This is a genomic window from Streptomyces sp. SID12501, from assembly GCF_010550245.1.
In the GTDB taxonomy this organism is placed as follows: Bacteria; Actinomycetota; Actinomycetes; order Streptomycetales; family Streptomycetaceae; genus Streptomyces.
In genome coordinates, this window is record NZ_JAAGLU010000015.1 from 173015 (window position 1) to 229152 (window position 56138).

Here is a 56138-nt window from a genome sequence, read left to right on the forward strand (position 1 = left end):
GCGGACTCCGTCGCGGTAGACGACGCAGTTGACCACGGACGCGCCGAGCGGGGAGCGGGCCGGGTGGCTGAGGTCCACACGGCGATGCCGGGTGCGCCGCGCCAGGTTCGCGACTTTGCGCAGGTTGCCGACCATGGACATACGGGATTCTCCTTCACCGGACCGTCGGATCCGGACAGTGTGCCAAATGACGACAAGACGGATGTCAGAGCCAGCGCTTCTTGCGGAAGACCAGGTAGACGACGGTGACAATGACGGCGGTGCCGCCGAGCATCAGCGGGTAGCCGAACAGCTGGCGCAGTTCGGGCATGTGGTCGAAGTTCATGCCGTAGACGCCGGCAATGGCGATGGGGATGGCGATCAGGGCGGCGGCGGCACTGATGCGGCGCATGTCGTGGTTCTGCTGGAGGCTGGTCTGGGCGAGGGCCATGGTCAGGGCGTTGTCGACGAGTTCGGTCAGGACGGTGACGCGCTCCGCGGCCTGGGTGAGGTGGTCGGCGACGTCGCGGAAGTAGGCGGCCAGTTCCCGGTCCACGCCGGGGACGCGGCGTTCGGCGAGGTCGCGCAGGGGCCGGGCCAGGGGCGCGACGGTTCGCTTGAGTTCGACGAGTTCGCGTTTGAGCTGGTAGATGCGGCCGATGTCGTGGCCGGTGTCCGGGGAGAAGGCGTCGTTCTCGATCTCGTCGGCGTCGGTCTCCAGAGCGGTGACGACGTCGAGGTACTGGTCCACGACCGAGTCGGCGATGGCGTGCAGGACGGCGGCGGGGCCGTGGGCGAGGCGCTCGGGGTCGGCCTCCAGGCGGCTGCGGACGCCGGTGAGCGGCTCCGAGGGGTCGTGGCGGACGACGATGATGAAGTCGCGGCCTGCGAAGGCCATGATCTCGCCGGTGCCGACGAGGTCGGTGGTGGGGGTCAGCTGGTGGTCGTGTTCGAGGTAGACGGTGGTGCGCAGGACGAGGAAGAGGGTGTCGTCGTACTGCTCCAGTTTGGGGCGCTGGTGGGCTTCCAGGGCGTCCTCGACGGCCAGGGGGTGGAGGGCGAACGTGCTGGCGACGGCCTGGAGTTGGTCGGCGGTGGGGGCGTGCAGTCCGATCCAGGCGAAGGCGCCGGGGGTGGTGCGGGCGGCGTGCATGGCCTCGGCCGACGACAGATGGCCTGGTCGGCGGCGCCCGTACTCGTACAGGGCGCAGTCGACGACGGGGACCTGCGGCCGGGGCGTGTTGTGGGCCGTCATGGCTCACCTCCTTGCGGGGCGCGGACGTGGGTCCGGACCACCGGTTAGCATATTTGCATGGAAGCGCAAGTAGCGTCATGGGACGAGGAGCGGGCCGAGCGGTCGGTGGCGGTGCTCAAGGCGGTCGCCGATCCGTCGCGCTACCGGCTGCTGTGGGCGCTGAGCGAGCGGGAGTTGCCGGTCAGCCGGCTGGCGGAGCTGATCGGCGCGCATGTCGCGGCCACCTCCCAGCACCTCGCGAAACTGCGCGCGGCCGGGCTGGTCACCTCCCGTCGTGAGGGCACGCGGATCTACTACCGGGCCGCCGGGCGTCAGGTGCGGGGACTGCTGGAGAGCGCGGTACTGGCCGGTGACGCCGCCGAGGCCCTGGACGCCGCGGCGGAGGCGGGCGAGGTGCCCGCGGCGGTCGCGCAGGAACGCCCGGCCGCGGCTCGGGCGCGGCACCGCCCGGTTGCGGAGACGTGAGTTTCCGCTCGTCATGCGGCCGTCCGCCGCCAGGCGGCGGAGACGACGGCCGGTTCCATGCTGATGCGGGCGACCGCGCTCTCCACCGGTGTGCTGTCGGCTCCGTCGGAGGTGATCTCCGCGCGTATCCGCACCTGACCGTCCTCGCCGTCGGCGGTGGCGGCGACCGCGTGCAGACGGCTGGCGGAGCCGGCCAGGGACTGCACGAGCAGGGTGCGGACGTGGGCTTCGTCGCGGGTGGCGACCACGGCCTCCACGCGGTACGGGGTCGGGACCTCGTCGCCCGAGCCGGGCTGACGGTCCAGGCGCTGGGCGAGTCCGCGTACGGCGGTGTTGACGGCGACGACCGCCGCCGCGCCGACGAGTGCGTACCCGGGCAGGCCGGCTCCGGCGAGGGAACCCACCGCGGCCGAACACCACAGGGTGGCCGCGGTGTTGATGCCGGAGACCACCTGGGCGGCGATCCGGCTGGGATCGCCCGTACCGAAGGAACTGGACAGCAGCACGAACAGGGCGGAACCTGTGGCCACCAGAGTGTTGGTGCGCAGCCCGGCCATCCGCTGGCGCCACTGCCGCTCGATGCCGATCAGCGCGCCCGCGGCCAGCCCCGCGCCGAGACCGGTGGCGAAGTGCAGCGCGTTCACCGGACCTGTCCCTCCCGTACGGCGTCGGTGTCGGCATCGGTGTCGGTGTCGGTGTCGCCTTCGTCGAGGCGGTACTCCTGAGGCTCGGCGTCGTAGGAGTACAGCTCGCCGTAGCGGCCCCAGTCGGTGGCCGTCTCCAGCTGGCGGGTGACCTGCTCGCTCGTGAAGTGGTGGGCCAGCACGTCGCGGAAGAACCCGGAGCGCAGGGTGCCGTCGGGGTTCTGGCGCAGGCTGCTGGTGATCAGCCTGACCAGCGGGGCGCCCGATGCCGCCTCGGCGAAGATGGTCTTGGACTTCTGTACGTCGGCGCCGGCGAAGGCGGCTCCGGTGTCGGTGAGCAGCAGGTCGTCGCCGTGCACAACGGCGAAGCCGAGCAGGTCGAGGGCGTCGACGAGGGGCAGCACGTCGTCGACCTCCAGGCCGAGATCGTCGACCAGGTCGGCGAGGTCGGCGCGTCCGTCGCGGTGGGCGATCATCTCGGCCAGGCCGGACAGGCCGTCCACGCTCGCGGTGGGCAGCGGGGTGTTGGCCGGGGTGCGCTTCTCCAGCTCGACGGCGTCCACCGGCTCGGCACGGCCGGGGGTGCGCCCCTCCTTCTGCCGACCGGTCATCGTCCGGTACACGCGGTCGATCAGGTCCTCGAAGGCGGCCGAATTCCGGTCCCGGGGGCGGTCCAGGCCGACCTCGAAGACCTCGCGGATGGTGCCGTAGGGGCGGGAGCCGAGGACGACGATCCGGTCGGCCATCAGCACGGCTTCCTCGATGTTGTGCGTGACCAGCACGATCGCCCGGGTCGGGAACTGCCCGGACTCCCACAGCTCCATCAGCTCGCCGCGCAGGTTCTCGGCCGTGAGCACGTCCAGCGCGGAGAACGGCTCGTCCATCATCAGGACGTCCGGCTCCACGACCAACGCCCGTGCGAAGCCGACGCGTTGGCGCATGCCGCCGGAGAGCTCCTTGGGGTAGGCGGACTCGAAGCCGTCCAGACCGATCAGGTCGATGGCCTGCCGGGCCGCGTCCGCCCGTTCGGCGGCGCCGACTCCCTTGGCCTCCAGGCCGAGTTCGACGTTCTGCTGCACGGTCAGCCACGGCAGCAGCGCGAAGGTCTGGAACACCATGGCCGTACCCGGGTTGGCGCCGGTCAGCGGGGCGCCCTTGTAGGCGACGGTGCCGGAACTGACCGGCACCAGACCGGCCAGGCAGCGCAGCAGCGTCGACTTGCCCGAGCCCGACTTGCCCAGCAGGGCGACGACTTCACCAGCGTGGACCTGGAGGTCGATGCCCGACAGGACGGGCAGCTCGCCGTCGGCGCCCGCGTAGGACTTGGTCAGGCCGACGGTCTCCAGCAGGACGTCGCCGTCCGCGGAACGGGTCCTGTCGAAGGCCGGGGTGTTGCGGTCGGCGCGCAGGCCACGGAGGCCGCGCAGGGAGTTCAGCACCATGACGTGCTCCAAGTCGCTTGGAAGACAGGAAAGTTCAGAGGGAGTAGCGGGCCTCGGCCAGCCGGTACAGGCGTCGCCACAGCAGGCGGTTGATGCCGACGACGTACAGGCTCATCACCGCCACTCCGGCGATCAGATGCGGATAGTCGCCGGCCTCCGTGGCCTTGGCGATGTACGCGCCCAGCCCCGTCGCGGTGAGGGTGGTGCCGCCGAAGGTGACGATCTCGGAGACGATCGAGGCGTTCCAGGCGCCGCCCGACGCGGTGATGCCGCCGGTGACGTACGAGGGGAAGATCCCGGGGATGATCAGCCGCTTCCAGCGCTGCCGGCCGTGCACGCCGAGGTCGTCCATCGCCTCGCGCAGGTCGGTCGGGATGGCCATGGCGCCGGCGATGGTGTTGAAGAGGATGTACCACTGGGCGCCGAGCGCCATCAGCAGCGTGCCGCCGATGTCGATGGACAGGCCGGTCTTCAGCAGGAACCAGGTGACCAGCGGGAAGAGGAAGTTGGCCGGGAAGGACGCCAGTACCTGGACGACCGGCTGGGCGATGCGGGTCAGTCGCGGCGAGAAGCCGATCTTCACGCCGATCGGCACCCAGACCAGGGTGGCGAGGGTGACCAGCACCATCACTCGGGTGAGGGTGGCGAGGCCCAGCAGCAGCGGTTCACCGAAGACCCCGAGGCTGGTCCGGTCGTAGAGGTAGCGCCCCAGGTCGAACAGGCCCCAGAGGATCAGGCCGCCCGCGACGACGGCGAAGGTGATGTCGCCGGCACGCTGCCGGGACGGGCCGACGGACAGCGGCCGGTCGTCGGTGCCGAGGACGCGCCCCGCCCGGCTCAGCACACGGCCCGCCGGGCGCAGCACACGGCCGAGCAGCCGCGGCCAGTGCGAGCGCCGCAGGAAGTCCAGGACGTACGAGCGCTGAACCTCGCTCGCCTCGGACTGCTCGTTCTTGAACTTCTCCGCCCACGCCGTCAGGGGCCGCCAGAACAGGAAGTTCACGCCGATCACCATGACCGCCATGGTGAGGATGGCCCAGCCGACCTTGCCGAGGTCTCCGTCGGTGATCGCGGCGCCGGCGTAGGAGCCGACGCCCGGCAGCGTGTAGTCCTGGTTGTTGACGCTGATCGCCTCGGAAGCGACGAGGAAGAACCAGCCGCCGCCGAAGCTCATCATGCCGTTCCAGACCAGGCCGATCATCCCGGCCGGCACTTCCACCTTCCAGAACCGCATCCACCGGGTGAAGCGGAACGACCGTGACAACTCGTCGAGTTCGCGCGGCAACGAGGTCAGCGAGTAGTAGAAGCCGAACGTCATGTTCCACGCCTGCGAGGTGAAGATCGCGAAGATCGACGCGCACTCCAGGCCCAGCATCGAGCCGGGGAACAGGGCGATGAATCCGGTCACCGCCACCGTCAGGAAGGCCAGGACGGGCACGGACTGGAGAATGTCCAGCGCCGGGATCAGGATCCGCTCCAGGCGGCGGCTCCTGGCGGCGGCGTAGGCGTAGACGAAGGTGAACAGGACCGACAGGGCCAGCGCGGCGAACATCCGCAGCAGCGAGCGTGCCGCGTCGTACGGCAGTCGCGAGGGATCGGTGTCGACCTTCACGTTCTCGTGGGTGTTGAAGGCGACGGTGGTCCCGTGGCCCACGCGCAGCACCACGTACAGCAGCACCAGCACGGCGGCGGCAACCGCCACGTCCACCCAGGAGAACTGGGACAGCCGTGCCACGAAAGGCGTGCGCAGCGCGGTGCCGACGGGCTTGGTGCCCGTCTCGTTGTCCGTACGGAACGACATCACGAAGACCTCCACCCACACTCTGGGCACGCTGCCACGACCCGGCCGTGGCGGCAGCGCCGACGGCAGGGCGGGGCTCACCCGACTGGCATGAGTAAGTCGAAGAAGGGGAAGCGCGCCGCTGCGGCCGTCGCCGCTCGATGCGGCGAGGACCCGCGTCGGCGCGAGAACTCAGAAGTCAGCGACTGCCCAGGAGGCAGCGCGGACTGGGAGGGTCGGCACCCATGGCTGCCTCCGATCCGTGATGTGACTCCGCCCCGCGGCATGCCCAGCACGCACACAGGTTCCGACCTCAGGAGTGTGCCCCTTGTTGCGTCATTACGCAAATACACCTCGGGGCCTCGGGCTTCCGCCCTGCCGGTCCCGGCGTAGGAGACGCGTCATGAACCGTCGCTCAGACGTCAGGCAAGCGCCAACACCGCGAGCCACCGCCCCCTCGGGGACTTCGATGGGGCCGGGCTTCCCGTCAAGCATCCGTCAGCGGGGTGGCCGGTCCCCCGCCACGCGGGCATTGCGTCACTGGAGCGCCCGGCCGATCCGACCGAGCGGCGCACGTCGTCTTCGACTTCGAGGAGCAGCATCGTGTCTGCAGTCGTCCTTCCCGAGGATCCCGAGCCTTCCGAACGCGTCCCGGCCGGACTTCTCTTCGTCCCCGTCCGGTCGGGGCCCCTGGGCTGTACGGCCCGGTTCTTCCGCACCCCCCTGGGCGGCCGTACGGCCGTCGGCTTCACCTCCGCGGCGAAGCTGACCGCCACGCTGGGCACGGACCAGCCGAGCATCAGGCTCTCCGAACCCGCACTGCGCGCGCTCGCCGCGCCCCTGGGCATCACCACGCTCACCGTCGACCCGCCCTTCTCCGCCCCCTCGACCGACCGCACCGCGGCAGCGGTCCGTGAGCGCGAGAACTCCTGGCGCCGCCGGCATCCCCAGCACATCGGCGCCCTGCGGGTGACCGGCGCCGCCGCCGTCGTCGCGTGTCTGAACCTGCTGATCGGCTGAGGAGGCGCCCGCCATGACCGTTTCCCTTCCCTCCCTCCCGTCATCCCTGCCCTCGGACCCCGAGGAACTGTCCCGGCTCCTGGGCGCCACCGACGGCCTGTCCGTCTGGCCCCGCTGCACTCGCCTCGAGGCCGACGGGGACGTCTCCGTCGGCGGTGTCTCCCTCGCCGAGGCGACAGACCGTTTCGGCACCCCCGTCTACGTCCTCGACGAACAGGAGGTCCGCGACCGCTGCCGCACCTACCGCACGGCGTTCCCCGAGGCAGACATCGTCTACTCGGCCAAGACGTTCCTGTGCCGGGCGATGGCCGAAATCTGCAGGGAGCGGCATCGGCAGTGACAGCAGCAGTCCGCTCTCGCTTCCTCTTGCGTGGGAATACTCCCGTGACCCTGCGACGGTGTATTGGGCGCGTGCTCTTCCGCCGCCTCGTCGAGGGTCAGCAGACGCTGAAGGCCGGCGGTCACCACCCGATAGGCGTTACCCAGCTTCAGCACCTTGCACGGATACTCGCCCCGTTTCGCCAGACCGTAGCCGGTGCTCCTCCCGAGCGAAAGAATCCTGTTGGCCGTCCGCAAGCTCACCGTGGGCGGCAAAGCCATCACGTACCTGCGAGTAAGGGCCGCACTCTCAATTGTTCCGGGTTCCTCAGCCACCGCACCCTCCCAAGGCCGCCGGGGTCACGTCGAAGCTACTTCCGCCTCCCGGGTTGATATCCAGAGCTACCAACACAAACGAAGAGAATCTCTCCGGCCGGCCGATCCACCCGTATGAGGGACCTCAGCAAATAGCGATCTGTCCGCCTTCAAGCGAACTCAGTGGCGACGGCGCGCTGTCCGAGCATTCCCGGCGAGACCCCTCCTGCACCCCGGATGCTGGTTCGGGCTGCGGAGCAGCCGGCACCGTACGCGCTTCACAGAGCCAGCACGATCCGAACAATGGCTATGTCGAACGGTTCAGCGTCCACGCGGCGGCCCGACAGCCTCGTGTGCTCGTCTCCCCTGAAATCCTGGCCGGTGTGTCGCTCTACTCCTGAGCGTCACAGGCCCGACGACGCACAGCACGACACGCCACCCGCCACGGCCGGCGCCGTCCGGCAATGCCCTGGGGCAACGCCGCTAGTCCTCGATCACGAGCCCTTTCGACGCGAGAAGCGGCTCGAGACCGCACATCTCGATGACCGTCCTGCCCGCCCGGTACGCGGAGATGTAGCCGGCCTCGGCGTCGATCCGCTCCTGTGAGGCGGTGGTCACCGCGGCGGCGTCCTCGCGGCGGACGACGACCACGCCGTCGGCGTCGGCCCGCATCACGTCACCGGGGCGGACGAGTACGCCGCCGATGGTGACCGGCTCGCACATGGGTCCGACTGTCTCCTTGACCGTGCCCTTGATGGACACACTGCGGGAGAAGACGGGGAATCCCAGGGCGCGCAGGTCCTCGGTGTCCCGGACGCCGGTGTCGGTGATCAGGCCACCGAGCCCCTTTGCCTGGCAGGCGTTGGCGAGGACGTCTCCGAAGGAGCCCGCCTCCTCGTAGGCGCCGGCGGACACGACGACGACATCCCCCGGGCGGGCGTAGGCGATGGCGGTCTGCAGCATCAGGTTGTCGCGCGGTGCGCACTGGACCGTGAAGGCGGGGCCGCACAGGGACATGCGGTGGTCGACCGGCTTGATGGCCGAGTCCAGCGCCCCGAGCCGGCCCTGCGCCTCGTGGATGGTGGCCGAGGAGAAGGCACCCAGCTGCTTCACCAGAGCGGCGTCCGGCCGCTCGAACTTCGTACTGACGCGGATCATGACGACCTTTCAGGCAGAGAGGGCGGAGGAAGCGGAGGGCGTGGAGGACAGGCCGGCGCAGGCCGTCGCGAAGCGCGCGCATGCCTCGGTGAGGACGTCCGTCGACGTGGCGAAGGAGATGCGGAAGTAGCCGGGTGCGCCGTACGCGGCTCCGTGGATCACCGCTACCTGTTGGCTGTCGAGCAGGTAGCGGGCGAAGTCCTCGTCGTTCTGTATCCGGCTTCCCGACGGTGTGAACTGCCCGATGGTGTCCTGGCAGTTCACCAGGAGGTAGAAGCCCCCGTCGGGGACGGTGCAGCTGAGCCGGGGAACGTCGTTGACGAGCTTCACCATGGCGTCGCGGCGTCCGCGGTAGACGGACACGGTTTCCCGGACGAAGTCCTGCGGTCCCGTGAGCGCGGCGGCAGCGGCGGCCTGACTCACGGACGAGGGGCAGGAGGACGTCTGGGACTGCAGCGTGTTGATCGCGGTCACCAGGTCCGTCGGGCCCACGCCGTAACCGATGCGCCAGCCGGTCATCGCGTACGTCTTGGAGACGCCGTTGGTGAGGAACACCCGTTCGGCCAAGCGTGGTTCGACGGCTGCCAGGGACGGCGCGGCCTCCTCGCGATACCAGATCTCGTCGTAGATCTCGTCGGTGAGGACGCGCACGTGTGGATGGTCCAGCAACACCTGGGCCAGTTCGTGCAGTTCACCGGTGGTGTAGGCGGATCCCGTCGGGTTGCCGGGGGTGTTGAGGACGACCCAGCGCGTTCGCTCGGTGATCGCCGCCGCGAGCCGCTCCGGCTTCAGCTTGAAGCCGTCCGCCTCGGGACAGTCGACGATCACCGGGGTGCCGTCGTTCGCGCGGACCATGTCCGGATAGGACACCCAGTACGGGGCGGGAACGATGACCTCGTCCCCTTCGTCCAGGGTGGCCATCAGGGCGAGGAAGATGACCTGCTTGGCTCCACCGCCGACCGTGATCTGCGCGTCGGTGCACTCCAGTCCGTGGCGCTCGCGGAGTTTGCCGGCGATCGCGGCGCGCAGCCGCGGGGTGCCGTTCACGGGGGTGTACTTGGTCTCGCCCGCCTCGATGGCTCGGATCGCCGCGGCCTTGACGTGGTCGGGGGTGTCGAAGTCGGGCTCGCCCACGGTCAGGTCGAGGATGGTGAGCCCCTGGCTCTTGAGTTCGCGCACCCGCTGAGCCGCCGCCGTGCTGGGCGAGGGGTTGATACGGCGCACGCGTGCCGCGGTGGCGTCGGTCAGGCCGCTCATCGTGTTCAGCCCTCCCGGCGCTCGAAGTTCAGGCCGCCGGGGACCTGGAAGGTGGGCAGGATCTCGATGTGGCCGATGTTGACGTGCCGGGGCGCGTCGACGGCGAACTCGATGGAGTCGGCGATGTCCTCGGGCTTGAGGGACTCGTAGCCGTCGTAGAACTGCCGCTGAGCCTCCTCCATGTCACCGAGCAGGCGACCGAAGATCTCCGTCTCCACGCGTCCGGGGCAGATCTCGGTGACGCGGACCCGGCGGCCGTAGCCGTCGACCCGCAGCTGGCGGGAGAGGGTGTGCACGGCTGCCTTGGTGGCGTGGTAGATGGTGTTGCCGCCGAAGTTGTAGACGCCGGCGATGGAACTGATGTTGACGATGTGGCCGAGGTCGCGCTCCACCATGCCGGGCATGAGCAGACGCACCAGGTGCAGAACGGCCTGGATGTTGACGGCGACCTGCTCGTCGACGGCGAACTCGTCGGCGGTCAGGATGTTGCCGGTGCGCGAGACTCCCGCGTTGTTGACGAGGACGTCGATCTCCAGGCCGTCCAGGGCGGCGGTGAGCGCCCCGGTGTCGGTGATGTCGACGGCGTGCGGGACGCAGCCGGTGGCGTCGGCGAGGGCGTCGAGCCTTTCGGCGTTGCGCGCCACCGCGTGAACCTCCAGGCCACGCTTGGCGAGTCGCTCGACGACGACGGCTCCGATGCCGGTGGACGCTCCGGTGACCAGAGCCGTCCTGTAGTCGGAGATGGGCATGCTGGTGTGCTCCTTGGTGTGGGGGGTGTGCGGGTGCGGGTGCCGAGGGGTCGGTCAGGCGTCGCGCAGGGGCAGGTGGGCCCGGTCCGTCACCCGGGAGACGGCGACGAGGGTGCCGACCGCGGTGAGGACGGCGTAGAAGGCCGGCATGTTGACGTTGCCCGTGCGGTCGATGAGGTAGGTCATCAGGAGGGGCGCCGTGCCGCCGAAGAGTGCGGCGGAGACGTTGTAGCCCAGGCCGTAGGCGGAGTAGCGCACCCGGGTGGGGAAGAGCTCGACCAGCAGGATGTGGATGACGCCGGTGTGCCCGGCGAACACGACGGCCATGAGGCAGGCGCCGAGGGCGGCGAGGGCGACGTTGCCGGTACCGATCAGGAGGTAACAGGGGATGCCTACGACGGCCATGGCGACCGCGGCTCCGGCGATGACCTTCTTGCGCCCGACCCGGTCCGAGAGGCGGCCCATGTACGGGATGGCGATACAGATCGCGACCAGGCTCGACGCGGTGACGAGGAGGCCCTGGACCTTGGTGAACTGCAGCTCGCTGCTCATGAAGGTGGGCATGTAGCCGAACAGGACGTAGTACCCGGAGCCGTTCATCAGGGGGATGAACAGGGCCAGCAGCATGGCCCGGCGGTGCTCGGCGGAGGCGAACGCCTCCTTGAGGGGGTTCTTGGACAGGCCGCCCTCTTCCTTCAGGCGGTTGAAGTTGGGCGTGTCGCTGATGCGCTTGCGGATGTAGATGCCGGTGATGCCGAGCGGGACCGCGAGCAGGAACGGTATGCGCCAGCCCCAGGACTCCATGCGCTCGGTGCCGAGTCCGCTGGTCATGGCGGCGGCGATCAGTGTGCCGGTGAGCAGGGAGAGGAACGACGCGATCTGGGCGTAGCTGGTGTAGAGGCCGCGCTTGCCCTCCGGGGCGTGCTCGGCGAGGAAGCTCATCGCGCCGGATGCCTCGCCACCGACGGAGAAGCCCTGGGCGACGCGCAGCAGGATCAGCAGAGCGGGCGCCGCGATGCCGATGCTCGCGTAGGTGGGCAGGACGCCGATGGCCGCGGTGGCGGCGCTGATGAGCAGGATGACGAAGACCAGCATCCGCTGGCGTCCGATGCGGTCACCGAGGTGGCCGCAGATGACGGCGCCAAGGGGGCGGAAGAAGAAGGAGACGGCGTAGCCGAGGAAGACGAGTTGGATGGCGTTGTCGGAGCCGGGGAAGAAGACGGCTGCGAGCGTTCCGGCCATGAAGCCGAAGATGCCGTTGTCGTAGAGCTCGGCGAAGATGCCGACGCATCCTGCGAGGGTGACCCTGCGGGCTGTTCTGGGGTCGACGGTGGTGTTGGGGGCTGGCTGAGCGGCCACGGCGGTCATGGCTCTCCTGTCTGGGAGCAGGCTGGGGACGAGGGACGTTTCGGCTCCGTGCGGGCGGGCGATAGGGGCTGCTGAGCGAGTGCGGGGAGGTCAGCTGCCGAGGGGAGCGCGAATGCGCAGGCTGTCGAAGGCGGTCCGGACGCGGGTTCTCAGGGCGTCGATGGCGCCCCGCTGTGCGCGGTGGGCGGTGACCGCCTGGTCGAGGGTGCGGTGGCGGAAGCGGATGGACTGCCCGGGGCGCACCTGCCCCAGGGCGGACAGACCGGTGGCGGTGACGACGGCCAGGACGGGGTAGCCGGCCGTGACGCCGCGGCCGCGGTGCAGCACGAGGAGTTCGTCCCCTGCCGGCACTTCGACTGCGCCGATGGGGACGCCTCGGGAGAGGACCTCGCCCTTGGCGATACGTCGGGGCACTTCGCCCTGCAGGCGCAGACCGATGTGGTTGCTGCGCGGACTGACGGTGAAGGGTGCGTCGAACAGGCGCCGTCCCGTGTCTCCGAACTCGGCCCGGTCGGGGCCGTCGGTGACGTCGATGGTCCAGGTGGTGGGGAACGGGGGGACGGGTGCGTTCAGGCGGAACAGCGGGATCCGCGAGAAGGGGTGGTCGATGGGTGGGCAGGCGGTGCGCAGAGCGAGTTCGTCGCCTTCGCGCAGGGCGGGCCCGAATCCCAGGACGGTGTCGGGGGCGCAGCTTCCCTGCAGGTGGTCGGCCTCGAACGAGCCGAGTACGGCCAGGTAGACGCGCAGTCCGCGCCGGATACCGGTGACCCGGACGGTCTCGCCGGCGCGCACGGAGACCGGTTCCCACTGCGGGCGGACCGTTCCTTCGACGGTCACGTCGGCGGGGGCGCCTGTCACGGCGATGAGGATGTCGCCGGAGGAGACGCACGCGAAGTCGAGAGCCGTGATCTCCAGCAGTGGGGCGCGCTCGTCGTTGCCGCACAGCACGTTGGCGACGCGCGCCGAGTGCTGGTCGGAGGCTCCGTTGGCGGGCAGACCGTAGCGGGAACGGCCGACACGGCCGAGATCCTGCACCGTGACGATGCCCGCGGTGCGGACGGTGAGGGTGTCAGCCATGGCAGTCCGCCAGGGACAGGCCGGCGTAGTCGTCCCACTGTCCGGGTGTGATGGGGAGGAATCGGAAGGTGTCCCCGGGCTGGTAGACGGTGATCGGGTCTCGGTGCAGATCGAGGACGCGCACGGGGGTGCGCCCGAGGAGCGGCCAGCCGCCGGGCGAGGGCATCGGGCAGATCACCGCTTGCCGCCCGGCGACGGCGACCGAGCCGGGCTCGACGCGGGTGCGGGGCGACGCCAGTCGCGGCACCGGCCTCGGGAAGGGCGGTCCGTCCGTCATCGGCGCCCCCGCGGGCGCGCCGAGGCAACGTACGGTGAGATCGGTCCCGGAGTGGAGGGCGATGACCTCGCTCTCGGTCAGGTCGAGTTGCGCAGCCACCTCCGGCAGGTCGGGCCCGTACTCGCCGCCGTAGACGACGGGGACGACGAAGTGTCGCGGTGGTGTCGTCCGCGCGGGGTTCGGCCCGAGGCGGGCGGCCTCGTGCGACAGGGCGCGCCTGACCGTGTCGTGGTCGGTGCGGGTGCAGTCGAACTCCACGAGCAGGGCGTCATAGGTGGGCACCACGTCGTGGACACCGGTGAGCCGGACGGCGTCCAGGGCGTCGGCCAGGGCGTGGACGAGCCGCCAGGCGTCTTCGGCGTCCAGGCCCACGGCCTTGGCGACCAGGGCGGAGTCACCGCAGTCCGTGATCGTGACGTTGGCGTTGGCGTTGGCGTTGGCGTTCATGTCATACGCCCTTACCGCTCAGCACCTTGTCGAGAGAGGTGATCCCGACGCCGGCGGCAAGGAGTTGCTCGCGGATGCGGCCGGCCAGCGCGATCGCTCCGGGGCTGTCTCCGTGCAGCAGGACGGTGTCGCAGGCGACCGGGACGTCCTTGCCGTCGGCACTGCGGATGACCCCCTCGGTGACCATGCGCAGCGTCCGCCGGGCCACCTCGTCCGCGTCGTGGATCACCGCTCCGGGCTCGGAGCGGGGTACGAGGGTCCCGTCGTCGCGGTACGCGCGGTCGGCGATGCCGACGATGCCCACGCGCAGTCCGCGGGCCCGGGCGGCGTCGGCGAGCTCACCGTCCTGCGCCAGGATGATCAGCGACTCGTCCAGGGCGGCGATGGCGTCCACGACGGCACGGGCGTAGTCGGCGCGTACGGCGACCAGGTTGCCCAGGCGTCCGTGCGGGGCGACGTGCCGCACCCGAGTACCGTGCGCGACGGCGAACGCCTGGAGGGCGCCGATCTGGTACAGCACGTCCGTACGGACCTCCTCCGGCGTGAGATCCATCGCGCGGCGGCCGAAACCGACCAGGTCGGGAAAGCTCGGGTGAGCCCCCACGGCCACCTGCTTCTCCACGCAGGTCCGGACGGTGGCGTCCATGATGCGCGGATCACCGGCGTGGAACCCGCAGGCCACATTGGCGGACGTCAGCATCTCCAGGAGAGCTTCGTCGTCGCCCATCGTGTAGGCGCCGAATCCCTCGCCGAGATCGGCGACGAGGTCAACCATGGGGGTCATGAAGTCCTCCGGGAGAGAATATGAGGAAGGAGATTCCATCACGTCTTCGTGATATCCCGAAAAAGATCCGCTCTCTCGCACACAAAGGCGAGGGCCGCGAGCAGACGGAATTCCTGGGAACCGATTCACTCCGACTTCGCCGGACGGTTCCGGGCTGGATGTTCCGCTCAACTTAATCCCGTGCTCGCATGACCACCAATATGCGTTCGGTCTGGCGTTATCGCGAACGGCTATGACCTGCCTCACAGCCGAGGCCCTCCGGGACTGTGTTTCGGGGCACCCCCTCCCTACGATGAGGCTCCACTCCCCGTGGAAGGCCCCGCATGGACACCAGGCGTCTCTACTCGTTCATCAAGATCGTCGATGCGGGGAGCATCACGCGCGCGGCCGACATCCTGCACATCGCCCAGCCCGCGCTCAGCCAGCAGCTGTCCGCGCTGGAGACGCAGTTCGGGCAGCAACTGCTGATCCGCAGCAAACGCGGGATCGCCCCGACGGAGGCGGGCCGCGCGCTGTACCGCCACGCTCAGCTGATCCTCCGGCAGGTGGACCTCGCACACGCCGCCGTCGACGTCTCCGGCCGGGCTCCCGCCGGCAGCGTGTCCGTGGGCCTCGCGCCGTACAGCCTGGGCGCGGCGCTCGCCCTGCCGCTGCTCAAGAGCGTGCGTGAGCTCTACCCGGACATCCTGTTGCACATCAACGAGAACTTCGGCGGCGTCATCAGCGAAGCCATCATGACGGGCCGGATGGACATGGCGTTCATCTACGGGGCCGGCCCGCTGCGGGGCGTGCAGTTCGAGCCCGTACGCACCGAGGACCTGTTCCTGATCGGCGCGCCCGGCGAAACGGCCCCGCCCGGACAGGGCGAGGTGAACCTGGAGGAACTCACGAGTGTGCCCCTGCTGCTACCCAGCCGCATCCACACGATCCGACAGGTCGTGGACGCCGCCTTCCAGCAGGCGTCGCTCCGGCTGAACGTGGTGGGCGAGGTCGAATCCGCGCTGACGCTCGTCAACGCGGTGGACGCGGGGCTCGGCGCCACGGTCCTGCCCTGGTCGGCGGCGCGCGCCATCCTCGACGTCCACTCCCTGTCCGTGCGCCGCATCGTGGATCCCGTCATCCAGGTCAAGCTGTCACTGGTCACGTCGGACAATCAGCCCCTGTCGGAACCCGCCCTGGCCGTGCATGATCTGTTCCTCGAAATGATCACCACCTTTGACGGGTCCCCTGACGGATTCTCCGGCGGGGATAAGGATCACCGATAGCGTCACACAAATCCGTTATTTGTTTCCGGCGACCGCCCCCACTAGCGTTTTCCAGCACCGGCTTCTTTCGAACCGGCCGCCGGTCGACAATTCACGGCTCGTCACTGGAGACATAGATGAAAAAGCGTGTCCTCACCACCCGTGAAAATCTGCCCGGCCGCGGTCTGGACCGCCTTTCCGGGGCGGCGGATGTGGTGGCCTGGCCGGGGACCGGGAAGCCCGGCCCCCCCGACCTCGCCGCGCTCGCCTCCGGGGTGAGTGGCGTTCTGGCGCTGGGCAACGATCCGGTGGACGGTGCGCTGATGGACGCGGCGGGACCCTCGCTGCGCGTCATCTCGCTGGCGAGCATGGGATTCGACAACGTCGACCGGGCCGCCGCCGCCGAGCGCGGCATCGTCGTCACCCACACCCCTCGTGTGCTCGCGGAGACCACCGCCGACCTCACCTTCGCCCTGATCCTGGCCGCCCGCCGTCGGATCGGCGCCGCCGAAGCGAGCCTGGCGGCAGGCTCCTGGGAACTGTTCCGGATGCACGACTACCTCGGCCTGGACATCCACGGCGCCACCCTGGGCCTGATCGGCTACGGCCAGATCGGCCGCGCGGTGGCCCGCCGGGCGCACGGGTTCGGCATGCGCGTACTCCACCACGACCCCTACGCGCCCGACGACGACCTGTCGGCCTCCGTGGGGCTGGCCACGCTGCTGGCCGAGTCCGACATCGTGTCGCTGCACGTGCCTCTCACCGAGGAGACACGGCACCTGATCTCGGCCCGCGAACTGGCCGCGATGAAGCCCACGGCCACACTCGTCAGCACCTCCCGTGGCGGGGTCGTCGACGAGGAGGCCCTGCTCCATGCCGTCCGGGAGGGACGGTTGCACTCCGCCGGTCTCGACGTCTTCGAACGCGAACCGATGGGAACGGCACTGTCGCCGCTGGTGGCCGAGCCGCACGTGGTCACGCTGCCCCACATCGGGTCGGCCACCGAGGCCACTCGGGCCGCCATGGTCGACCTGGCGGTCGACAACATCCTCGACGTCCTCGCCGAACGCCCCGCCCGGACCCCCCTCCCCGGCAGCCCGGCCGTGCCCGGCACCCCGGCCGGCGCCACCGGGGTACGCGCATGAGCCACCCACTGTTCGACATCACCGGAGAGACCGCCCTGGTCACCGGCTCCAGCCGAGGCATCGGCAAAGCGCTCGCCAAGGGCCTGCTGGAAGCCGGCTGCGTGGTAGTCCTCAACGGACGCGGCAACGGAAGGAACATCCCAATGCTGAAGTCAAGCTGCTGCCGTGACGGGAAGTGACCCGTGGTAGCACTGTCCGTCACGCAGCATTGCCCAGAGGACGTTCACCCGTCGGCGGGCGAGGGCGATCAGGGCCTGCTTGTGCCCCTTGCCTTCGGCTCTCTTGCGGTCGTAGAAGGTTTTCGAGGCCGGGCAGGATTTCAGGCTGGCCATCGCGGAGAGGTAGAAGACCCGCAGCAGGCCGCGGTGGTAGCGCCGGGGGCGGTGAAGGTTGCCGCTGACGCGTCCGGAGTCCCGTGGCGCGGGAGCAACACCGCCGTAGCCGGCGAGGCGGTCGGCGCTGTCGAAGGCGTCCATGTCACCGCCGGTGGCAGCCAGGAACTCGGCTCCGAGCAGATTCCCCATCCCCGGCAGGCTGCGGATCACCTCGGCCTGCGGGTGCTCGCGAAACCGGCCCTCGATGAGCGCGTCGAGCTCGCTGATCTCCTCATCCAGGGCCATCACCCCCTTGGCGAGGCGGGCCACCATGGCGGCGGCCAGCTTCTCGCCGGGCAGTGCGGTGTGCTGGGCCTGGGTTCTCGCGTCAAGAAGCGGAGTGAACCCCCGCCCGGTGATCCTGAGAGAGGCACTCGCACGGCGTGATCCCGCCGAGTACCAGGTCCTGACACGTATCGCCGCGCTGCCCGTCACCACGTACGACGACGCTCAACTCGACTTCAGCATCGATGTCTTCCTCGCCGGGGCGGAAGCGGTCCTACGGGGCAGGGGCGGCCCGCCTCCCGGCACCAGGTGATCACTCCTCCTCCGACACCACCGCACGGGCCAGGGCCGACCTGCCGTCATCGGGAGCGGAGACCGTCACCGGACGCACGCCTCGGGCATCCGCCCGCGCACACCCGCACGGTGACCGCTTGCACAACCACGCGGGACGCCGTCAAGGGGACGGCTCCTCAAGACCGGGACACCAGGTCGGAACGGCTCAGCGGTAGAAGTTCGTGTGCCGTCGGTCTGCCGGCGCCCTCTCCGCCGGTGTGCGGGCGGCGGTTGGGTGGTCGCCTGAGGGCGCGGGCATCCCGGTCAGGTCAGCTCGTCACCTGGAAGGTGGCGTCGCTGCGGCCCAGGGTGGTGGTGATCGGGTCGAGCTTCAGGAGGTAGGCGGAGTGGCGGATGTACCGGTCGGGGTGGTTGTACGACTGGAACGACGACCAGGTGGCGTCGGCGAGCCCGGCGACCTGCCGGAAGGTGGCGTCCTCGGCGAACGCGGCGGTGCCGTCGTTGTACGCGAGTTGGAAGTCGTATGCGGAGTGCCGCAGGAAGTAGCCCGGGTAGTTCACCGACTCGAAGGAGACGGTGCCGGAGCCTGCCAGGCCGGTCCTCAGGCGGAACTGGGCGTCCTCGGCGGGGCTGACGCTCGGGTCGATACGTACGTCGAAGCTGGCGTGCCGCACATAGCGGCTCTGGTAGTTGTACGACTGGAGCCGGTTGATCGCGGTGTCGGGCCAGCGGGCGAGCAGGCGGGTCTCCTCGGCTGCCGTGAGGGTGAGGATCGAGCCGTGGCGCTTCGTGGTCCCGTCCATGCTGTAGCTTCCCGACGCCGGGAGCTGGTAGGTACCCACGGCGGACGGGTCGGTGGTCGTGACCGGCATGTACCCGTTGCCCGAGGCGTACTGGTCGAGGTACAGGGCCCACTCGTCACGGTCGCGGAACTTCATCCACATCGGGCCCTCGACCTGGGAGCCCGTCAGGCCGATGCCCGAGAGGTTGCCGAGGCTGGTCCACGTGCCGAGGATCGAGTTGCTGCCTTCGAACGTGATCTGGCCGTCGCCGGAGGCCCGTACGTAACGGTAGTCACCGACGCCTGACGGCATCTCGACGATCTGGGTGTCGATGATTTCCTGGGTGCCGGGGCGTTCGATGTAGACCTGCGGAGTGGTGATGCTGCGGAAGTCCGTGGTGCGGGCGTAGTGGATGCGGTGCTTCGTCACGCCGTTGAGGGGCGTGTTCGTCGCCCAGTACAGGACGTAGTCGTTGGTCTCCGGGTTCCAGATCGCTTCCGGCGCCCAGGCGTTGCGTCCGTCGGGGATCTCGCCGGCGACGTCGAGCAGCCACGGCGCCGACCAGGTGACCAGGTCGCTCGACTCCCACACCACGAGGTTGCGGCTGCCGTTGGAGATGGCGTCACCCCACGTCTGCCCGCAGCCGATGCACAGATCGGTCGCGATGATCCAGTACTTGTCACCGTCCGGGGATCGGACCAGTGAGGGGTCACGCACCCCCTTCGTGCCGACCGTGGAGCGCAGGGTCATCCCGCCACCGTTGAGGTCGCTCCAGTTCAGGCCGTCGGCACTGTGCGAGAAGTAGATCTGCTGGCCGGTGGCTCCCTCCCCGATGAAGTGCGCCATCAGGTAGCCCGGGTCGGCGGCGGCCGCCCGCTGTGGTGTCACCAGGGTCTGGGATGTGAGGAGAAGGCCGACGGCGACCACTATCGCCGCCAGCCGGGAGAGAAGCACGGACATGTACGTCTGCCGCCTTTCTGCGGATACCACAGTCGGGAGAAGCGGGGGAAGAACTCGGCCGCTGCGCCGAGGAACCACGGGGCGCCGCGGGATCTCGCGTCCTGCCGGCCGACGCGCCGACTCGGTGTCGGCGGGCCGATGCCCGGGGGCCGGCCGGTGCGTGGTTCTCACGTACGTGTCCACTGGGAGGCGGCGGTCGCGGCGCAGGTTCGCTGTTCGAGAAGGGCCAGGTTCGCGGTCGAGGCGCCGACGACGTTGACGCACTTGCCGCTGTGGCGGGCCCTGAGCTGGTGGTAACCGTCGCTGGCGACCCACTCGAACTGCTGGTTGCCGGCGGAGCGGCAGGGGTACTGGATGATGCCCGCGCCGTCGGCGGTGGACGCGCCGCTCACGTCCAGGCACTTGCCGCTGTTGAGGCTCTCGATCTGGAAGTAGCCGTCGCCCACGTCGACGAAGCGCCACTGCTGCCAGGCATTGCCGTACCAGGTGTACTGGCCGACCTTCACTCCGTCGTCGGTGTTGGGCGCCTGGACGTCCATGACCTTGCCGCTGTTGCGGTTGGTCAACCGGTAGTACGTCACTACGGGTTCGCCGGACGGAACAGTCAGGGCGGTACTCGTGGCCTCCGGGACACCGAGGTTCGGAGATCCGTCCGCGTTCCAGGTGATCTTCTGGATCCGGGTGGTGCGGGTGGTACCGCAGCTCTGGGAGGACGAGGAGTTGGCGTGGTAGACGATCCAGTCCTCGGTGCCGTCCGGGGACTGGAAGAAACCGTTGTGGCCCGGGCCGTACACGCTGTTCGCGTCGTTGCGCTCGAAGACCGGCTCCGCGCTCTTCACCCAGGAACTCGCGTCCAGCGGGTCACCGCCGGAGAAGGTGAGCAGGCCCAGCTTGTAGTCCGGGCCCTGGCACGCACTCGCGGAATAGGTGAGGAACGTCTTCCCGTCGTGCTGCAACGCGACCGGAGCCTCGTTCATCGGGGTGCCCTGCGTCTCCCAGGAGTAGGTCGGGGCGGAGATCCGCGTACGGGACCCGGTCACGGTCCAGGGGTCGCTCAACTCGGCGATGTAGATGCTCGGGTCGGAGCCGGCCCACTGCGTCGTCGACACCCCCGACCAGGTGAAGTACAGCCGGCCGTCGATGGTGACCACGCTGCCGTCGATGCCCCACCAGTCGTCGGCGCCGAAGATCATGCCCTTGTACGTGTACGGGCCGAGCGGATCGGTGCCGGAACTCTCCAGCACGTGCACGCGCTGGGCCTCGATGTCACCCGTACCGGCGGAGTAGTAGATGTACCAGCGTCTGCCGTTGGGGCCGTCGAGCAGGTGCATCTCCGGCGCCCAGATGTAGGTGTCACGGCCGGTGGCGTGGGCGCTGAACACCGGCACCGGCGAGGCCGCCTTCAACGCCTCGACGGTAGGCGCCTTCCGCATCGTCAGCGGCCCGCTGTACGGCGTCGTCATCTCGTAGTAGTTACCGTCGTAGTACGTCATGTACGGGTCCGCGCCGGAACTGTTGAGCGGGTTGGTGAACGTCGCCGTGGCCGCCCGCGCACTGGGCGCGGCCGCCACAGTCCCGACCGTCAGGCCACCGATGACGACGGCGAACGCCGCCACCGTGGAGCACAGTCGGCGGACTAACACAGAGCTACTTCTTGTGATGCGCATGACAGACTGCGGCTCCTCGCTGCGGGAGGGTGGTCGTCACGGTGGAGCTTGTCCACGGAGCGACGGCGCCGGACGGGAAGGGATGCGGCAATTGCAAGGACCCGCGGCTCACATCGCGGGATATCCCTTGGAAAACTTGGGCGAGAATCAACGGCCCATTTTTGTTCGGAATTTAGAACGTCGTTCGATGATTCGGCCAGACGCTAGAGGGGGCACCGGGACATGTCAAGAGAGTGGGAGGAAGATGGCCGGAGCCTGTGTCTCCCTTGGCAAGGGTCCGCATCGCGGGCACCCGTTAAGCTGGTGAAACACCGCAGGCGGGATCGCAGTCGAGGAGCGCCGTTGCCACGCCGGGGAGCAGGACCGGATTTCATCGAGGCGCTCGCACGCGGCTTGGAGGTCATCGCCGCGTTCCGGCCCGGGCAGCCGCAGATGTCCCTGTCCCAGATCGCCGACGCGACCGGGCTCGCCAGGCCGACCGCGCGCCGGATTCTGCTCACCCTGGAGGAACTCGGCTACGTCCGCTCGTCCGAGACGAGGTTCGCGCTGACCCCCAGGGTCCTCGAACTCGGGGTCGCCTACGTGCGTTCCATGGGCTTGTGGGACATTGCCCGGCCGCACATGGAACGACTTGTGGAGCAGACCGGCGAATCGTGCTCCGTGGCCCAGCTGGACGGATCCGACATCATCTACGTCGCTCGGGTGGCCGTTGCCAAGCTGGTGACTCTCTCGGTACAGATCGGAACGCGTTTCCCGGCACTGCAGACCTCCCTGGGCAAGGTGCTGCTCGCAGCCCTGCCCGCCGAGGACCTGGAGCGGGTGCTCACCGAACCGTCCCGCTCGGGGCTGACGCCCTCCTGGCAGCCCAGACGGCAGGAACGTGACATAGAGCTGCGGGAGGTGCGCGCCCGCGGATGGGCGCTCACCGATGAACAGTTGGCGCCCGGCATCCGGTCTGTCGCGGCCCCGCTGCGCGACGGCTCGGGCCGGGTCATCGCGGCGGTCAATGTCAACTGCCACGCGGCCGAGACCTCGCTGGAGCGGCTCGTTGAGCATCATCTGCCGCTGCTGCTACAGACCGCGGAAGACATCAGCACGGATTTCGCCCGTCTCTCCGCGGTGCCGCACCGCTGACGCGACGGCGCCCGTGCGGACGTCTGCCCGAGGCGTGTCCCGCTTCCTCGACGGCTTCGGGATCGAGTGGTGCGGGTATGAACTCCTGGAGCCGGTCCGCGCAGGCGTCGGCGAAGAGTTTTCGCCGGCGGCGATGGACTGCCCGGTGATGTGGGCCGACTCCTTCGACACCACGTACACGATCACCGGTGCCGCGTCGCGAACAGCGCCATTTCGTCGGGATCCCCCGGGCGCTGTGCGACGTCCTCGACCGAAGCCGGGCCGCCGTGGCCCCGTGGTCTGCGGCGGGAGCGGACAGGCGGGGTGCCGCGCATCCGCCCCACCACAGGGGACACCGGCTCAAGGCCGAGGCGGAACGGGCCGGTTGTTGAGGTCGACCGACAGGAAGATGTCGTTCGCGACGGGGTTGCGGATCTCCTCGGCGAGCTGGCCGATGAGGCCTGCCGTGCGGGCCAGGAGGGCGAAGGCACGCAGCAGTTGCAGCGGGAGACCGAGGTCTGCCAGCGCGGCGCCGCAGACGCCGGCACCGTTGAGGGGCAGCGTCCTGCCCAGCACCTGCGGGTGGACCCGGCCGATGGCCGCGAACAGCGACAGATGCGGGCCGAACAGGCCCTCTTCGGTGGCGATGTGGAACAGTCGCGGGGTACGGGGATCGCCCTGCTTGTGGACGTGGTGTCCGAGGCCGGGTACCAGCTGCCCGGCCGCTCGGGCGGAGCGTACGGTGGCGAGGGCGAGTTCGTCCCAGCCGGCGTCGTCGGCCGGGTGGGTGTCCTTCACCGTCGACAGTGCGTCGTGCAGGAACCGGCCGCAGTCCTCGGTCACGCCGAGGAAACGTGAGCCGCCGCCGAGGAGCCCGGCGGCGAGGGCGCCCTGGATCGAGTCCGGGGCCGACAGGTAGGTCAGCCGGGTCGTGATCGCGGTGGGGGTGAAGCCGTGGTCGGCGAGTGCGGCGAGTACGGCCTCGAAGACCCGTGTCTCTCCGGGGCTGGGGCGCCGCTGTGTGGCCAGCCAGAACGCCAGTTCCCCGAAGCCGACCTCGCCCATCACGTCTTCCGCGAGGTTCTGCCCGAGCAGGGTGATGCTGTCGAGGGAGGACGCACCGAGTGCGGTCGGGTACTCAGGCCTCTCAGACATCGTCGTCCTCCAGCCACTTGCGCACTTCGGCTCCGTGTTCGTCGAGTTCGGGCGGGGGCAGCCGGTAGGCGGCGGGGGTCCGGGAGAAGCGGATCGGGTGCCGTGTGGTGGGTACGGCCCGCTCGCCCTGGCCGACCTCGACGACCGGGTCGAGTCCGAAGCGTTCGGCCATGGCGAAGCCGCCGTCGATGGTGTTGATCGGCCCGCAGGGGACCCCGGCCTCGATGAGCAGCTCGAACCACTCCAGGGCGGGCCTCGTTCGCAGCTGCTCGGCCAGGAGAGGCCGGAGCTCTTCCCGGCGTTCGGTGCGGTCGGCGTTGTGCCGGAAGCGGGGGTCGTCGGCGACCTCGGGGACGCCGAGGACCTCGCACAGTTTGCGGAACTGGCCGTCGTTGGCCGCGGTGACGATCAGGTCCTGGTCGGCCGTGGGCAGCGGCTCGTAGGGGAAGACGCTGGGGTGTGCGTTGCCCATGCGGTAGGGGACGGTGTCGCCGGCGACGTAGGAGGAGCTGTGGTTGACCAGCCCGGTCAGTGCCGAGGACAGCAGGTTCACCTCGACGTGCTGGCCCTGGCCGGTGGCGTCGCGGTGGCGCAGTGCGGCGAGGACGCCGATGACGGCGTGGTTGCCCGCCATCACGTCGAAGACCGAGATGCCTGCCCGGTAGGGCGGCCCGTCCGGGTCACCGGTGAGGCTCATCAGCCCCGAGATCGCCTGGACCATCAGGTCGTAGCCGGGCACGTTCCGGCCGGGCCCGGATCCGAAACCGCTGATCGACGCGTAGACCACGCCCGGGTTGCCGGTGCTCACCGAGGGATAGTCCAGTTCGTACCTGGCCAGTCCGCCCGGCTTGAAGTTCTCGATGACCACGTCCGCCCGCCGTGCCAGCTTCCTGGCCAGCCGTGCGTCGGCCTCGTCGCGGAAGTCGAGCGCGATCGACCGCTTCCCGCGGTTGATGCCCAGGTAGTAGGTCGACACCCCGTCGCGCACCGGTGGCATCCAGCTGCGGGTGTCGTCCCCTTTAGGGCCCTCGACCTTCACCACGTCGGCGCCGAGATCCGCCAGCAGCATGGTCGCGTAGGGACCGGCCAGGATCCGGGAGAAGTCCGCCACCAGCAGACCGTCGAGCGGTCCTCGGGAGCCGCCTGAGCCGCCGTTCATGGGCTATGCCTCCTCGTGCTGCACGGCGACACCTTCGCCGCGGTACTCGCTGTAGGTGTACGGGTTCGAGATCGGTTCGTCGGTCGGGATCTCCGGCTCGACGGCCTCCCGCCAGGCATCCTCACCCATGGTGGTGCGGGCGTACTCGACGGTCGCGGCGACCGCTGTGCGGGCCCGCTCCAGGTCGACGCCGACCAGCTCATGGGCGTACTTCACCACGGTTCCGTTGACGAGCACGGTGTGTACGTCGGCGCGGGTGGCCTGGTAGACCACGTGACCGTAGGGGTGCAGGATCGGGTACATCGCGGGGCTGCGGTCGTTCTTGAGCAGGACCAGGTCGGCCTTCTTGCCCGGGGTCAGCGAGCCGATGGTGTCGCTGAGGCCGAGCACTCCGGCGCCGCCGATCGTCGCCCATTCCACGACGTCCCGCGCGCGCAGCCGGTTGTGGACCACCGTCTCTCCGGCCGCGTGGGCCGCCATGTGCTCGCGCGTGCGGTCGGCCGACAGGGTCGCGCGCATGGCGGAGAACAGGTCGGCGCTGAACCACACGCTGGTGTCCGTCGACAGCGACACGGGGATGCCGTGGCGGCGCAGCAGCCAGGTGGGAGGGTAGCCTTGGCCGGCGTTGTGCTCGCTCTCCGCCGACACCGAGACCGTGCCGCCGGAGGCGGCGATCCGCTGGTAGGAGTCCTCGCTGAGCGTGGCCGAGTGCACGTAGGTGACGTCGGGCGTCATGAACCCGTGGTCCCACATCAGCCGGATGCCGTTGTCGTCGGTCGCGCCCCACACGCCCGCGTGCGTGGTGACCGGCAGTCCCAGCTCGCGGGCCGCTTCGAACGCCGCCTTTTCCGGGAAGGCCTCGTCACCGGTGACGTCGAAGGCGAGCTGCAGGCCGAGCATGTCGTCCCGGCCGGAGAAGTGGCGGTCGACGAACGACCGGAACTCCTTCGAGCGGGTCCACTCCCAGGGGGCTCCGAGCAGGTTGCCGTAGGCGAGCACGAAGCGGCCCGGGACGGCGCGCAGTGATTCGACGGCCGCGTCACCGTGCTCGGGGGTCTGCAGGCCGTGAGACCAGTCCACCGTGGTGGTCACGCCCGCGTCGAGTGCCTCGATGCCGGACAGCAGGTTGCCGGCGTGGATGTCCTCGGGACGGAAGATCTTGCCCCAGTTGAGGTAGTAGAAGACGAAGTACTGGGAGAGGGTCCAGTCCGCCCCGAGGCCGCGCAGCGCGGTCTGCCACATGTGCCGGTGGGTGTCGACCATGCCGGGCATGAGGATGCCGCCGGCGCAGTCCACCACCACGGCGTCGTCCGGTGCCCGCAGTTCGCGCCCGACCTGCTCGATCCGTTCACCGCGGACCAGCACGTCGCCCCGGTCGAGCAAGCCGATCGCGGGGTCCATGGACAGCACCGTGGCGTCGCGGAACAGGACGGGGCGTCCCGGGGCGAAGTCTTCTGTGCGCGGTTGTTCGATCGGCATCTGGTCACCTCGTTGTGGAGTGTGTGGTCGTGGTCCGGGCACGCAGTACCCGGGAGCGGGCGGTCAGCGGCACGACCGCGATGGCCAGACCGAGAGCCGGCGCCGCGAACCCCCACCCGTAGCCGTCCAGTCGGTCCAGCCCGAGCGCGTGGTCGAGCGACCAGGCGCCCGGACCGGTGAAGGCGAGCACAACGGCCACGGCGCCGTACCAGAAGGGCACCTCGCAGCCGCCTTTCTGGGCCCAGAAACCGTTCGGTGCGGTCGCCGTCGCGGCGACGGTCATCGTGCCGACGACCACCGCGCAGCCGCCGGGCGTCAGCAGCCCGGCCGCGACCGAGGCCGCTCCGGCGAGTTCGGCCAGGGCGGCGACGAGCACCATCCGCCGGCCGGGCACGAAGCCCCACTGCTCGAAGACGGCGGCCGTTCCGGCGCGCCCTGCGCCGCCGAACCAGCCGAACAGCTTCTGGGTGCCGTGGCCGAACAGCAGCGCGGCGAGCAGCAGCCGTAGCAGGAGCAGCCCCAGGTTCACGACCGCGGCCCGCCCGCGTCGTCCCGGGACTGGAGCACGAAATCGAACTCGGCGTGCAGATAGGGCTCGTCGATCGTGCCGCCGTCGGGACAAGGGCCGGCCGGTTCCTCGGCGAAGCGCACGATCAGCTCGTCCTTGGTGCCGAACACGACGTCGGTGTCGAGGAATGCGGAGCCCTGCCGGAACAGATGGGTGATGAGCTTCTCGTAGCCGGGGTGGTCGATGAGGAAGTGGATGTGCGCGGGACGGAAGTAGCTGATGTCCGTCCTGCTGACGAGGTCACCTACCGGGCCGTCCATCGGGATCGCGTAGCCGCGTGGCGCGATCGTGCGCACGCAGTACGTGCCGTCCGCGCGCGTCCGGTACAGCGCGCGCAGCCGCGCCTCGTCGATCTCCGGGAGCTGGGCCTCGTACGTGCCGTCGGCGTCGGCCTGCCACACGTCCATGACGACGTCCGGCAGCGGGGTGCCGTCGAGGTCCAGCACGCGGCCGGTGACGAACAGCGGGGTTCCCGGGATGCCGTCGGACATGTCGGCGCCGAACGCCGCAGTGGGTGAACCGTCGATGTGGAACGGGCCGAGCACCGTCGCCGGAGTCGCGTCCGGCGAGAAGCGGTGGTTGAGCTGGACGACGAGCGTGCTCAGGCCGAGGACGTCGGAGGCGAGGATGAACTCCTGACGCTTGTCGTCGCTGACCCGGCCCGTCGCGGTGAGCCATTCGACGGCCGCCGCCCACTCCTGTTCGGTGAGCCCGACCTCGCGGGCGTACGCGTGCAGATGCCGCACCAGGGATGTCATCAGCTCGGCGAGCCGGGGGGAGTGAGCGGTGGCCCACCGTTTCACGGCGAGATCCGTGATGTTGTCCTCCGTCACGAAGGCCATGAATCCTCCTTGATTCGATCGACCTTGACCGCGATGCGGACGTTCGTCCGTACAGCGGACATGGTGGCGCATGGTTGACGGATAAATCAAGCCCTCGGGCGAGCAGGACTCACTGGCTGGGTTGAGGTCCGTTCTGCCGCAACCGTGGCCAGTCACCTGTAGGTCGGGCCACCCGTGGGTCGCACCTGACTCCGGGCAGGCGACCGGGCCAGAGGCCCGGGGAGGTCGGAACATGGCGTTGCCGTTGGCCGAGGTGGCCCGTACGTCCTGGACGGCGTCCCGGTGAGCCTTTTCAGCTGACAGAGAGGGCGACGATCACGCATCGTCAGCCCTCGGCGACATCACGCATCAAAGGTCAGTGGTGACCGAGGGCGGTATCGGCTTCGCCGACCACGAAAGTAACCTCTGAATTGCCATCGCGCGCGATGCGGTGAGCATGTTCCTGTATACCTGCCAGAGCCACTTCGACCCGTACACCGCTACCAGCACCCCGAAGCACGCCTCAGCGACCCTCGGGAATGGGGCCGAACTCGCCGTTCTGGTAGTCCTTGATGGCCTGGACGATGCCCTGCTGGTCGTTCATCACGAACGGACCGTGAGCGATGGCCGGCTCGCCGATGGGCAGGCCCGTGTACATGATGGCCTCGGCCTTTTCGGTGGCGCGGACCTCTACACCGGTGAGCCCGGGGTCGCCCGGCGGGAACCAGGCCGTATGGCCGGCCTCGACCGGCATGCGGTCCGGCCCGACGAGGAGTGCGCCGGTGATGACGTAGAGGAAGCCGTTGTGCTCGCCGGGGATCTCGTGGACGAAGTGACCCCCCTGCTCGTATCGGCCGTGGGCGACGGTCGCCGGGTGGACGGTCTCCGCCGGACCGTGGACGCCGTTGACGTCGCCCGCGAAGACCCGGACGCGTGCCCCCGGGCCCTTGACGAGAGGCATGCTGTCGGCCCGCAGATTCTGGTAACGCGGCGGGGTCATCTTCTGGGCGCGCGGCAGGTTGAGCCAGAGCTGGAGGGTCTGCACGGGCTTGCGTTCATAGGCCAGTTCCGCGTGGATGACGCCGCTGCCCGCGGTGACCCACTGGAGGTCACCGGGGCCGAGGACGCCGTGGCCACCGGCGTTGTCATGGTGTTCGAGGTGACCCTCGACAACGAACGTCACGGTTTCGAAGCCTCGGTGGGGGTGCCAGTCGAACCCGACCCGGGAGAACCATGCCTGGTCGAGGAGGACGAAGGGGTCGGATTCCGTCAGGTCGCCCGGGGCCAGCACGAAGGCCGAGTCGTCGACCTGAGGGCTCGGTCCTTTGTGGAGGACGCCGCCGACGCGCTGCGGGGCGCAGCGGCGGGTTGTGCCGCTGATGGTGTCGGGCTCTGCGCTGCGGTCGTTCATCTCGTCCTTCGTTCCACGGTCTTTCCGGCGTCTTGTTACTTGCTTCAACAATATCTGTTGCTGCAAATATTTCCTGTTGGTAGTTCGGCGGTTTCGGGGAGGGGCCGCCTGCCGCACCCGCTCAGATCGACGTGGTGGTTACATTTCGGGCTTATGGCGGTCGGAGCCGCCGTCCCATTCGGTGTATCCGTAGGGGTTGGCGATCTTCTCCGTGTGCGGGGTCTCGGGTTCCCGGGCCGCGCGCCATTCGCGCTCGCCCATCACGGACCTGAAATGTTCTATGGTCTCGGCCACCGCTGCTCGCGCGGTGCCGAGGCTGTCGCCCAGGAGTGCGTGGGCGTGTTTCACGACTCGGCCGTTCACCAGGACGGTGTGCACGTCGCCCCGGGCCGCCTGGAAGACGACGTGTCCGTAGGGGTGGAGGAGGGGGAACATGGCGGGTGACCGATCGTTCTTGATCAGGACGAGGTCCGCCTTTTTTCCGGGGGTGATGCTTCCGGTCAGCGAGCCCAGGCCGAGTGCGTGCGCACCGCCCAGGGTCGCCCAGCTCACGACGTCCTCGGCACGCAGGTGGTTGTGCAGGAGCGTCTCGTCACGGCCGTGGGCTGCCAGGTGCTCGCGGGCCCGGTCGGCGCTCAGGGTTGAACGCATGGCGGAGAACAGGTCGGCGCTCCACCACATGCTGGAATCCATCGAGAGTGACACCGCTATGCCGTGCTTGCGTAGTTGCCAGGTGGGCGGGTAGCCCTGGCCCGCGTTCAGTTCGCTTTCGGCGGAGACCGACACCGACCCTCCTGTGGCCGCGATCCGCTGGTAGGAGTCCTGAGACAGGGACGCGGCGTGGACGTAGGTGACGTCCGGAGTCATGAAGCCGTGCTCCCACATCAGCCGGATGCTGTCGTCGTTCGTCGCGCCCCAGACACCGGCGTGGGTGGTGACGCGGAGGTTCATCTCCCGGGCCGCCTCGAACACCTTCTTCTCGGGAAACGTGGGGTCGGCGGTGACGTCGAAGGCCAGTTGGAGTCCGAGCATGTCGTTGGACGGGGTGAACCGGTGCTCGGCAAAACGCCGGAAGTCGGGCCCGGTGCCCCACTCCCACGGTGCCCCCAGCAGATTGCCGTAGCCGAGGACGAATCGGCCGGGCGTGGCCTGGAGGGCGTCGACGGCGGCGTCGGCGTGTTCCACGGTCTGCAGTCCTTGACATCCTCCCCCTCTTAAAAGAGGGGGATTCCAACCCAGGTGGGTTGAGGTTCACGGACGCTCGAACGGCCGGTGGCCGCTGTCACCCCTCCGGCACCGACTGTTCGCCGGGGGCGGGGAATCCCGCTCTGTCCTGCCGCGACGTTGTTTGCTGCGTTGGTGTCCGCGTTGCAGGTGAAGCCGCAGGAGGAACAGACGAACTCGGCTTGGCTCTTGCGCGAGTTCTTGTCGATCCATCCGCAGGCGCTGCACCGCAGACTCGTGTACGGGGCGGGCACGTCTTCGACGCGTCCGGGGGCCTTGTGCTCGGTGCGCTGACGCAGGAGACCCCAGCCCTGGGCGAGGATGCTCCGGTTCAGTCCGGCCTTGACGGCGCGGCCGTTCTTCAGGAACATGCCGGGCGTCTCGGGGTCGGCCTTCGGCTTGGCCTTGGCGGTCATGTTGCGGATGTTCAGCTTCTCGAAGCGCACCAGGTCGTAGGTGCGGGCGAGCATCGTTGAGGTCTTCTCGCACCAGTCCTTACGCCGGTCGGCTTCGCGGGCCTTGAGTTTGGCGGCCTTCGCGTACTCGGCGGTCTTCTCCGGGCTGCCCTTCTTCGCCCTCGCCGCACGCCGCTGGTGCTTGCGGATCTGCGCCCGCTCTTTGGTCGTGAGCTGCGGACAGTCGAGCGTGCGGCCGTCTGACAGGGCGGCGGTGATCTTCACGCCCCGGTCGATGCCAATGATCTCACCGGTCCCTGGCGCGCCGATCGGCTCGGGGATGACCGCGAACGCGATGTGCCACTGCCCGTTCTTCAGCGTGACGCGGAACGTCTTCGCCGACGGGAGCCCGGTGCGAGTGAGGCGGAAGCGCACCCAGCCACAGCCGGGCACCTTGACCTGCGCCCACCGCTTGTTCAGCTTCTGCACCACCACGGACCGGCCCATGACGTGTTTCTTGGTCTTCGGGTTGATCTTCGCCGTGCCGTCGTCGTTGAACTCGGGTACCCGGTCGGTACCGATGACCCGGAAGCCCTCGTGCTTGAACCGCTTGCGCCAGGTCGGTTCCCCGAACCCGGACGTGAACTTGGCGTTCTTGGCCTTCGCGAAGTCTTTGAGGGCCTGCTGCATCACATCGGCGTTGCCCGCGCACAGCCACTCGTTCTCGCGCCGGGCTTCGGTGAGCTGCTTGCACTGCTCTGCGAAACCAGGCGCGGCCTTGCGGCCCTTGTACCAGTGCGAGTGCTGCTCAACAGCAAGGTTCCAGACGTACCGGGCATGCGCACAGTGTTCGAGCATGACGCTCGCCTGCTCGCTCGTCGGGTATGTCCGGAAACGTGACATGCCGTCACTTTAATGGCACCATGACGGCATGGTCAAATTCACGCTCCGCATCCCCGACGACTTCCACGCCCGGCTGACCACTCAGGCTTCCGACGACCGGCGGTCCCTCAACTCCGAGTTGCTATACCTGCTTGAGGTCGGCCTCACCGCCGTCGCTCCCGAGACGCCGGATCGCCCTGGCGGCGATTCGGCTATCTCTACCCCGCTACGCGGGAGCGGGCATTCACCCCGGCCCTGAAGGACCGGGCACCCTGCCCGGAAGCCAGGTGGACGAGCCCGGCCGGTCGGGATGGGCCTGGCGGTAGAGGTCGCTGAGGTAGGCGGTGGCGGTCGAGGCCATCAGCCCGACCGCCAGCCCGGTCAGGACCCGCCCCGCGAGCAGGCCCGCGGTCGAGGGCCACAGGACCAGGGTCAGTGAAGCCGCTACCGATGTCAGCAGCGCCGGAACGACGACGCGCCGCCGGCCCAGGCGGTCCGAGAGATGACCGAACAGGAGGAAGCCGGCGGCGGCTCCGGTCACCATCGTCGCGAAGGCGACGGTGACGACGGTCGTGGCGAAGCCGTCGCGCTCGGCGAACAGTGGCCACAGCGGGGTGGGAAGGGTACCGAAGGCCATCAGCACGGTGAACGCGGTCGCGACGACCCAGAACCCCCGGGCGTGAGTGGCGCGTACGGAGCCGGCCGAGGCTCGGGGGTGTGCTGGGGCGGCCGTGAGGGGCGGCGTGGACATGTGGATCTCCGCTCAGTGAAGAGGTGGGAAGCGGTCGCCTCACGAACGGCCGCACAGACGGTGCAACCAGGCGATCGATTCCGTTCATCTCCACTCCACGGAAGCTGGATCAGCTGACAGCCATCTCTGCCGGAGATACTTGTGGCATGGAACTTCGCCACCTGCGGCACTTCGTCGCTCTCGCCGAGGAGCTGAGCTTCACCCGGGCCGCCTCCCGGGAGCTGATCGTGCAGTCCGGCCTGTCGTCCTCCGTGCGCGCTCTGGAGCGGGAGGTCGGCGCGAAACTGTTCGTCCGCGGCAGCCGCCCCGTACGCCTGACAGCGGAAGGGCTCGCTCTTCTGCCGGCGGCACGGCGCACTCTGGACGCAGCGGCTGCCGCTCACCAGGCGGTCCAGGGTGTGCGCGGGCTGCTGACCGGATCGCTCCGCATCGGCGCCTACCCCGTCGACATGAGGCTGCTGCCGCTTCCCGCCTGGCTCGCAGACTTCTCGGACGCTCACCCGGGTCTGGAGATCACGGTGCGCCAGGCCGGCGGAGCGGACATGGCCCGCATGGTGGCCGAGGGGGAACTGGACTGCTCCCTGCTGGACCCGGTGCCCGGCATCGTGCCCGGTCTGCGGGTCCTCCCGCTGGCCAGGGAGACGCTGATGGTGGCCTGCCCCGCGAAGCACCCGCTCATCTCGGAGGGCGAGGTCACTCTGGAGCGCTTGAGCAGAGAGCCGTTCGTGGAGACCGATCCGTCCTGGACCACCCGTATGCGCACGGACTCGGCCTTCGCCGCAGCCGGACTCCACCGGCGCATCACCTGCGAGGTCGCCGACTGGACCCTTCTCATCAACCTGGTGGGCGCGGGCCTCGGCGTCGCTCTGGTCCCGCCCAGTTGTGCCCACGTGGCGCAAGCGGGGTCGCCGGACGATGGACCTGTGTCGCTCCTCCCCTTGGCCGCAGAACCGCTGATACGCGAGATCGCGCTCGTCCTGCCCGCCGCAGACGCGTCTTCTCCAGCCGCCCGCCGCTTCGCCACATACGCGCAGGCGAAAGCCCCCGAGCATCGCCTCTGACCTCCCTGATCAAGCCCGCCGGAGGAGGCCCTGATGGCGACCCGCCGGACGAGGCAGGGTTACGCCCGTCCCTTATCGTGGCCGGGTGAGCCCAGCGTCCCGCCCCCACCCGACTGCAGGCCCGCCCCCCGGCGGCGCGTCGCCCGACCCAAGCCGCCTCGCGGTCTGGACCGACTTCCTGCTCGCCCACTCACGGCTGATGAAACTGCTGGAGGAGGAACTGCGGCTGGCTCACGCCATGACCATGGCCGAGTACGACGTGCTGCACCACCTGGCCCAGGCCCCGGGCGGACAACTGCGCATGAGCGAACTGGCGGGCGCCCTGCTGTATACGACCAGCGGCATCACCCGGCTTCTCGACCGCATGACGTCCGCCGGCCTCGTTCGGCGCGAGACCTCTTCCACCGACCGTCGCGTCGTCCACGCCGACATCACCGCTGAGGGCCGTACCCGCTTCCGCGAAGCCGCGCATACTCATCTCGCCGGAATCCAGAAGCACTTCGGCTCCGCCCTGGGCGACGAGGAAGTCGCCCCGGTCGCAGGCGTCATGCACCGCCTCGCAGACCCCGCTCAGCACTGACCAGGCCCACCCGCCCTGTTGAACCACAGGCGTACCGGAGCGCCACGGTCCACAGCTGCTCAGCGGCGCCAGGGCAGAGAGTCATCGCCGCCCGGGTGCCGCAGACGCGCGGCGATGACGTCGGTCAGAGCTCCGAAAGACCGCTGCTGTTCCGCCGTCAGGCCGTCGAGAACGTAGGCGCGCAGGAGTGAGGCGTAGCCGGAGGCGGTGTCCGCGACCAAAGTCCGGCCGCTATCGGTGAGCGCCGCGAACAGCTGTCGGCCGGGAGACGGTCTATGGGCTGTTCCGACGCTGGCAGCGGGACGGCACCTGGCACCACATCTTCGAGCAACTGCAGGCCCGGCCGACGCCGAGGGGCTGATCACCTGGGACGTCTCGGTGGACTCGACCATCGCCCGCGCCCACCAGCATGCGGCGGGTGCCCGCAAAAAGGGGAGCTGCAGATCGAGCCGCCGGGTGGTGTCTTCACCGAGCTCGACGACCATGGGCTCGGACGCTCCCGGGGCGGGCTGACGACCAAGCTCCACCTGGCCGTTGAGCAGGCCCAGAAGCCGATGTCACTGGTGATCGCGCCCGGACAGTGCGGCGACTCCCCGCAGTTCCAGGTGGTCCTGGGGCGTATCCGGGTACCCCGGCTCGGGCCGGGCCGCCCGCGCACCCGGCCGCACAAGGTTCGCGCCGACAAGGCGTACGGCTCCCGCGCGAACCGCGCCTACCTGCGCAAGCGCGGCATCCGCTGCACGATCCCGGAGAAGCGCGACCAGATCGCCAACCGCAAGAAACGCGGTTCCCGCGGTGGCCGGCCGCCGAAGTTCGACAAGGCCGACTCCACCCATGTCCTGGCCGCGGTGCGCGACCTGACCCGGCTGGAACTGGTCACCGAGGCCGTCCGCGCCGTCCTGGAAGAAGTGGCTCGCACCGCGTCGCACTTGTTGACCGGTCTGGTCGATGAGGAGTGGGGGCGTCGCTACGGGCGTCCGGTCCGTCTGGGCAAGAATCCCACCCGGCCCAAGACCAGGATCCTGGCAGCCGGCGACGACGCCTGTCGGCTGCTGGAACACCTCGACCGGCAGGAACCGGGATACCGGTCTGGCCCGCAGGCCGAGGCGCTGCGGCGGATCGTCGTGCAGAACTACTACCGTGACGCGGCAGGCCTCTTACGCTGGCGGACCGCCGACGACGGTGTGACATCTATGCCGCCGCCCCGTGACGGCTGCGCACCTGCCCCGGCGAGAACCCGGAGGCATCACGGGTTCAAGAAGAGCTCTCCAGCAGGCGCTTGGGGTGCATGCCGTCGACCATGCCGAGGAAGGGCGGGTGAATGCTGTAGCCGAGCATCCGCCGGATGTCCTCGGACACCGTCCGCACGGTGTCCCGGGTGGTGGAGAGGGGGAAGGCCTCCTGTGGGCGCAGCCACGGCTCGCAGTACTGGGCCGTGACCGCCAAGCGGGCGTGGTCGGACTGGTTGGCGCCGCCGCCGTGCCACAGGGTGCCGATGAAGAAGACGCAGGAGCCGGGCGGCATGACGGCCTTGGCCCGCGCATCGCCGTCCTGCGGTGTGCGGTCCTGTCCCCAGTTATGGCTGCCGGGCAGGACCACGGTGGCGCCGTTGGCCTCGGTGAAGGCGTCGATGGACCACACGGTGGCCGCGCCCAGCGGCGGCCGGGGACGCGGGACGGGATAGATGGCGTCGTCGGGGTGGAGCAGCTGGCCGTCCTCGCCGGGATTGATGTTGATGACCTGGAGCTGGGAAAGCAGGTAGTTGGGCTGGAAGAGCCGGTCGAGCAGGGCCAGGACGCGCGGGTGGTCGACCAACTGGTCGCACACGCGGGTCTTGTTCAGCACGCTGTAGACGCGCTGGGTGCGCCGGCCCTCGAAGGTGTTGCGGCCGGCCTGGTCCAGCAGCGGCGTCACGCCCGCCCGGATCTCCTCGCACTGCGCCGGGCTGAGGAGGCCTTCCAGGATGACGTACCCGTCGCGTTCCACGGCTGCCAGATCGGCGTCGACCACGGCGGGATCGACCGATGCTCCGCCGCTCGAGGTGGCCTTGTGGCGGCGGGCCAGGTCTGCGTGGAGGCCGTCGAGGGACTCGATGGTCTCCACCCGGTTCTGCCCGGGGGATTGGGAAGAGTGAGGCATGTCGGTGCTCCATTCAGGAGGAGGAGGACGCCAGGCCCACGGCGCCGGCGACGAATGCCCACAGCTGGGCGACGATGTCCTGCGCAGCGGGGCGCGGGCTTCGGGTGAGGGCAACCGAGATCACCGCGTTGGTGCCGCCGAGGGTGGCTGCGGCCAGCAGTTCCGGGTCCCGGTCGGCCGGGATCTCGCCGGCGTGCTGGGCGCGGGCCAGATTGCGGGCTCCCAGGTCGATCAGGGCGTGGAGCTGGCGTGTGTGGGCACCGGCCACCTCCGCGTCACCGCCCAGCCCGCCCAGCACGACAGGGGCCAGGGGTTCGGCGTACAGGAAGGCAACCCAGTCGCGGATGCGCTGCTGTTCACGCTCGCTCCAGGTCGCGGCCTCGTACTCGCGGAGCGCGGCGGCCTCGCCGAGCCGCTCGTAGAAGGCGTCCAGGACGGCAATGAGCAGGCCGCTACGGGTGCCGAAATACCGGTAGGGCAAGCCCGTGCTCATACCGGCCCGCCGGGCCGCTGCCGCCACCTCCAGCTCACCCGTCTCGGCCAGTTCGTCGGCAGCGGCACGTAGCAGTTTCTCCCGTGAGGCCGCACTACGCGGCATCTCTTGTGCAGTCACATTCTCAAATGTAAGTTGAGCTCAGCTCAATTGTCCAGCGTCGGCCGGAGGAGATCACGATGGTTTTCGCGGCTCCGGGACCGGCAGCCTCCAAACCTGGCCCCCTTGTGCCCAGCCACCTCGCCGCTCAGCAGTCATCCCTCAAGCGGCCTGCGGCTTCCAACCCGGCACGAACACGACCCGCCAAAGCCGCCGCGTCCGCCGACCGGTATCCAGTGGCACGCCGCATGTTCCCTGACTGGACTTGCGCAGGGTAATCCGCATGGCGGCGCCCGCTTCCTGACAGCCCCCTCTCCGGCCCCCGCCGCCGCAGCCCGATGGACACCACCCACACCGCACCAGGGAGAGCCGCATGAACACGCCCGCACCCGCAGCCGCCCCGGCGATCGCCAGCACGATGCCGGACATCCCGCTCACCATCACGGCACTCCTGCGCCACGGCGCACGGATCTACGGTGACGCCGAATGCGTGACCTGGACAGGCAACGGAACGCGCCGCACCACCTACGCCGAGATCGCCCAGAACGCCGAACGGCTCGCCGCGGCCCTGGCCGAGCTCGGCATACGCCCGGGAGACCGGGTCGCCACCTTTATGTGGAACAACCAGGAACACCTCGAGGCGTACTTCGCGATCCCCTGCATGGGAGCTGTCCTGCACACCCTCAACATCAGGCTCTTCCCGGAGCAGCTCAGCTACATCGCCGACCACGCCGGCGACAAGGTCATCCTGGTGGACGACAGCCTGATCCCGCTGCTGGCCCGGTGCGTCGACGAGCTGCACAGCGTGGAGGCGCTCATCGTGGTCGGCGACGCAGACGCCTCCGCACTGGGTGACCGGATCCCCGTGCTGCGCTACGCCGACCTGCTGGCCGAACAGGAGCCGGGCTATATCTGGCCGGAGGTGGACGAGCGGGCGGCCGCCGCCATGTGCTACACCAGCGGCACCACCGGCGACCCCAAGGGCGTCGTCTACTCCCACCGCTCGACGTTCCTGCACGCCCTGGCCTCGTCGTCGGCGAACCTGGTCGGGGTCACCGAATCCGACCGGGTCATCGTCATCGTGCCCATGTTCCACGTCAACGGATGGGGACTTCCCTACGTCGCCTTCCTCACCGGCGCGGCCCTGCACATGCCCGGCCCCTTCCTGCAGCCCGGACACCTGACCGCTTTCATGGAGGCCGAGCAGACCACCATCGCCGCAGGCGTGCCGACCATCTGGAGCGCCATCCTCGACCACGGCGTCCGCCACGAGATCGACCTGTCGTCGCTGCGCAAGGCCTTCTCGGGCGGCGCGGCCGTCTCCCCGACGCTGCTGGAGCACTTCGAGCTGCGCCACGGCCTGCACATCGTGCAGGGCTGGGGGATGACAGAGACCACCGCCCTGGGCGGCCTGGCCCTCCCGCCCGCCCGTCCGGCGGACAATCCCCGCTGGCGGCACAGATCGGGCCGCGTCGCCGCAGGAGTCGAGATGCGCATCATCGACACCACCGGCGAGGAACTGCCCTGGGACGGCACCTCAACCGGCGAGATCGAGGTACGCGGCCTGTGGATCACCGGCGCCTACCACCACCACTCCGCACCAGACACCTTCCACGACGGCTGGCTGCGCACCGGCGACATCGGCACCATCGACCACCACGGCTACTTCCAGATCACTGACCGGGCCAAGGACATCATCAAATCCGGCGGCGAATGGATCTCCTCGGTCGAACTGGAGAACCTGCTGGCCGCCCACCCGGCGGTCCTGGAAACCGCAGTCATCGGCATCCCCGACCCACGCTGGGACGAACGCCCCCTCGCCTGCGTCGTGCTCCGCGAAGGAGAAACCGCATCCGCCCGCCAACTCGCCGCCTTCCTGGAAGGCAAAGTCGCCAAGTGGCAGATCCCGGAGCACTGGACCTTCCTCAGCGACCTCCCCAAGACGGCAGTCGGCAAGATCGACAAGAAGCTGCTGCGTTCCCGGTTCCACGCAGAAGATCCACCATCTTGAAGCTGCTGGTCACGGGGCCGGTGTGCGCCGTTGGTCGTGCGTGGGAGACGGGAGACCGCCGCCTTCGGCATCCTGAGCCCGCGGGCAGCACGGCGAGCTATGTCATGAGAGGAAGGGAGGCCAGACGGCGTACCAGGCGTGTGTGGCTGTCCACCGACAGGGTTGTCACCGGCCCACCAGCGAGACCGGAGCTGGGCTCCCGACGACGCTGCCGACCGATCGGAGAATCGAACGGAAGCCGCTGTAGGACCTCCACAAGCACCCCTTCTCCGGGGTTCCAGCCCCCTGTCCTCCCCTGTGCACATGGTCGACGCCGTAGCCGCGAAGGAGCCGCGCCAGTTGGCGCTCAGGTCAACACGGCCGACCGGGTCATTTCTCGTCGAGCCGTTCATCGAGGATCTCGGCAGCCCAGGCGCGCAACCGTCGGCGCATGTCCTCCACCTGGCCGCCATTGATGCCGTATACCTCGTACTCCCGGTCCGGCCAACGGTCGACCGCCCGCAGCGCATGGGCGACGTAACGCGGATCGAACCCGGCGTCGTGCTCCAACGCCAACTCCAGCAGTTGCCCACCCGAGTACCGTCCGGAGGCGAGCGCGGCATTCACGTCGAGGTAATCCCGTGGCGCGGCCCGTCCGAAGAGGATGGTCACCTTGTTGGCCACGGCGTCATCGGCATGCAGGACCGGACCGATCTCCAACACGGCAGGCGGACGAGCCCTCCAGTCACACCCGGGCTCCACCTTCGCCGTGCGCCCCTGTCCATCAGCAACCGCGAACCGGGCGAACACCCCACCGGACTTCTCCACCTCAACAGTGAGGCCCGCCGCCCGGTAGGTCGCAGCCACCACACCGACAGCCTCGGAAAAGGCCACCGGGTCAGCGATGTCCGTGAACAGGTCGACGTCATCCGACAGCCGTTCCAGGAACCCATGCGCCTGAACCGCGTCCCCGCCGGCCAGGACGAAGCCGTATCCCGCGGCGGCTCCAAGACCGATACTGGCGAGCCGGGCGTGAAAGGGATCCATGCAGGCGGATACTACGCAGCCCTGCGGGCCAGCTGCGGGAATCGCCCTTCCCACATCAACCGCGCGCGCGGCGGAAGCCACAGCCTCTGCCACACGGCCGAGAGCAGCACCGGGTCCAGGAACTTCCGCAGCTCCCCCGCATGCATGGCCTCCCGGATGACCGTCTCATAGAACATCCGCAGGTCCACATCGTCCGACAGGTCGTAGACACGCTTCGGCGTCCAGTCCAGCACAGTCGGCAGAGCCACCACCCCGGCTGCCGGACCGGCCAGCTCCTCCAGCGTCTCCGGAACCGCGTAGGGCCGGATCTCCGCGTACCGCACCCGAGACTCCATACGCCCAGCATGCCCCTGCACGAGAGCTGTCCACCGGTCGCTGTGGTGTCCGTCAACGATGTCGTCCACACCCGTGTGGAGAGCACCCACGAGGAGCTCGCCCGCCACAGGCTCACCCCCTACCGGTTGCACCTGCTGAGAGTCCCGGTGCTGCGCCTGTCCCTGGACGTACGGCGCGGAAAGCGGCGCTACCCGCTGGACCTGGACCGGCTGCTGCCCGCCGAGAGGTTCGCCTCGCTGCGCCGCCCAGCGTGCGCCCAGCCAGAGCCCTCATCGGTCGATGCCTCCGGCGCCCACACGGACCAGAAGACCGAGGGACACGAGAACGGAAATGTCCTGATCGGCTGCGGTCCGGTCAGGATTTTTGGATCATTGACCCGTGGATGGCTGGTCCGGGTGGGACGACCCCGCCGAGTTGCGGATCCGGCTCGACGTCGTACTCGAGCAGATCGCCGAGCTCACGGAGGAGAACCGGCGGCTCCGGGAACGCCTCGGAATGCCGGCACCCGACACCGTGCCCGAGCGGCCCGAGGCGGTGGAAAGGCAAGCACCGCCCACGTTGCCCGAGATGCCGTCCGGCAGTGGCCTGCCCTATGCGGACGCGGCCTCCGACCCGCAGGCCAAGGTCGCCCTGTTCCGAGCACTGTTCGTCGGCCGCGTGGATGTTTACGCGAACCGGTGGGTGAGCGCGAAGAACGGCCGGACCGGATGGAGCCCGGCCGAGGAGAACCCCTGGGACAGGGCCAAGTCGGAAGCTGAGCGGGTGTTCTTCCCGCTCACCGACCAGGTGATCTTCCGGCACCTGAGTCGGCCCGAGCCGGGACAGCGCGAACTGCATGTGGGCTTGTACCCGATGTTCCCCGACGACACGACCCAGTTGCTGGCCTGCGACTTCGACGACAAGGACTGGCAAAGCGACGCCGCCGCCTACGTGGCGGCCTGCACAGAAGCCGGGGTCCCCGCCTTGGCGGAGGTCTCCCGCTCCGGGGCTGGCGCACACGTGTGGACCTTCTTCACCGCGGCGGTGCCGGCCGGCCTGGCCCGTGCGCTGGGCATGGCCTTGCTGCGGCGCGCGATCGACGCCCGCGACGGGATGTCCCTGGCCAGTTACGACCGGCTCTTCCCCGCCCAGGACTTCCTTCCCACAAGCTCCAAGGGCGGGGCACGGTTCGGGAATCTGATCGCGCTACCACTGCACGGGGTCTCCCGTACCTCGGGCACCACACTCTTCTGCGACCCTGCCACCTGGACACCGTACGAGGACCAGTTCGCTTACCTGTCGCACACCGCACGCCTGGCGCCCGGGCAGGTGCAGGAGTTGGTGGAAGCGTTGGGCCCGCTGCAGGCCGGCCCCAGCCCGACCACGCCGGTGCTGCCGGCCCGGCCGCGCCGCAGCGCGCTGGGCAAGGCACCCAAGACGGTCAGGGCCAAGGCAGGAGCGATGCTCCGCATCTCCACCACCGGGCTGCCACCGCAACTGATCGCGGCGCTCAAGCACGCCGCGTCCTTCCACAACCCCGAGTTCTACCGACGCCAGAACCAGCGGTTCTCCACCTTCAACACCCCGCGCCTGATCTGCTGCTTCGACGCCACCGACCCGAAGTGGATCGCCCTGCCCCGGGGGCTGCGCGACGAAGCCGCCAGCCTGGTCACCGCCGCCGGCGGCACCTTGAAAGTCACCGGCACCTTCCCCGACCGGGCCCCGATCGGTGCCCGGTTCACCGGCGAACTCACCGCCGTACAGGCCAGGGCCGTCGAAGCGATGACCGCCCACCCCACCGGAGTCCTGGTCGCCCAACCCGGTGCGGGTAAAACAGTGATGGCCTGTGCGCTGATCGCGGTTCACGCCCGGCCCACAGCGATCATCGTCAACCGGGCCGAGCTGCTGGCCCAGTGGCGCGAGCGTCTGGCGACGTTCCTCGACCTCGGTGAGCACGCCGTCGGGTCGCTCGGCGCGGGCAAGGACCGCCGCGGCGGCGTGGTCGACCTGATCATGCTGCAGTCGCTGGCCCATCGTGAGGCCGCCACAGGGCTGCTGGACGGCTACGGCCTGATTGTCGTCGACGAGTGCCACGCCATCGGGGCTCCGGCCGCCGAGGCCGCGATCCGCAAGGTCAAGGCCGAGCGGTGGATCGGCCTGTCCGCCACCCCGTACCGGGCCGATCAGATGGACGCTCTGATCACCATGCAGTGCGGGCCGATCCGCCACGAGATCGAAGACCAGAGCCGCTTCGCCAAACACCTCATCGTGCACCGCTGCCACTTCACCACCGACGAGCCCGGCACCGACGGCGCTTCCATCCAGGCCATCTACGGCGAACTCGCCGCCGACCAGCAGCGCAACCAGCAGATCGCAGCCGACATCGCCGACGCCTACCGGCGCGGCCGGTGCAGCCTGACCCTCACCAATCGCATCGAGCACGTCAACCAACTCTCGTCTGCGCTCAAAGGGCACGGTATCGAAGCACTGCTCCTGCACGGCGGCCTGCCCACGGCCGATCGGGACCGCGTCCGTGCCGCGCTGTCCGGCGCCCGTACCGGTCCCTTGGCGCTGCTGGCGATCGACAAGGTCGCCGGGGAAGGGCTGGACGCACCCGTGTTGGACACGTTGTTCCTGGCCAGCCCCATCTCGTTCAAGGGCAGGGTGATTCAGCAGGTCGGCCGGATCATGCGCAACACCGAAGCCAAGAAGAGCCACGTCGAGGTCCACGACTACCTCGACTGGGAGGTACCGCTGCTGGAGCGAATGCACCACAAACGCCGCAGGATCCTCGACCGCCGAGGATTCACCACCGCGGCCCCGCCACGATCGGACCCGCCGTCGGATCGGACACCGCGTCCCGGCAGCGAACGCGGCACACCCCGCGAGGCCCCCGTGGCCGAGGCCGGAGCGCAGGAGCCAACCACCGCCCAGGTCCGCTCATGGGCCCGAGGCCAGGGCATCGACGTCCCGCCCCGGGGAAAACTGAGGGCGGCGATCTGGGACGCCTACCACGCCGCCCACCCCACGCGTCCGTGAGGATGAACCGTTCCGGGCCTTCTTCGCCCCGCCGAGCAGCCCAGCCAGCCGTTCCCTCGGTGTCCCCACCACGTGCCTGCCCTTCAACCCCGGCGGGTCCGTCATTGTCGGCCCGATCCTACGAACCCGACGGCACCGCCAGGACCGTAGCCGTGGATGGGTCCCGAACGAGGCATCACAACCAGGTCCCGTGAGATGAGCCGCAGCGCCTGCCAGTAGGCTGCACGGCCGTGAGCGAGTACCAGTACTACGAGTTCCAGGCCATCGACCGACCCTTGACCAAGGACGAGCTCGAAGAGGTACGGGCGCTGTCGAGCCGGGCCAGGATCAGCGCGACACACTTCGTCAACGAATACCACTACGGCGACTTCCGCGGCGATGAGCGCAAACTGATGGAGCAGGTGTACGACGCCCACCTGTACTTCGCCAACTGGGGCTCGCGTCGCCTGATGCTGCGCCTGCCCACCACCCTGCTGCCCGCCCGCAGCGCCGAACCGTACTGTGTGGAAGACGCCTTGACCTGCTGGACCAGGAAAGGGCATCTGCTGCTCGACTTCGCCTACTCGTCCGAAGACGGCGGCGAGTGGGACTTCGAGACCTCCTTCACTCTCGCCTCGTTCACCACCCTGCGTGCCGAACTCGCCGCGGGCGACCTGCGTCCCCTCTATCTGGCCTGGCTTTCCGCGCTCACCCGCTGGGAGTTGGAGGAGGATGTCGACGAGGGCGAGTACACCTCCACCGTCGAGCCGCCCGTACCCGCAGGTCTTGCCCGACTTACCGGCCCGCAGCAGGGCTTGGCGGACTTCCTGCACGTCGACCCGCACCTGCTCACCGCTGCTGCCCGCGCCAGTGTTGCCACCCCTTCCCAGGCAATCGACAAAGACGCACTCACCGCCTGGATCCGAGCCCTGCCATCACGCGAGAAGGACACCCTGCTGCTGGACGCAGCCCTCGACACCGCCCCGCAACCAGGCCCCGCTCTGCTGGCCCGCCACCGCGCCGCGATCCGTGGTACGGCCGAAGTGTCCACCGCTGCCCGGCGCCGCTCAGCCGCGGAACTCCTCGACGCCGCCCACGAGGTGCGCAGCGAGCACACACGGCAGCAGGAACAGGCCCGCGCCCAGGCCCGCCGAGCCGAACAGCGGGCTCGCGAGAGCCACCTGGACCGCCTGGCCGAGAACGCCGAGCAAGCCTGGCAGGACATCGCCCACCTGATCGGGCAGAAACAGCCCGGCCCGTACGACACCGCCGTCACCCTCCTGAAGGATCTCCGCGAGGTCCACGACCGGGCGGGCACCCCCGAGGAGTTCGCCCGGCGCCTCCACGACCTGCGCGATCAGCACCGCGGCAAGCCCTCGCTGATGCGGCGCTTCACCGACGCCGGCCTGACGGCCCGCTGAGGCGCGCTCAGATCTGGTCGCGTGAACCTCACCTCGGCCAGGAGGCGGAGGGCGGACAGTGGGGCAGCGGTGCATGAGGGTCAGCACCTGGACGTCGCGGCGCGGGTCGAGACCGGATTTCCGCGGGATCCGCCTGGCCACCTCTGCGACGTTAGGACCAGCCGCATCCTGGCCCCAGGTCCCCTCCGGGCGTAGCAAGCTGCCGTCGCAAGGAGGGGCGCCCGTGTGGACCTGGTCGGAACGAACGGCCGGCATCCACGAAACGCTCTGCGAGCCGAACCACTGCCTCATCGCCCACTGCCCATCACCTACAGGCTCGGCAGACCATTGGCACTCTCCCCGGCCGCCCCTACGGTCCCGTGAGCGACGATGAGCGCGGGGCCTTCGAGCGTCATCGTCCCGTCCTGGTGCACGGTCACTCCGAGGCGGCCTCCTGGTACGTCGACGATGTAGGTCCTGGCATCCGTGTGCCGGTCGAGGTGGCGCAGGGCCGCGACCGCGGCGCAGGCTCCGGTACCGCATGCGTACGTCTCGCCGACGCCCCGTTCGTGTATCCGCAGAGAGAGGTGCTGGTGGCTGACGCGGAGGGCGAACTCCACCGTGACGCCTTCCGGGTAGGCGCTGTGCGGGATGGCCTTCGGGGGGACTCGTAGGGGCCCGGCGAGGGAAAGGTCGTCGAGGAAGGCCACGGCGTGGGGGTTGCCCATGTCGACGTGGACGGCTTGCCAGTGACGTCCGGCTGCGAGGACGGTGACGCCGGGAGTGCCTGGCAGGTAGGGGCTGCCCATGTCCACGGCGATCGTGTCGTTGTGGCTCTTTCCCGGAGGTACATGGACTGCACGGGTCCCTGCGCGGGTGGCGATCTTCGTGGTTCCGGTCGGGCAGAGTCCACGATCTGTCAGGTAACGGGCAAGGACCCTTATCCCGTTGCCGCACATGGTCCCCTGGGAGCCGTCGGCGTTGTAGTAGTCCATGAACCAGTCGGCTTCGTTCGCCATGGAAGCGGCCTCCGGGACAGCGGTGCAGCGGACTGCTCGCAGGAGTCCGTCGGCTCCGATGCCCCGGCGGCGGTCGCACAGGTGGGCAATGTCGGCGGGTGTGAGGTCGAGCCGTCCGGCGGGATCGGGCAGGACGATGAAGTCGTTGTGGGCGCCGTGCCCCTTGGCGAAGGGGATGGACTGGGGAGAAAGCGTGCGGTGGCGGTTGTTCATCGGGCAGCGGGGTCGTCGTCGTTGGCCTCTGGCGGCATCCGCACCCAGGCGACCTGCGCTTCTTCGGTGTCGGTCATTCCGAAGGCCGTGCCTTGTTCCAAGAGGGCAAGGACCTGCTGCCACTGCCTCGTCGCGTCTGGTGTCACGTCGAACTCGATACGGATGCCGGAGGAGTCCCGGGAGACGCGCGGCTGACTTCTCGTCAGGCCGACGATTCGCTCAACGAGTACGTCAACAGCGGAGTTCTGGCGGCCTTTGCCCACTTCCCCACCGTCCACTCGCTTCAATATCACCCTCCGCATTTCTAGTCCACTAGCTTTCAGCTAGTGGACTAACTTTGTCAATCCGTACAGGGCGGCGCGCGAGCGCGAGGAGGAGCATGGCCGACGGAACCTCGGCTTCCCCGGCTCCCTACCTGGTGGTGGCGGACACGATGAGGGCCCGGATCGCTGACGGCACCTGGCCGCCGGGGCACCGGCTTCCGTCACGTTCGGCCCTGGGGCGCGACTTCGGCGGGGCCGGAGAGAACGTGGTGCGCCGTGCGCAGGAACTCCTGATCGACGAAGGTCTCCTGGAAGGGCGTGCCGGGTCCGGCACGTACGTACGCGCGACACGCCAGCGGCACACTCTGTGGCGTACCCAAGAGGCGGGTTCCGTTAACAACACAGCCGCCCCGGCCGGTTTCGCCGGCACCTGGGAGGCGGACAGCGAGGCCAAGGTGCCCGCTCCCCCCGTTGTCGCAGGCCGACTCGGGATCGAGGAGGGCGCGCACTGTGTCCGCACCGTCTACGAGTTCCTCCTCCAGCACCGGCCGGTACTGCTGCTGACCAGCTGGGAGCCGATGGCCATCACCGGGGGAAGTGTGATCGTCCTGCCCGAGGGCGGCCCGCTGGCCGGCCGCGGCGTGCCTGCGCGGATGGGCCACATCGGAGTCGAGGTCACCCGCGTGCGGGAAGTTCCCCGTCCCGTCCAGGTCGACCGGGAACAGGCCCACCTCCTCGGAGCGCCGGTCGGCTCGCGCGCCACGCTGATCGAACGGACCCATTACGACGCCTCGGGGCGGGCCGTGGAGACCGCGGATCTCCTGGCCCCGGCGAACCAGTGGGAGATCGCCTACGACATCCCCGTCGCCCCGTCCCGGCCGTAACGGCGACACGGATCATCACCACCACAACCACCATGACCGACTGGAACAATCAGGGGGCGGTATACGTCATGAGCACCTCACGCAACGACGGGGTGACCCGGGCCAAGGACTGGCTGATCTCGCCCGTCCTCAACGCGCTCATCGGGCTGGCGGGCATCGTCGTCCCCGTGATCGCCTGGGTGAACGAGCAGACCGGCGTCAAGAACGCCCTGCTCCTCACGGAGACCGTCCTGGTCGTCTGGCTTACAGCCAACCACCTCTGGCTCAGAAGCCGTTACATCACGCTGCGCCGTGCGAACAACCTCAAGGCGATGGACGACGTCCGCTACTACGACGTCATCCGCGGCCGGTTGGAACAGGACCTGATCTCCGACTACGGCGAGATCGCCGACGGACACCTTCGGGTGTACGCCACCGAGGTCCCGCGCCTGTCCGTCATGCTGGTCAAAACCCTGGTCGACGCCCGCACCGACCCCCTGCGCATCCTGGCCGCCGACCTGACCACCAACCCGTCCGTACTCACCCAGCGCCGCGAGTACCTCGCCGCCAACCGCCGCCTGCTGGAGGCCGGCGGCACCATCCAGCGTCTGTTCATCTGCTACCGCGCCGACCTCGTCCGCGAGGACTACGCCCGCGACCTCCTGCAACTCATCGACATGCACCGCCAGATGGGCGTCACCTGCGGCCTCGCCGTTCGCGACCGGCTCCGCGCCGACCAGGCCGTGGATGTCGTCATTCTCGCCTCTGCCGCTGTCCTGGTCGAAGAGGAACAGGGCGACGCCGACTACTCCCGGGGCCGCTCCTCCGTCTACTTCAAAGGCGTCGAGCGGTGGACCGGCCGCTTCGAGTCCGTCTGGGGCCACGGACCCGACTCCGCCGTCACCACACTCCAGTCCTACGAGAACGGCATCCGCGCCATGCTCAGCGGCGCCACCTGGGCAGGCGACCGCGCCGAGGGGACAGTCGACCAGCTGTAGCCCCCCGGCACCGCGGGAGATCGCTTTCAGCCAGAGGCCATTAGCACACCTGACAAAGCTAGTTACACAGATTACGGTTCGTGACAGTCACGCGCGGGCAGCCAACCGCGCGCTTCCCTCCTGCCCCGGGACTGTCCGTGCTGCTGTGCATAGCCATGCTCGTCACCGGCATCGCCCTGCGCCAAGCCGACCGGGCCCACTTCGCCCGCACCCGGCCGCGTACCGCAGACTCCACCAGCCTCCGCGAACTCCAGCGAGCCCGGGCCAACGACCTGACCCCGGCCCTGCTTCTCATCGGCCAGTGGGTGCAGATCACCGGCTGGTGGCTGCTTGCCGCGCAGGGCCCGCTGGCTGCCGTAGTCACGGCGACAGCGGTAGGGATCCACTTCCGCCATCTCCAGGAGATCAGCCACTTCGCCGTCCACGGGGTCCTCGCCCGCACCCGGCGGGCCAATCTCCTCCTCGCCGAGATCTTCGCCCACCACCCTCTCGGCCTGCCCCCGGTCACTGTCCGCCACCGCACACACGTCCGTGACCACCATCCCCACGCGACTCTTGACAACGACCCCAACCTCGCCGAACTTCACACGGCCGGCCTGCGCCCAGGCGTCCCACGGACCCATTTCCTCCGGGCGCTCGTCTTTCCCCTCACCCCCGGTGGAGTGAGAACGACGACCGCCGACCTCCTGCGCAATACCAACAGCTGGCACCGGAGGGCAGCCCTCTTCCTCCTGGCCGTACTCGCCTACACCCTCGGCGGCTGGAGCGGACTGGTCGCCGGCCTCCTCGTCCCACGCCTCCTGCTCTACCCCCAACTCTCCTGGCTCAGCCTCCTCAACGAACACACCTGGTTCGACCCCGACCCCCGCACCGGCACCCCCACCTGGATCGAAGCAGGCCGCTGCCTGCGCCTCTACCCCACCAACCGCACCCTCGCCCACCTCGCCGCCACCACCTGGCTCCCCTACGGCGACCTCCACCACTACGCCCACTCCGCCCACCCAGCCATCCGCTGGAACTACCTCCCCTCCCTCGAACGCCACCTCACCAACCCGCACTTCACCCCCAACGCTCTCCTCATCGGCAGCGGGTCGGTCATCCGCAGACACCAGAGCGCACTCACCACACCTGGCACCACAACAGCACGCAAAACCCAAAGGCTCCCCCTCTGATCCCCTGCACCACGACGCGGGGCACGACCGGTGTCGGGGGTGCTCAGGGTGGAGGGGCGGGGAGCGGGGGCGACGATGAGGGCGGCGCGCAGGGCGAGGGCGCAACGCCCACACGCATCCTGCGAGGGTGTTGAAGACGATGATCGCGGATCGCGAACTTCATCCACGGCAGCCGCCGTACGGCGAAGATCACAAACAGGGTCGCCGCGCCCGTGGGGCAGCCGAGGCCCCGGCCCTGCGGTCCCAAGCCCATTGAAGTCACGCCGCCTCCTGAACGCCTCGCGAGCCGTTCAGGCCGTCTGCCGATCAACGCGCCCGGGGTCCACGACGTCCTTGCGGGTCACCGCCAGGTAGACGACCAGGCCGAGGATGACCGCCAGGAACAGCCCGCTGGTGACAACGGTGCCGAAGCCGAGGCCGCCGTCGCCGGTCGGCTGGGAGAGGTAGTCGCCGATCGAGGCCCCGAGCGGGCGGGTGAGGATGTAGGCGATCCAGAAGCTCCACACCGCGTCCAGGCCCAGCGTGAAGTGCGCGAGCGCGACGGCGCCGATGGCCAGGGCGAACAGGACGGCCGCGAGCCAGTAGCCGAGATCCATGCGCTCGGAGACCAGGTCGCCGGCCGCGGTGCCGAGGGCGAACGTGAACAGCACGGCCAGCCAGTAGAACGCCTCACGGCTGGTGGTGTCGATGCTGTGGATGGACAGGGTCCGCTCACGCCGGTACCAGACGACGAAGACGACCGCGAGGAGGAGCGCGAAGACCGTGGTGGTCGTCTCCAGCGGTACGCCCATGTTGTCGGTGAGGTTGTCGCTGATCAGTGTGCCGACGACGCTGATGAGGGCGACGGCGAGCCAGTAGACGCCCGCGCGGTAGGCGGTCGTACGGAACTGCACGACAAGGACGACCGCGAGCAGCGCGCTCATCAGGAGCGACACACCGGTCAGGCCCAGACCGGCCTTCTCGTTGAGCAGGTCCGCCGCGGTCTCGCCGACGGTCGTGCACAGCACCTTGATGATCCAGAAGTAGGCGGTGACTTCGGGGACCTTGTTCCAGCGCAGGCGGTGGGAGGGGCGGGCGGAGGCACTCGTGCCCGGTTCGGCCTCAGGAGTCTCGGAGAGTTCATAGGTCATGGGGCGGGACACTGCCAGCGGTTACCTGAACGCATCCTGACTGCCGCGCGGCTTTCCCGGGCCGCCGCGTCCGGCCTGATCACGATGAACGCATGTACACCCGCGCCGCGTCCTGGCTGCGGCACCGGCTCGGCCGCGCCGTCGTCCTGTCCTACGTCCTCGCCCTGCTCCTGCCCGGACCTGGCCTGTGGCTGCGCCGCCCCCATCCCTTACCGCTGACACACCTGCCGTTGAACACCGCACCGCTTCTGTTGTCCCTGGTGCTGTTCTCGGCCGGACTCCAGGTCCCCGTCCGCGCGCTGGGCCACCTGCTGCGGCAACCGAAGGCCCTGCTCGCCGGGCTCGTGCTGCACCTCGCCATCCCACTGGCGGTCGTGCCGCTCGCCGCCTTCCTGTTGCGGCGCACCCCCGACGCCGACGGAGGGAGCGGACTGCTCACCGCCATGATCCTCGTCGTGGCGATGCCCGTCGCCGCAGGGGCCACCGTATGGACAGACAAGGGCGATGGCGACCAGCCCACGATGGTGGGCCTCGTCCTGGCCTCCACCCTCATCAGCCCGCTCACCATCCCCCTGCTACTGGGGGCCCTGGCGCCGCTGCTCAGCGGCGGCTACGCCAGCACCCTCGCCGACACCGGTCGGCTGGCCCAGGGCGGATTCGGCCTGACCACCGTGGTCCTGCCCTGCGCGGCCGGCCTCCTGGGCGCACTCGCCCTCCCCGCGAGCCGGCTGCGCCGCCTCCATCTCGCGGTGACACCTCTGGCGCTGGCCGGCTCGCTGCTGCTGACCTATGTCAATGCCAGCGGCGCCCTCGGCTCCGCCCTGACCCGGCCACGCCCTCTGCTGTTCGCCGCCGCCCTGGCTGTGGCGGCCCTGATCTGTCTGCTCTCCTTCGCCGTCGGCCGGGCCGCCGCGCACATCCTGCAGCTGGAGGCGGGTACCGCCTCGTCACTGACACTCGCCTGCGGCATGAACAACAGCAGCGCGAGCGCGGTCCTGATCACCACGTGCCTGCCCGACAAACCGCACCTGCTGCTGCCGGTCCTCGCCTACGGGCTGCTGCAGAAGAGCGCCGCGAGCCGCATCGTCAGTCGCCTCCGGCGCGTTCCCGTTCCCGCGGCAACCCCCTGAACGATCCTCAGCCACCGCCCTTCACGTCCTCCCCCTCCTGCCGTACGGGGACGAGCAGGGTGAACGTGGCAGGACGGCGGCCCGCCAGGGAGAGCCTCCCTCCCAGGGACACGGCCAGGTCGCGGGCGAGGGCGAGGCCGATCCCCTCTCCCGGGCCGCCACCGCTGTGCCCGCGGTCGAAGAGCCGTGCTGTCCCGCCTTCACCGCCGCCCTCGACCTCAACCTCGCCCTCGTCGCCGACGTCGAAGGCGAGGGCGTCCTCGAGGTCCCGCACCGTGAGGCGGACCGTGCCGCGTCCATGCACGCGCGCGTTGTCCAGCAGGATCCCGAGGATCTCGCTGACCGGGGCGCCCGGGACGAGGACATCGTCCGGTACGTCACGGGTCTCGCACTCCAGGCGTCTGCCGTCACCGGCGAACAGGCCGTGCCAGCGCCCCTCGGTGTCCCGCACGAGCCGGGACACCATGGTGTCCGGGGTGACGGATCCCGAACGGCCGCGGGAGCGGGACAGGCGCAGCACCTCCTCCACCGTGTCGTGCAGGCGCCGGGTGGTGGCCAGCGTCTCCTCGATGACGGGCCGCAGCCGGGCGTCGTCGTCCTCGGCCAGTCCGGCTTCCAGAGTGAGCTGGAGTCCGGTCAGCGGGGTGCGCAGCTGGTGTGAGGCGTTGGCGGTGAAGTCCCTTTCGTGGCGCAGGAGTTCGGTCAGGCTGTGCAGCATCTCGTTGTGGGTGCGGGCGACCTGGTCGATCTCGGCGACATTGCTGGACGCGGCCCGGGCGCTCAGGTCGCCGGCGGTGACCGCCCGGCTGTGCCGGGAGAGGTCCTCCAGCGGCGCGGCCAGCACCCGCGCCTGGCGGCGGGCGACGAGGACGGCCACCGTCAGCGCGAGGGCACAGACCCCGGCGAGGACCGCCCAGGCGAGCAGGACACGGTCGCGCACGGCGGATGCCGGGGAGGAGGCCCGTACGACGCCGATCACCTGCTCGTCGTGCGACACGGGCACCGCGACGACCAGGTCACCGCCCGCCCGGCCGCGCACCACCTCCGCGGCCAGCGCCCGTCGCACGACCGTGTCACCGGTGCGGGGGCCGGTGCCTGCCCGCAGCCGCAGCGCGGGGTCGTACAGGCCGAGGCGTCCGCCGGCCGGTGGCGCGGGCAGTTCCACGGGGTCGCCGGTCACGTAGTCCGGGCTGACGCGTACGGCGCCGGACAGCGCCGCCCGTTCCAGGGTGTCGCGCTGGTCGGCGTACAGGGTCGACCTGATGGCCAGGGCCAGGGGGACGGCGAGGAGGACGACGGCGACCAGGGCGGCGGTGAGGGCGACTCGCACCACGCGCTGTCTCATGACCCCATCCTGCGGGCTCCCGACCGGCCCGGGGACGGTCCGCCACGCGCTTTTGCCGTCGTCTAACCGTCGGCGGTCGGGGCGTTAACCGACGGCTCTCTAGCGTCGGTGGCATGACCAGGAAGCAGTTCCCGGCAGTTCCTCGGGAGGGCAGTGGCATGTCATACGCACGTACTTCCGCCGGCGTCGTCGCAGTGACGGTGGTCGCGGCGGTGATCGCGGGGTGTTCCGGATCGTCGTCCGGGGCCCACTCCGGCTCGGGCTCGACGGCCCCGGTGCGGGCGAACCCGGCCCCCACCGAGTCGAACCCGCCCGGGGACATCCCCGACAACCAGGTGTTCGTGGCCTACCGGCCCACCGGCGGCTTCACCGGGTTCACGGTGAAGGTGCCGGAGGGCTGGGCCCGCACCGACAAGGGCGGTGCGACCGTGTTCACGGACAAGCTGAACAGCGTCACCATCACGACGGCCACCGCCTCCACCGCCCCGACCGTCGCCTCGGTCAACAGCACCGTCGTCCCGCAACTGAGCGGCCGTGTAACGAAGTTCGCGTCCCCGAAGGTGTCGCAGGTGACCCGGAAGGCGGGCCCCGTCGTCCTTCTCACCTACCAGGGCGACTCGGCCAGGGACCCGGTCACCGGCAAGGTGGTGCGGGACGCGTTCGAGCGGTACGCCTTCTCCCGGCAGGGCCATGAGGTGGACCTGACCCTGTCCGGCCCCGTCAACGCCGACAACGTCGACCCGTGGCGAACCGTCAGCGACTCGTTCGCGTGGCGGTGAGCACGATGATGAGTGCGATGGTGAGTGCGGAGCCCGCCGGGCCCTCGGACGACGACGTGGTGCTGGCCGCCCGGGAGCTGTACCGCTTCTACCGGGCCGGCGAGGAGGAGACGCTCGCGTTGCGCGGGGTGTCACTGCGGGTGCGGCGGGGGGAGACGGTCGCCGTCGTCGGCCCCTCGGGGGCGGGCAAGTCGACCCTTCTGGCGTGCCTGGCAGGTCTCGACGAGCCGTCGGGCGGCGAGGTCCGGGTGGCGGGCGTGCGCATCAGCCATCGGCCCGAGACCGAACGCGCCCGGCTGCGCGCCCGGCACGTGGGGGTGCTCCTTCAGTCACGCAACCTGCTTCCGCATCTGACCGTGCGCGACAACATCCGGATCGCCCAGCATGCGGTGCGCGGCCGGCCCGCCGTACGGGCCGAGGCGCTGCTGGAACAGGTGGGGCTGGGGCGCAGGGCCGGCGTGCTGCCCCGGCAACTGTCCGGCGGGGAGCTGGCCCGCGCGGGGCTGGCCGTGGCACTGGCCAACACCCCGGCCGTGCTGCTGGCCGACGAGCCGACCGGTGAACTCGACGGCGGCACCGAGCAGTTGGTGCTGCGGATGCTGCGGGACCGGGCGGCGGACGGCTGCGCGGTGCTGATCGTGACGCACAGCGCGGAGGCGGTGCGCGGCTCCGACCGAGTGATCACACTGGACGACGGACGGGCCCACGAGGGACACCGGGGCACGGCTCATGCGAAGGAGCACGGCCATGGCCTCCGCTGACCTGCTCCTCTCCTGCCGGGGTGTCGCGCTCACCTTCGGCCGGGGCCCCACCGCCGTGGTGGCGGTGCACGGCGCCGACCTGGACGTCCGCTCCGGCGACCGGCTGGCGGTCGTGGGCCCGTCCGGTTCGGGGAAGTCGTCCCTGCTGCATCTGCTGGCGGGGCTGGAACGCCCCACCGGCGGCACGATCGCCCGGCCCGGACTCCACGAGGCGCGGGACATCGGCCTGGCCTTCCAGGCCGACAGCCTCATCCCCGCCCTCGACGTCACGGAGAACACCGCGCTGCCGCTCGTCCTCGCGGGACGTCCGCGGGAGGAGACCCGCCGGTCGGTCGCCGAGGCGCTCGACGTGGTCGGCGCGGCCGGGCTGGCCGACCGGCTGCCCGACGAGATCTCCGGCGGACAGGCCCAGCGGGTGGCCGTGGCCCGCGTCCTGGCGCAGGCGCCGCGCCTGATCCTCGCCGACGAGCCCACCGGCCGCCTCGACCACGCCACCGGCGCCCGCGTCCTGGACGCCCTGCTGGCGGCGGCCGACCGGACGGGCGCGGCCCTCGTCGTCACCACCCACGACCCGGCCGTCGCCGCCCGGCTCACCGTACGGCGGACCATGCGCGACGGCCGACTGCTCGCACCCGAAACGGCGGAAGCGCCGGACCCATCAGGGAGCCTGTCATGATCACCGCCTGGGCGGGCGGACTGACCCGCCACCGTATCGGGCGGCTCCTCGCCGCCGTCGCCGGAATCGCCCTCGCCGTCGCACTCGTCGCCGCGCTCGGCTCCTTCCTCACCGCGTCCAAGGCGACCATGACCCAGCGCGCGGTCCGCTCGGTCGCCGTGGACTGGCAGGTCGAAATACAGCCGGGCGCCGACCCGAACGCCGTCCGGTCCCTGGTGCGGGCCACTCCCGGCACCCGGGCCGCGCTGCCCGTCGGCTTCGCCCGCACCACCGGCTTCACCGCCACCGTGGGAGGCAGCACCCAGACCACCGGACCGGGGGTCGCGCTCGGCCTGCCGGCCGACTACCGCAGCCGCTTCCCCGACGAACTGCGCACACTCTCGGGCTCCGGCACCGGCGTCCTGCTCGCCCAGCAGACCGCCTCCAACCTGCACGCGGCCCCCGGCGACACCATCGGCGTACGGCTGCCCGGCGCCGGACTGCGGCAGGTGCGGGTGGACGGTGTGGTCGACCTGCCCCAGGCCGACTCACTGTTCCAGAAGGTCGGCGCGCCCGCGCAGTCCCAGCCGACCGCTCCCCCGGACAACGTCGTCCTGTTGCCCGCCGCCCGGTTCGCCTCCCTCACCCGGGGAGCCACCGACGTCACCACCCAGCTCCACGTGGCCCGCGACGCGAAACTGCCGGCCGACCCGGCCGCCGCCTTCACCTCGGTCACCGGCGCCGCCCACAACCTGGAGGCCAGGTCGGCCGGCACGGTGCTCGTCGGGAACAACCTCGGCGCGGCCCTCGACTCCGCCCGCCAGGACGCCCTCTACGCCCAGATCCTCTTCCTCTTCCTCGGCTTCCCCGGTGCCGTCCTGGCCGCCGCGCTGACCGTGGCGGTCGCCTCGGCGGGCGGCGAACGGCGCCGCCGGGAGCAGGGCCTGCTGCGGCTGCGCGGGCTGCGGCCCCGTCAGATCACCGCGCTGGCGGGATTGGAGGCCGCGCTGGTCGGCGTCGGCGGCAGCCTCGCGGGTCTCGGGCTGGCCGCGCTGACCGGCCGCCTGGCCTTCGGCGCCACCTCCTTCAGGGCGAGCGCGGGCACCTGGGCACTCTGGTACGTCATCGCCTTCGTCCTCGGCGTGGTCGTGGCCGCCGGCGCCGTGCTCGTGCCCGCCCTGCGGGATCTGCGCACGGTGACCGTCGCCGACACCCGGCGGGAGCGGCGTGTGTCGCGTTCGCCCTGGTGGCTGCGGTGCGGCCTGGACTTCGCGCTGCTGATCGGCTCGTGGCTGGTCTTCCGCGCCTCCTCCGGCAACCAGTACGCCCTGGTCCTCGCCCCCGAGGGCGTGCCCAGTGTCTCCGTCTCGTACTGGGCGTTCCTCGGCCCGGCCCTGCTGTGGCTCGGCGCGGCCCTGCTGCTGTGGCGGCTGACCCTGCTGGCTCTCGCCCACGGCCGACCGGCGCTGGCCCGCCTCGCCCTGCCGCTGACCGCGACCCTCGCCACGACCACGGCGGCCGTACTGTCCCGCCGTCGGCGTCCGCTGGCCCGCTCGGTGGTGCTGCTCGCCCTCGCGGTGTCGTTCGCGATCTCCACGGCCGTCTTCAACTCCACCTACCGGCAGCAGTCCGAGGTCGACGCCCGCCTCACCAACGGCGCGGACGTCACCGTCACCCAACCGCC

Annotated in this window: 52 protein-coding genes and 5 pseudogenes (2 of these 57 running past the window's edge); 23 read left to right on the forward strand and 34 right to left on the reverse strand. The window is 69.7% G+C overall.

Annotation, left to right across the window (positions count from 1 at the left end):
* Both G3I71_RS19860 and G3I71_RS19865 read right to left on the reverse strand, forming a co-directional pair.
* Positions 1–141 carry the beginning of a magnesium and cobalt transport protein CorA gene (locus tag G3I71_RS19860; RefSeq protein ID WP_164316148.1) on the reverse strand. It extends 963 nt beyond the left edge of the window, so only the first 141 of its 1104 coding nucleotides appear in the window; its start codon is at positions 139–141; its stop codon lies beyond the left edge, outside the window.
* Positions 142–205: 64 nt separating this feature from the next.
* Positions 206–1234: a magnesium and cobalt transport protein CorA gene (locus G3I71_RS19865; RefSeq protein WP_164316149.1), complete on the reverse strand. Its 1029-nt coding sequence runs from the start codon at positions 1232–1234 to the stop codon at positions 206–208.
* 57 nt (positions 1235–1291) lie between these two features.
* On the opposite strand from G3I71_RS19865, the gene G3I71_RS19870 reads away from it, so the two are divergent.
* A complete protein-coding gene (locus tag G3I71_RS19870; RefSeq protein WP_164316150.1) occupies positions 1292–1699 on the forward strand; it encodes a metalloregulator ArsR/SmtB family transcription factor in 408 nt (135 codons plus the stop codon).
* Positions 1700–1710: 11 nt separating this feature from the next.
* Here G3I71_RS19870 and G3I71_RS19875 read toward each other — a convergent pair whose 3' ends face one another.
* From G3I71_RS19875 to G3I71_RS19885, 3 genes are read right to left on the reverse strand one after another with little or no spacing between them, the layout of a single operon-like run.
* Positions 1711–2343 (reverse strand): MgtC/SapB family protein, encoded by a 633-nt coding sequence (locus tag G3I71_RS19875; RefSeq protein ID WP_164316151.1) that lies wholly within the window; start codon positions 2341–2343, stop codon positions 1711–1713.
* Entirely contained in the window at positions 2340–3785 is a 1446-nt protein-coding gene (locus G3I71_RS19880) for a nitrate/sulfonate/bicarbonate ABC transporter ATP-binding protein (RefSeq protein WP_239149230.1), read from the reverse strand. Before G3I71_RS19880 ends, G3I71_RS19875 begins: the two co-directional genes overlap by 4 nt.
* Positions 3786–3819: 34 nt before the next feature.
* Positions 3820–5511 carry an ABC transporter permease subunit gene (locus tag G3I71_RS19885; RefSeq protein ID WP_164316208.1) on the reverse strand — a complete coding sequence of 564 codons (1692 nt, stop codon included), beginning with the start codon at positions 5509–5511 and terminating at the stop codon, positions 3820–3822.
* 657 nt (positions 5512–6168) lie between these two features.
* On the opposite strand from G3I71_RS19885, the gene G3I71_RS19890 reads away from it, so the two are divergent.
* Positions 6169–6585 (forward strand): SAV_915 family protein, encoded by a 417-nt coding sequence (locus tag G3I71_RS19890; protein ID WP_164316152.1) that lies wholly within the window; start codon positions 6169–6171, stop codon positions 6583–6585.
* Between the two features lie 136 nt (positions 6586–6721).
* A pseudogene (locus G3I71_RS19895) lies at positions 6722–6895 on the forward strand (diaminopimelate decarboxylase); the annotation flags it as partial.
* A 122-nt stretch (positions 6896–7017) separates the two neighbouring features.
* On the opposite strand, the pseudogene G3I71_RS51205 reads toward G3I71_RS19895, so the two are convergent.
* From G3I71_RS51205 to G3I71_RS19935, 8 genes and pseudogenes are all read right to left on the reverse strand, one after another.
* Positions 7018–7185, reverse strand: a pseudogene (locus tag G3I71_RS51205) (integrase); the annotation flags it as partial.
* A 516-nt stretch (positions 7186–7701) separates the two neighbouring features.
* The gene (locus G3I71_RS19905; protein WP_164316153.1) at positions 7702–8376 is read right to left on the reverse strand and encodes a 4-carboxy-4-hydroxy-2-oxoadipate aldolase/oxaloacetate decarboxylase; all 675 of its coding nucleotides are present in this window, start codon (positions 8374–8376) and stop codon (positions 7702–7704) included.
* Between the two features lie 9 nt (positions 8377–8385).
* A complete protein-coding gene (locus G3I71_RS19910; protein ID WP_164316154.1) occupies positions 8386–9633 on the reverse strand; it encodes an aspartate transaminase in 1248 nt (415 codons plus the stop codon).
* A gap of 5 nt (positions 9634–9638) precedes the next feature.
* Entirely contained in the window at positions 9639–10382 is a 744-nt protein-coding gene (locus tag G3I71_RS19915; protein ID WP_164316155.1) for an SDR family oxidoreductase, read from the reverse strand.
* 54 nt (positions 10383–10436) lie between these two features.
* Positions 10437–11750, reverse strand: a complete 1314-nt coding sequence (locus tag G3I71_RS19920) for an MFS transporter (RefSeq protein ID WP_164316156.1) — start codon at positions 11748–11750, stop codon at positions 10437–10439.
* 90 nt (positions 11751–11840) lie between these two features.
* Positions 11841–12827 carry a biotin-dependent carboxyltransferase family protein gene (locus tag G3I71_RS19925; protein WP_164316157.1) on the reverse strand — a complete coding sequence of 329 codons (987 nt, stop codon included), beginning with the start codon at positions 12825–12827 and terminating at the stop codon, positions 11841–11843.
* Positions 12820–13551 carry an allophanate hydrolase subunit 1 gene (locus tag G3I71_RS19930; RefSeq protein ID WP_164316158.1) on the reverse strand — a complete coding sequence of 244 codons (732 nt, stop codon included), beginning with the start codon at positions 13549–13551 and terminating at the stop codon, positions 12820–12822. The genes G3I71_RS19925 and G3I71_RS19930 overlap by 8 nt, the downstream gene beginning before the upstream one ends.
* Before the next feature lies 1 nt (position 13552).
* Positions 13553–14335, reverse strand: coding sequence for a LamB/YcsF family protein (locus G3I71_RS19935; RefSeq protein ID WP_164316159.1), 783 nt, complete (start codon positions 14333–14335; stop codon positions 13553–13555).
* 323 nt (positions 14336–14658) lie between these two features.
* Here G3I71_RS19935 and nac point away from each other — a divergent pair, with 323 nt between their 5' ends.
* From nac to G3I71_RS19950, 3 genes and pseudogenes are all read left to right on the forward strand, one after another.
* Entirely contained in the window at positions 14659–15600 is a 942-nt protein-coding gene (nac, locus tag G3I71_RS19940) for a nitrogen assimilation transcriptional regulator NAC (protein ID WP_164316160.1), read from the forward strand.
* Positions 15601–15716: 116 nt separating this feature from the next.
* Positions 15717–16724: a D-glycerate dehydrogenase gene (locus G3I71_RS19945; RefSeq protein ID WP_164316161.1), complete on the forward strand. Its 1008-nt coding sequence runs from the start codon at positions 15717–15719 to the stop codon at positions 16722–16724.
* A pseudogene (locus tag G3I71_RS19950) lies at positions 16721–16846 on the forward strand (SDR family NAD(P)-dependent oxidoreductase); the annotation flags it as partial. The gene G3I71_RS19945 and the pseudogene G3I71_RS19950, both read left to right, overlap by 4 nt.
* 30 nt (positions 16847–16876) lie before the next feature.
* Here G3I71_RS19950 and G3I71_RS19955 read toward each other — a convergent pair.
* Positions 16877–17413: pseudogene (locus G3I71_RS19955) on the reverse strand (transposase); the annotation flags it as partial.
* Between G3I71_RS19955 and G3I71_RS19960 the strand changes: the two are divergent.
* The gene (locus G3I71_RS19960) at positions 17370–17636 is read left to right on the forward strand and encodes a hypothetical protein (protein WP_164316037.1); all 267 of its coding nucleotides are present in this window, start codon (positions 17370–17372) and stop codon (positions 17634–17636) included. The pseudogene G3I71_RS19955 and the gene G3I71_RS19960 sit on opposite strands and share 44 nt — an antisense overlap.
* A gap of 289 nt (positions 17637–17925) precedes the next feature.
* Here the strand turns inward: G3I71_RS19960 and G3I71_RS19965 are convergent, their stop codons facing one another.
* Both G3I71_RS19965 and G3I71_RS19970 read right to left on the reverse strand, forming a co-directional pair.
* Positions 17926–19359 carry a glycoside hydrolase family 43 protein gene (locus tag G3I71_RS19965; RefSeq protein WP_164316162.1) on the reverse strand — a complete coding sequence of 478 codons (1434 nt, stop codon included), beginning with the start codon at positions 19357–19359 and terminating at the stop codon, positions 17926–17928.
* A 167-nt stretch (positions 19360–19526) separates the two neighbouring features.
* On the reverse strand, positions 19527–21002 hold the full coding sequence (locus G3I71_RS19970) for a family 43 glycosylhydrolase (RefSeq protein WP_343243007.1): 1476 nt from the start codon (positions 21000–21002) through the stop codon (positions 19527–19529).
* Positions 21003–21368: 366 nt separating this feature from the next.
* Here G3I71_RS19970 and G3I71_RS19975 point away from each other — a divergent pair, with 366 nt between their 5' ends.
* Positions 21369–22160 (forward strand): IclR family transcriptional regulator C-terminal domain-containing protein, encoded by a 792-nt coding sequence (locus G3I71_RS19975; protein WP_164316164.1) that lies wholly within the window; start codon positions 21369–21371, stop codon positions 22158–22160.
* A gap of 339 nt (positions 22161–22499) precedes the next feature.
* Here G3I71_RS19975 and G3I71_RS19980 read toward each other — a convergent pair whose 3' ends face one another.
* From G3I71_RS19980 to G3I71_RS20015, 8 genes are all read right to left on the reverse strand, one after another.
* On the reverse strand, positions 22500–23294 hold the full coding sequence (locus G3I71_RS19980; RefSeq protein WP_164316165.1) for a citryl-CoA lyase: 795 nt from the start codon (positions 23292–23294) through the stop codon (positions 22500–22502).
* The gene (locus G3I71_RS19985; RefSeq protein WP_164316166.1) at positions 23287–24453 is read right to left on the reverse strand and encodes a CaiB/BaiF CoA-transferase family protein; all 1167 of its coding nucleotides are present in this window, start codon (positions 24451–24453) and stop codon (positions 23287–23289) included. Before G3I71_RS19985 ends, G3I71_RS19980 begins: the two co-directional genes overlap by 8 nt.
* 3 nt (positions 24454–24456) lie before the next feature.
* Positions 24457–25932, reverse strand: coding sequence for an amidohydrolase family protein (locus G3I71_RS19990; protein ID WP_164316167.1), 1476 nt, complete (start codon positions 25930–25932; stop codon positions 24457–24459).
* Between the two features lie 4 nt (positions 25933–25936).
* Entirely contained in the window at positions 25937–26461 is a 525-nt protein-coding gene (locus tag G3I71_RS19995; protein WP_164316168.1) for a DoxX family membrane protein, read from the reverse strand.
* Entirely contained in the window at positions 26458–27342 is an 885-nt protein-coding gene (locus G3I71_RS20000) for a dioxygenase (protein ID WP_164316169.1), read from the reverse strand. The genes G3I71_RS19995 and G3I71_RS20000 overlap by 4 nt, the downstream gene beginning before the upstream one ends.
* Before the next feature lie 502 nt (positions 27343–27844).
* Positions 27845–28732: a pirin family protein gene (locus tag G3I71_RS20005; RefSeq protein ID WP_164316170.1), complete on the reverse strand. Its 888-nt coding sequence runs from the start codon at positions 28730–28732 to the stop codon at positions 27845–27847.
* Positions 28733–28870: 138 nt separating this feature from the next.
* Positions 28871–29917 carry an amidohydrolase family protein gene (locus G3I71_RS20010; RefSeq protein ID WP_343243008.1) on the reverse strand — a complete coding sequence of 349 codons (1047 nt, stop codon included), beginning with the start codon at positions 29915–29917 and terminating at the stop codon, positions 28871–28873.
* Between the two features lie 29 nt (positions 29918–29946).
* Complete coding sequence (locus G3I71_RS20015) at positions 29947–31254, reverse strand: RNA-guided endonuclease TnpB family protein (RefSeq protein WP_164316171.1); 1308 nt, start codon at positions 31252–31254, stop codon at positions 29947–29949.
* Between the two features lie 28 nt (positions 31255–31282).
* Here G3I71_RS20015 and G3I71_RS52720 point away from each other — a divergent pair, with 28 nt between their 5' ends.
* Positions 31283–31492 (forward strand): Arc family DNA-binding protein, encoded by a 210-nt coding sequence (locus tag G3I71_RS52720; protein ID WP_164316172.1) that lies wholly within the window; start codon positions 31283–31285, stop codon positions 31490–31492.
* On the opposite strand, the gene G3I71_RS20025 is transcribed toward G3I71_RS52720, so the two are convergent.
* Complete coding sequence (locus G3I71_RS20025) at positions 31478–31984, reverse strand: MFS transporter (RefSeq protein WP_164316173.1); 507 nt, start codon at positions 31982–31984, stop codon at positions 31478–31480. The two genes, G3I71_RS52720 and G3I71_RS20025, sit on opposite strands and share 15 nt — an antisense overlap.
* Before the next feature lie 146 nt (positions 31985–32130).
* Between G3I71_RS20025 and G3I71_RS20030 the strand changes: the two genes are divergently transcribed.
* Together G3I71_RS20030 and G3I71_RS20035 are read left to right on the forward strand one after the other, a co-directional pair.
* On the forward strand, positions 32131–33045 hold the full coding sequence (locus tag G3I71_RS20030) for a LysR family transcriptional regulator (protein WP_164316174.1): 915 nt from the start codon (positions 32131–32133) through the stop codon (positions 33043–33045).
* 85 nt (positions 33046–33130) lie between these two features.
* A complete protein-coding gene (locus G3I71_RS20035; protein WP_164316175.1) occupies positions 33131–33625 on the forward strand; it encodes a MarR family winged helix-turn-helix transcriptional regulator in 495 nt (164 codons plus the stop codon).
* 59 nt (positions 33626–33684) lie between these two features.
* Here G3I71_RS20035 and G3I71_RS20040 read toward each other — a convergent pair whose 3' ends face one another.
* On the reverse strand, positions 33685–33846 hold the full coding sequence (locus G3I71_RS20040) for a hypothetical protein (protein WP_164316176.1): 162 nt from the start codon (positions 33844–33846) through the stop codon (positions 33685–33687).
* Positions 33847–33900: 54 nt separating this feature from the next.
* Here G3I71_RS20040 and G3I71_RS20045 point away from each other — a divergent pair.
* A pseudogene (locus tag G3I71_RS20045) lies at positions 33901–34377 on the forward strand (transposase); the annotation flags it as partial.
* Positions 34378–34879: 502 nt separating this feature from the next.
* Here the strand turns inward: G3I71_RS20045 and G3I71_RS20050 are convergent.
* Both G3I71_RS20050 and G3I71_RS20055 read right to left on the reverse strand, forming a co-directional pair.
* Positions 34880–35764: a phytanoyl-CoA dioxygenase family protein gene (locus tag G3I71_RS20050; RefSeq protein ID WP_164316177.1), complete on the reverse strand. Its 885-nt coding sequence runs from the start codon at positions 35762–35764 to the stop codon at positions 34880–34882.
* A 13-nt stretch (positions 35765–35777) separates the two neighbouring features.
* Entirely contained in the window at positions 35778–36377 is a 600-nt protein-coding gene (locus G3I71_RS20055; RefSeq protein ID WP_343243009.1) for a TetR/AcrR family transcriptional regulator, read from the reverse strand.
* A gap of 352 nt (positions 36378–36729) precedes the next feature.
* Between G3I71_RS20055 and G3I71_RS20060 the strand changes: the two genes are divergently transcribed.
* Positions 36730–38367 carry a long-chain fatty acid--CoA ligase gene (locus tag G3I71_RS20060; protein WP_203730819.1) on the forward strand — a complete coding sequence of 546 codons (1638 nt, stop codon included), beginning with the start codon at positions 36730–36732 and terminating at the stop codon, positions 38365–38367.
* A gap of 369 nt (positions 38368–38736) precedes the next feature.
* On the opposite strand, the gene G3I71_RS20065 is transcribed toward G3I71_RS20060, so the two are convergent.
* Together G3I71_RS20065 and G3I71_RS20070 are read right to left on the reverse strand one after the other, a co-directional pair.
* Positions 38737–39486 (reverse strand): nucleotidyl transferase AbiEii/AbiGii toxin family protein, encoded by a 750-nt coding sequence (locus G3I71_RS20065; RefSeq protein ID WP_203730821.1) that lies wholly within the window; start codon positions 39484–39486, stop codon positions 38737–38739.
* Complete coding sequence (locus tag G3I71_RS20070) at positions 39405–39728, reverse strand: hypothetical protein (protein ID WP_164316178.1); 324 nt, start codon at positions 39726–39728, stop codon at positions 39405–39407. Before G3I71_RS20070 ends, G3I71_RS20065 begins: the two co-directional genes overlap by 82 nt.
* A gap of 379 nt (positions 39729–40107) precedes the next feature.
* Here G3I71_RS20070 and G3I71_RS52725 point away from each other — a divergent pair, with 379 nt between their 5' ends.
* Together G3I71_RS52725 and G3I71_RS20080 are read left to right on the forward strand one after the other, a co-directional pair.
* On the forward strand, positions 40108–42747 hold the full coding sequence (locus tag G3I71_RS52725; RefSeq protein WP_164316179.1) for a DEAD/DEAH box helicase family protein: 2640 nt from the start codon (positions 40108–40110) through the stop codon (positions 42745–42747).
* A gap of 230 nt (positions 42748–42977) precedes the next feature.
* Positions 42978–44147, forward strand: coding sequence for a hypothetical protein (locus tag G3I71_RS20080; RefSeq protein WP_164316180.1), 1170 nt, complete (start codon positions 42978–42980; stop codon positions 44145–44147).
* Positions 44148–44455: 308 nt separating this feature from the next.
* Here the strand turns inward: G3I71_RS20080 and dapF are convergent, their stop codons facing one another.
* Together dapF and G3I71_RS20090 are read right to left on the reverse strand one after the other, a co-directional pair.
* A complete protein-coding gene (gene dapF, locus G3I71_RS20085; RefSeq protein WP_164316181.1) occupies positions 44456–45358 on the reverse strand; it encodes a diaminopimelate epimerase in 903 nt (300 codons plus the stop codon).
* Positions 45355–45621, reverse strand: coding sequence for a hypothetical protein (locus G3I71_RS20090; RefSeq protein WP_164316182.1), 267 nt, complete (start codon positions 45619–45621; stop codon positions 45355–45357). Before G3I71_RS20090 ends, dapF begins: the two co-directional genes overlap by 4 nt.
* A gap of 116 nt (positions 45622–45737) precedes the next feature.
* Between G3I71_RS20090 and G3I71_RS20095 the strand changes: the two genes are divergently transcribed.
* The 3 genes from G3I71_RS20095 (at position 45738) to G3I71_RS20105 (ending at position 48654) form a co-directional block, all read left to right on the forward strand.
* Positions 45738–46505 (forward strand): GntR family transcriptional regulator, encoded by a 768-nt coding sequence (locus G3I71_RS20095; RefSeq protein ID WP_164316183.1) that lies wholly within the window; start codon positions 45738–45740, stop codon positions 46503–46505.
* Positions 46506–46573: 68 nt separating this feature from the next.
* Positions 46574–47482 carry a hypothetical protein gene (locus G3I71_RS20100; protein ID WP_164316184.1) on the forward strand — a complete coding sequence of 303 codons (909 nt, stop codon included), beginning with the start codon at positions 46574–46576 and terminating at the stop codon, positions 47480–47482.
* Between the two features lie 80 nt (positions 47483–47562).
* Positions 47563–48654 (forward strand): fatty acid desaturase, encoded by a 1092-nt coding sequence (locus G3I71_RS20105; protein ID WP_343243010.1) that lies wholly within the window; start codon positions 47563–47565, stop codon positions 48652–48654.
* Between the two features lie 290 nt (positions 48655–48944).
* Here the strand turns inward: G3I71_RS20105 and G3I71_RS20110 are convergent, their stop codons facing one another.
* Positions 48945–49784 carry a hypothetical protein gene (locus tag G3I71_RS20110; protein WP_164316185.1) on the reverse strand — a complete coding sequence of 280 codons (840 nt, stop codon included), beginning with the start codon at positions 49782–49784 and terminating at the stop codon, positions 48945–48947.
* Between the two features lie 92 nt (positions 49785–49876).
* Here G3I71_RS20110 and G3I71_RS20115 point away from each other — a divergent pair, with 92 nt between their 5' ends.
* Positions 49877–50914, forward strand: coding sequence for a sodium-dependent transporter (locus G3I71_RS20115; protein ID WP_164316186.1), 1038 nt, complete (start codon positions 49877–49879; stop codon positions 50912–50914).
* A gap of 7 nt (positions 50915–50921) precedes the next feature.
* Here G3I71_RS20115 and G3I71_RS20120 read toward each other — a convergent pair whose 3' ends face one another.
* Positions 50922–52259 carry a HAMP domain-containing sensor histidine kinase gene (locus G3I71_RS20120; RefSeq protein ID WP_164316187.1) on the reverse strand — a complete coding sequence of 446 codons (1338 nt, stop codon included), beginning with the start codon at positions 52257–52259 and terminating at the stop codon, positions 50922–50924.
* Between the two features lie 158 nt (positions 52260–52417).
* Here G3I71_RS20120 and G3I71_RS20125 point away from each other — a divergent pair, with 158 nt between their 5' ends.
* The 4 genes in view from G3I71_RS20125 to G3I71_RS52285 are tightly spaced (at most 17 nt apart) and all read left to right on the forward strand, a layout consistent with a single transcriptional unit that may run on beyond the window.
* Positions 52418–53038 (forward strand): hypothetical protein, encoded by a 621-nt coding sequence (locus tag G3I71_RS20125; protein ID WP_164316188.1) that lies wholly within the window; start codon positions 52418–52420, stop codon positions 53036–53038.
* Between the two features lie 17 nt (positions 53039–53055).
* On the forward strand, positions 53056–53799 hold the full coding sequence (locus tag G3I71_RS20130; protein ID WP_164316189.1) for an ABC transporter ATP-binding protein: 744 nt from the start codon (positions 53056–53058) through the stop codon (positions 53797–53799).
* Positions 53786–54475 (forward strand): ABC transporter ATP-binding protein, encoded by a 690-nt coding sequence (locus G3I71_RS20135; RefSeq protein ID WP_164316190.1) that lies wholly within the window; start codon positions 53786–53788, stop codon positions 54473–54475. Before G3I71_RS20130 ends, G3I71_RS20135 begins: the two co-directional genes overlap by 14 nt.
* On the forward strand, positions 54472–56138 hold the 5' portion of the coding sequence (locus tag G3I71_RS52285; protein ID WP_164316191.1) for an ABC transporter permease. The gene runs 976 nt beyond the window's last position; 1667 of the gene's 2643 nt are visible here — the first part of the coding sequence; the start codon lies at positions 54472–54474; its stop codon lies beyond the right edge, outside the window. The genes G3I71_RS20135 and G3I71_RS52285 overlap by 4 nt, the downstream gene beginning before the upstream one ends.

What these genes read in the sequence shown, in the direction of transcription:
- G3I71_RS19865 (WP_164316149.1), bottom strand. Translation starts at nt 1,234, where the DNA reads ATGACGGCCCACAACACGCCCCGGCCGCAGGTCCCCGTCGTCGACTGC.
- G3I71_RS19870 (WP_164316150.1), top strand. Translation starts at nt 1,292, where the DNA reads ATGGAAGCGCAAGTAGCGTCATGGGACGAGGAGCGGGCCGAGCGGTCG.
- G3I71_RS19880 (WP_239149230.1), bottom strand. Translation starts at nt 3,785, where the DNA reads ATGGTGCTGAACTCCCTGCGCGGCCTCCGTGGCCTGCGCGCCGACCGC.
- G3I71_RS19905 (WP_164316153.1), bottom strand. Translation starts at nt 8,376, where the DNA reads ATGATCCGCGTCAGTACGAAGTTCGAGCGGCCGGACGCCGCTCTGGTG.
- G3I71_RS19910 (WP_164316154.1), bottom strand. Translation starts at nt 9,633, where the DNA reads ATGAGCGGCCTGACCGACGCCACCGCGGCACGCGTGCGCCGTATCAAC.
- G3I71_RS19915 (WP_164316155.1), bottom strand. Translation starts at nt 10,382, where the DNA reads ATGCCCATCTCCGACTACAGGACGGCTCTGGTCACCGGAGCGTCCACC.
- G3I71_RS19920 (WP_164316156.1), bottom strand. Translation starts at nt 11,750, where the DNA reads ATGACCGCCGTGGCCGCTCAGCCAGCCCCCAACACCACCGTCGACCCC.
- G3I71_RS19925 (WP_164316157.1), bottom strand. Translation starts at nt 12,827, where the DNA reads ATGGCTGACACCCTCACCGTCCGCACCGCGGGCATCGTCACGGTGCAG.
- G3I71_RS19930 (WP_164316158.1), bottom strand. Translation starts at nt 13,551, where the DNA reads ATGAACGCCAACGCCAACGCCAACGCCAACGTCACGATCACGGACTGC.
- G3I71_RS19935 (WP_164316159.1), bottom strand. Translation starts at nt 14,335, where the DNA reads ATGACCCCCATGGTTGACCTCGTCGCCGATCTCGGCGAGGGATTCGGC.
- nac (WP_164316160.1), top strand. Translation starts at nt 14,659, where the DNA reads ATGGACACCAGGCGTCTCTACTCGTTCATCAAGATCGTCGATGCGGGG.
- G3I71_RS19945 (WP_164316161.1), top strand. Translation starts at nt 15,717, where the DNA reads ATGAAAAAGCGTGTCCTCACCACCCGTGAAAATCTGCCCGGCCGCGGT.
- G3I71_RS19960 (WP_164316037.1), top strand. Translation starts at nt 17,370, where the DNA reads ATGGCGGCGGCCAGCTTCTCGCCGGGCAGTGCGGTGTGCTGGGCCTGG.
- G3I71_RS19965 (WP_164316162.1), bottom strand. Translation starts at nt 19,359, where the DNA reads ATGTCCGTGCTTCTCTCCCGGCTGGCGGCGATAGTGGTCGCCGTCGGC.
- G3I71_RS19980 (WP_164316165.1), bottom strand. Translation starts at nt 23,294, where the DNA reads ATGTCTGAGAGGCCTGAGTACCCGACCGCACTCGGTGCGTCCTCCCTC.
- G3I71_RS19985 (WP_164316166.1), bottom strand. Translation starts at nt 24,453, where the DNA reads ATGAACGGCGGCTCAGGCGGCTCCCGAGGACCGCTCGACGGTCTGCTG.
- G3I71_RS19990 (WP_164316167.1), bottom strand. Translation starts at nt 25,932, where the DNA reads ATGCCGATCGAACAACCGCGCACAGAAGACTTCGCCCCGGGACGCCCC.
- G3I71_RS20000 (WP_164316169.1), bottom strand. Translation starts at nt 27,342, where the DNA reads ATGGCCTTCGTGACGGAGGACAACATCACGGATCTCGCCGTGAAACGG.
- G3I71_RS20005 (WP_164316170.1), bottom strand. Translation starts at nt 28,732, where the DNA reads ATGAACGACCGCAGCGCAGAGCCCGACACCATCAGCGGCACAACCCGC.
- G3I71_RS20015 (WP_164316171.1), bottom strand. Translation starts at nt 31,254, where the DNA reads ATGTCACGTTTCCGGACATACCCGACGAGCGAGCAGGCGAGCGTCATG.
- G3I71_RS52720 (WP_164316172.1), top strand. Translation starts at nt 31,283, where the DNA reads ATGGTCAAATTCACGCTCCGCATCCCCGACGACTTCCACGCCCGGCTG.
- G3I71_RS20025 (WP_164316173.1), bottom strand. Translation starts at nt 31,984, where the DNA reads ATGTCCACGCCGCCCCTCACGGCCGCCCCAGCACACCCCCGAGCCTCG.
- G3I71_RS20030 (WP_164316174.1), top strand. Translation starts at nt 32,131, where the DNA reads ATGGAACTTCGCCACCTGCGGCACTTCGTCGCTCTCGCCGAGGAGCTG.
- G3I71_RS20050 (WP_164316177.1), bottom strand. Translation starts at nt 35,764, where the DNA reads ATGCCTCACTCTTCCCAATCCCCCGGGCAGAACCGGGTGGAGACCATC.
- G3I71_RS20060 (WP_203730819.1), top strand. Translation starts at nt 36,730, where the DNA reads ATGAACACGCCCGCACCCGCAGCCGCCCCGGCGATCGCCAGCACGATG.
- G3I71_RS20070 (WP_164316178.1), bottom strand. Translation starts at nt 39,728, where the DNA reads ATGGAGTCTCGGGTGCGGTACGCGGAGATCCGGCCCTACGCGGTTCCG.
- dapF (WP_164316181.1), bottom strand. Translation starts at nt 45,358, where the DNA reads ATGAACAACCGCCACCGCACGCTTTCTCCCCAGTCCATCCCCTTCGCC.
- G3I71_RS20095 (WP_164316183.1), top strand. Translation starts at nt 45,738, where the DNA reads ATGGCCGACGGAACCTCGGCTTCCCCGGCTCCCTACCTGGTGGTGGCG.
- G3I71_RS20100 (WP_164316184.1), top strand. Translation starts at nt 46,574, where the DNA reads ATGAGCACCTCACGCAACGACGGGGTGACCCGGGCCAAGGACTGGCTG.
- G3I71_RS20110 (WP_164316185.1), bottom strand. Translation starts at nt 49,784, where the DNA reads ATGACCTATGAACTCTCCGAGACTCCTGAGGCCGAACCGGGCACGAGT.
- G3I71_RS20115 (WP_164316186.1), top strand. Translation starts at nt 49,877, where the DNA reads ATGTACACCCGCGCCGCGTCCTGGCTGCGGCACCGGCTCGGCCGCGCC.
- G3I71_RS20120 (WP_164316187.1), bottom strand. Translation starts at nt 52,259, where the DNA reads ATGAGACAGCGCGTGGTGCGAGTCGCCCTCACCGCCGCCCTGGTCGCC.
- G3I71_RS20125 (WP_164316188.1), top strand. Translation starts at nt 52,418, where the DNA reads ATGTCATACGCACGTACTTCCGCCGGCGTCGTCGCAGTGACGGTGGTC.
- G3I71_RS20130 (WP_164316189.1), top strand. Translation starts at nt 53,056, where the DNA reads ATGGTGAGTGCGGAGCCCGCCGGGCCCTCGGACGACGACGTGGTGCTG.
- G3I71_RS20135 (WP_164316190.1), top strand. Translation starts at nt 53,786, where the DNA reads ATGGCCTCCGCTGACCTGCTCCTCTCCTGCCGGGGTGTCGCGCTCACC.